Source organism: Aliinostoc maniaoense (assembly GCF_058172895.1).
On sequence record NZ_CP187952.1, the window covers coordinates 2189899 to 2247569 of the forward strand.

A 57671-nucleotide genomic window follows, 5' to 3' on the forward strand; every position below is an offset into this window, starting at 1 on the left:
GGGTAAATCCGCAAATCTTCCAACTGCTGATGCAACTCTGTCAGTGTACAGGATGCACCATTGATATAGTAATTCGACGTATAACTTCCTTGATGAGTCACCCGCAGTTTTCTTGTCACACTCCATTCTGTTGGCTTGTGTCCGTTACCATTCTCTGTTGGCTGTTCTTCTGGTTGCGCCTCATCTTGTAATAATTCTTCATCACTGGTGACTACTGATAACTGATCATTGACATCTACCAAATCAGATAAATCAAAAGTCACAGTTACACTAGCTTCTACCGCCGCACGACTTTTAGCCGTTTGAGTATTATTAACCAAATCCGGTAAGCGATCGGCGCGCATCCCCTTAGAACTAGCAAGTCCCAAACAAAACAGTAGCGCATCTAAAATATTCGACTTCCCCGAACCATTCGGCCCGGATATGACAGTGAACCCCGGTAGTAGAGGGACTGAGGTAGTACCACCGAAGGATTTAAAGTTAGTAAGTTCGACGCGCTTAATATGCACCATAGGTGCTAAATCATAGGGATAATGAAGAACAAGTGTATCAATTAATTAAAAATTAGCAACTAGTTTATCGTAGAGAATCGAAATTTTTTCATCCCGGAGATTCCCAAACCAGGGTTTATCAGTCAATTTATGGTACAACATCTCACCCGACTGAAAACACCAGATGAGTGATTATAGCTAAATATCTCACAGCGATCGCTGTTTGGTTTCAACCCAAGCCCAATTCTCGTTGCAGCAAGTTAATCGAATTTGTGCCGATATAACTTTCTACCTTAATCAATTTGGGTGGACGAATAATATCTTCCGAGGCGGCTTGAACTGCTGTTTGCACTATGGTAAAACAGGCTTGATCACAAATAATTACTTGGGCGCGTTTAACAATGGCTTGCAATTTATAATTGTCTTGTGGTTGGGCAGTCATAATTAGTAAATCATCACCCCGCAACCCGTGTAAAATTACCTCGGCTTGATGACCAATTCCCGAACTGAGGCTAACTATACCTACACAGTTATCTTTAGGCAAGGTTTTGAGTAAATTGATTTCTTTGGTGTAGTCGTAGATATCGAGAGGAATTACCCGCACAGATTTAGGAGCGGCGATCGCTTCCACATCGTTGATAAAATAGCGACTGGTAACTACGGTAGCTGAGGTAGTTTTATCGAGTACGGCTGCTAATTCTTCGATGGCTACTAGTTGTACTGGGATTTGTAAGGTGTCTTCTAATTCATAGACCATTAAATCACCCACCCCTAAATCTTGGGCAGGTGCAGCAACTAATACCCGCGCACTACAGCGCAAACGCCAGTCAATTTCTGCTAAAAATATCTCTCGTGCTTGGTTGAGTGAATATCCTTGAGTAATTAGTTCATCCAAAGCTTGCTGCAAAACTTTTGATGCTTCAGGATGTTGTTGCAAAATCGGTGATTGTAGCCTGCTACCACCTTCATGGCCTTGAGCGCGGACATAAATTCCTGAACCAGCCAGACTTTCTACAAAACCGTCTTCTTCTAACTGACGGTAGACTTTACTAATAGTGTTGCGATGTAATCCCGTTTGCATCGCTAAAGCCCGTGTACTTGGTAACTTGTATCCTGGGGGATATTGCCGAGAAGCGATCGCAAACCGCATTTGATTAAATAGCTGGGTTGATGCCGGAATTTCACTATCTGGCTGAATACGGAATTGAATCATAATTCAAAATTCAAAATTAAGAAAACTAAGTACAGCAAGAATTTTGGTTATCGTACATGGGAGCTTTTTATTATTTAAATTCCTCATGTATAAGGAGATTTGAGGAAAACCACTAAACATACTGGCATAGTTATATCAAATAATTACAAAGCTGTATTGGGTTGCATTGGTAAAAATTATGATGACTGAGCAAGCATTAGATACTCAAACCGTCAAGATTTCACACAACAGTTTACAAATCTCTGCCTACTTAGCACAGCCCCAAACACCGGGTACTTATCCAGGAGTTGTAGTTTTACAGGAGATTTTTGGTGTAAATGAGCATATTCGAGATGTCACAGAACGAATTGCCAAGTTAGGATATATAGCGATCGCACCTGCACTATTTGAACGGATTGCGCCTGGCTTTGAAACCGGTTACACCCCCGCAGATATTGAAATCGGTAGAACATACGCCTGGGAGCAAACCACCGCATCAGAATTACTCAGCGATATTCAAGCGGCCATTAATCACCTCAAAACCTTACCGAATGTCAAGCAAGATGGTATTGGTTGTATTGGCTTTTGTTTTGGCGGTCATGTAGCATATCTTGCTGCCACTTTACCAGATATTACTGCTACAGCATACTTCTATGGTGCGCGTATTCCCACAGCAACACCGGGAGGAGACACACCAACTCTTAGCCGAACATCAGAAATAAAAGGCACAATTTATACATTTTTTGGTGAAGAAGATGCGAGTATTCCCCCAGAACACATCAGCGAGATTACCACAGAGTTAGAAAAATACAACATTTCCCATCGTGTGTTCCGCTACGATGGAGCTGACCACGGATTTTTCTGTGATCGTCGTGCTAGCTATAATCCTCAAGCAGCCGCCGAAGCTTGGGAACAAGTCAAGCAACTGTTTGCAACCGTATTGGCATAAGAGAAACCCATCTACTTGCCCATACAATAGTTAGAGATTTGTAAACTCAACACTACTGTTAATTCAGATAGTGTTAGATGTTTAGTAAAAACTGATAACTTTGGGTTTGTAATTTTTAATTACCAATCCAAACAAAAATCACAAATCCTCAACGGAGTGTTCTTAATTACGAATTACGTAGCTTGCTTCCCGTAGGGTATTACGAATTACGAATTACAAATTAAACACTCCGTTAGTTTTAAATCAAATAACAAAATTTCTCGTCAATCGTCATGAACTCCGAATCGAAACTTTCTCAAAAAGCCAACTCGTCTTTTACAATGGACGATTTCGCCAAAGCATTAGAAAAACACGACTACCAGTTTCAAAAAGGACAGGTTGTTCACGGTAAAGTATTTCAACTTGATCCTGATGGAGCTTATGTCGATATTGGCGGTAAGTCATCAGCTTATATCCCCCGTGATGAGGCTTCTTTGAGAAGTGTGATCGATTTATCGGAAGTTTTACCGTTAAATGAAGAATTAGAGTTTTTGATTATCCGTGAACAGGATGCAGAAGGTCAAGTAACTCTCTCTCGCAGACAGTTAGAAATTCAGCACATCTGGGAAAAACTAGCCGATATGCAAGAAGCTTCTCAGACAGTGCAAGTCCGCGTGACAGGTGTGAATAAAGGTGGTGTCACCGTCGATTTGCAATCAATTCGAGGGTTTATTCCGCGATCGCACTTGACAGAACGTGATAATTTAGAAGCACTCAAAGGTCAAAGTCTCACTGTTAGCTTTCTGGAAGTAGATAAAAATAACAAAAAACTCATTCTTTCTCAACGTTTAGCAACTCGTTCTAGTAACTTCAATTTATTAGAAGTTGGTCAATTAGTAGAAGGTAAGGTAACAGGAATTAAACCTTTTGGTGTGTTTGTTGATATAGATGGCACAAGTGCTTTATTGCATATCAAACAAGTCAGCCAAAGATTTATTGAATCCCTAGAAAAAGTCTTCCAAGTAGGTCAACAAATTAAAGCTGTAATTATTGATTTGGATGAGGGTAAAGGTAGAATTGCTATTTCTACCAGAGTGTTAGAAAACTTCCCTGGTGAAGTGGTAGAAAACTTAGAAGAAGTGATGAGTTCAGCAGAAGCACGCGCTCATCGTGCTGCTAATAAATCGGCTGAATAAGTTTTGTGAAATTTAGTGCGATCGCTTTTTTTCTGCAAGGATGAAGAGAGGCGATCGCTTTTTTATATTAATGGTAAAATTTTTTACTTATATTCTTTAATTTGTTGCGCTTTTGGCTGCAATTCGTTCTGCAAAATCTTAATCACTATAGCCTCAACTGAGCAATTTTCAGCGTTGGCTAACTCTTGCAGTTGTGCGTATAAATCATCGGGTATGTTTACAATAGCCATTCTTGACTTCCTACAAGAATTTATTGCTCATGGTAGCACGATTGAGTTTAAGGGGTGAGGGTGCGATCGCTATTCAATCTTTCAATAAACTGCTACAATAATTATTTATTGAAATATTTTGTGTTTTAATATGGGCAACAAAATCAAACAAGCCCTCTCCTTGACTGATAATGTTCGGTTAGGAACAACTTCTTCCTCTCCATTTTTAGGTTCGCCAACTTTTGACGAAGTACCTTTTCATGTGCGTGAAGGGCGTATGCCAGCTTTGGGAACTTATGTAGTTATAGAACGAGATAAAGATGAAATAGTTCATTACGGACGTATCATTGAGGGAACAGAAGACAACCCTCGTGCTAACCCATCGACACTGCAACAAAATCAGGCATATCAGGTAGGTTCAGATAAAACCAGACCAGGCGATCGCTCTCCTCATGTTACCCGTGTGATGACTATTGAAGTCTTGGGAGAAATACATCTTGATGTTCATCATCAAATAATTATTAAAGAACCAAGTTTACTGGCACAAACAGGCCAGGGGGTATATGAAATACCTGCCGAAAGAATACCGCAACTACTTAATACTCCCGATTCACCTGAAAACGGTTTCTACATAGGTGAAATAGAATCTGGCGGTAAAAGTGTAGACTTTGTGCTGCCGATGGAAGCCATCGCTCGACATTTGGCAGTTGTAGGAAAAACGGGTGTGGGTAAAAGTTATGCTACAGGTGTTTTAATAGAAGAACTAGTCAGGCATGGCATACCAGTTATTGCTTTTGATGTTTTGGGAGATGCAATCAATACTGCTGAAGATTTAGGAGGACGTAACTTTAAAGCAGGGGTAAATTTTCGAGTTCCTTATTCAGTAATTGGACACAGTGAATTTTTAGGTTTTGTACCCAACTTGACATCTGACCAATTAGAACTTGTATCTATGGCTTATGATGCTGTATTTACTGAAGCATTTCAAAGCTTAGAGGAACAAGGAAAAGTTAACATTCAAATTGAGAAATTATTGAAAGAAATTGAAAATGCTGGTACTGAATTTGGACAAGCAGCAGTCGGGGGGAGAGCAGCACGCAAAGTTGCCACAGCATTTAAGCGTAATCCACTATTAACCACAGCAACAGAGTCGTGGTTAGGAGAATTTGCTAAACAACCAATTACTAATGTTTTTGTAGGGCATCTGAGCCAACAACAAAGAAATTTAATAGTTGGGGCATCAGTTAGATTATTGCAAGCATTGCGTAAGCGCGATCGCATTCCACCCTTTGTTTTTGTACTGGATGAGGCGCACTTTTTCTTACCCGCAGGAGGACAGATAACACCATCAACTCAAGTCATTCGAGAGATGATCCGCACTGCTCGACATGATGCAATTGGAGTCACATTAATTACTCAAAGTCCTGCATCTATGGATAAGCAAGTTTTGCTAACTTGTAATACGCGTCTAGTGTTTGCTCTTGATCCAGATGACATGAAGTTAGTATCTGGTACTTTGGGAGGTATTTCCGATGAAATGATTTCTCGTATTCCCAAATTACCAAAAGGTACAGCCATCATGTCATCAAGTATGGATATCCTACGCCACCCAGCCCTGATACGTATTCGTAAACGCGAAACTCGTGAAGGTGCGCCAACACCCAACATTGCAGAGGAAGTGAAAAAATGGCGGCAGCAGAAAATATTCTAACGCAGAAAATTTTAGATTTATTGCTAAAACAACCAGAGGGTTTAGAGGTTGAGGAAATAATCAAACATTTGGAAAAAGAAGATGGCGATATTTCTCCCAGAGGTGTAAGAAATATTTTAAATAAACTAGTAAAAGAAGAAAAATTAAAAAAAAATAAAAAGCTTCAAAGTGAAGGAAGGGGTAAACCTCCTTATATTTATTTCCACGCTAGTAAATTTCCTTATGATAGCGTTTTAGGTGCTATTCCTGAAATCAAACACTATAGTATCCAAACTAAATCAGATGTCGAAGAAGATGATCGTGAACCAGATGAGCGACAAAGCCAAGAACAAGCTCGTTCTGTATTGGAAAGAATAGCAGCTAGTCATTTACAAGAGGAAGATTATGCCAGAGCAGTTATTGATACAGCCTATGATTTAGCGCAGGAAAATCCTATTGACCTATTAATCGAAATGGCTCATTGGGTAGCTAATGATATTAATAAAAAAGGAGAAGAAATTCAACAACTATTAGATAGAGGAGTCTTTGAAGAAGCGAAACAGAAAGCAGATAAACTAGATCACCAAATAGGATGGGCAAGGCGATATTTCCAACTATTCTGGCGACTAGATAGTAGTAAAGCAGGTATTAAAGGAACTTTAGATTTACCGCTACGATTCACACAATTTAAAAGGGGTAGACGTGCTGTTTTAGATGAGTACGCAGCAAGAAAAATTTTAGAAAAGAGAATCTTTGGTGACAAAATAATAGAATGCTGGAGCAAGAAAAGTAAAGCTCATAAGGGAGTAGCAGGAACTGATGCTTCTGTGGCAGATATTTTTTTAACTCAAAATCCTGGCAGTTTTCTTCCTCGTCAACCTATTATTGTCACTACATCTGCTTCTGCTTTAATAAGCAAAACTGACCAAGAATATCATGATTTTGATATTTCTCCTGATTATTTGCGAGATTATGATGATTATCAAGCAGCGAGAAATGGCTTAGTATTAGCACCTGCATTAATGAATTCTATAGGCACAGATAGATTTAAACACTCGCGCATGGCAGCAATGGAACTACGCCAATATGTGGCTGATTTTCGCATTGCTACGGGTGAAGCAAGGTGGCGACCATTAGGTGATGCTCCTGAATTAGGATATAAACCTAATCCTAAATTAATTATTCGTGATGGTCGTGTATTTCCGTTGGTGCATCGCTTAGGAGATTACGAAGACGACACTTTATATGGGCAAATTGTACGTAATCAAATTCAAAAGTTTGTAAGTGTTATTCATAACACAATTTTTAGCCCGTTTGGTGAAATTGTATATGGTGCAGCAGTTAAAATCCCTCAAATGTCATGGCTCGCTCCGTTAGTTTTTTGGTATTTATATAATAAAAAAATTCAGGTTAATCGCAAAATAGTAGTTACATCTGAGGATGTTTATAAATCCCCTTTTGCAGATACTGCTGTCTCTCATCTTCTTTTTTTAGGTGTAGCTAAACATTTACAAACTTTCTCACCAGATATACTTTTTACTACTTGCAGAGTGCTGCGACGGTTTTCTGATATTGCACTGGTTGAAAATTCATTACCAGTCGTAATTGAATCAGAAGTAGGTCAGCCTAGATTATTACAGGAAGATAATCGTGACGATTGGCAAGAATTTATTGAACAACATATAGAGAACAAACAAAGACAATATCAAGAACCTCTCCTTGATGAAAATGATTATGAACCTTTTCTGTACCTATGTACAAAAATAGGTGCTTTTATGTGTTACTCTGCTCCAACATCTGCTTATCAACCAATAGTGGCTAATGATGGAGGCTCTCATTTTTTGATCCCTCGTCTTGAAGTTGCCGTTGATTTGCAGGATCGAAATTCCTACCAAAGAAACTTGGATAAAATGCTGTCGTGGCTGGCAGATGGCAACTGGGAATTAGATTATGCACACACTCAATTAGGTTTCAATTCAGGTGACGAGCAAAACAGTCCTCCAATCTTAGTCCCTAATGTTACGCTTATCGCTCATGAAGCTGCAACCTTCTCCAGTAATAAGTTTCGAGAAGAAGTTCAGGATGAGCTTAGAGACTTGATTGCAGAGTTAAGAAGACGTATGAACAAGGGAGGTTAGTAGTGATTCAGTATGCTAATGTAACTTGACATCTACAATAAAAAATACAATAATTATTTATTGTAAATGTATTTTTGCTCTATCAATTGCTCCTTGTGAGTAACTTGGTTAGGCTAATACGTCTGAGTAACGAAAAAGCCAGTCCCTTAAATATAAGAGTCTGGCTCAGAATTGTTTTGTTTTTTTCTTTAATTATTATGCCAAATAATTTAGAAAATGTCGATTTCACTCCCTCGGAAATCGCAACAAAGTTGAGTGAATTGGTGAAAAAACCAATTTCTAACCGACAAGTTAATCACCTGTTAGAACAGCTAGGCTTACAAAAAAAATTCCAGTCCAGTAAAGGTAAATGGAAGTGGCAGCTGACTCAAGCGGGTAAAAAATATGGTCGTGTTTATTTTGTCACCAATAATCTAAGCAATTGGAGTGGCAATCAAATAAAGTGGAGTGAAGAAGTGATTAATATACTTCACCAAGATTTGTGCTGTTTAACAACTTAAACCAATATTGAAACTTTCATAAATCCCGTCTTTTTATAAGACGGGATTTTTTTACTGAATAACTTTTAATTTTGAGTGAGTCGAGATTTAAGTTCTAGAGCTATCGCTTTCGCTAATGGTGGCGGTACAGCATTACCAATTTGCACTTGTAGGCACTTTCCATAGAAAACAAAATCATCAGGAAATCCTTGTAAAGCAGCTACTTCACGAGGTGTAAAAGCTCTGTCTTGTTCAGGATGTATAAAACGTCCCTTTGAAGGATTTAAACAACCAGCTGTGATAGTGTTTGATGGACGGCTCCAAGCAGCTCTTCCATAAACGTCACTATGACCTTTATGAGAAAGATGACATTTGAGCCAGTATTCTTTGGGGATTTGTGTTCTACTTCCACCATTTTTAGGAATTAGACTAATAAATTCTATGATTCTTTGTGTAGTTTTTGGAGCAATATGGTTTGGATATTTACCGTTATGCTCTCCATTCTCTCCTGGTTTTAACTTAGGATATTTATTATTACCGATAGCATCCCAAACTGTAACCCAAGGTAGTAAAGGCATTTGAGAATTCTCTATCTTTTGTACTTCTCTATGAGTAGGGTTAGGAAATGGTGGTTCTTCTCCATTTCTGCCAGCAATCACAATCACACGCTGTCGATGCTGCGGTACACCATAATTTGCTACATCAACAAGTTTTTCATTACTGTAATATCCTAACTCTCTCAATCCTAGGCAAAGTTTTTCATAAAAAATCCGACCATGTGCCTTAGATATTAATCCTGGTACATTTTCCAAAACAGCAAATCTGGGCATGAATTCTTCGACGAATTCTAAATATTTAAGAATTAGATCGTTATCTTTATGATTAGCACCTTTATTATTTTGCATTCGAGAAAACCCTTGACAGGGTGGACATCCTACTAAAATATCTAACTGCTTTTGCTGCAAATTGAGTTCTTGTCTGAAAACTTCGGCTGCCAAGTTTCTAATATTTACATTTTTAACCTTGACACCTAAATTTTTTTCATAGGTTTCAACAGCATACTCATTAATCTCAACTGCACCCAATATTTGACATCCTGCCTGTATGAACCCCAAACCAGTACCACCAGCACCAGAAAATAAATCAACAACTGTAGGAGAAACGATTGTCATCACTAAATATATTTTACATGAATATTAATCATTAGAATTTTGCTAAGTTTTAGAGCTTTCTTGATGATCAGGTAATTGTTTGATTAAGTCTCTTACAAGTTCAGAAACACTAATTTGTCTTTTATCAGCTTCCTTCTCCAGTTTTTGTCTCTCTAAATTGTTGAGCCTAATTCTTAAATGTTTTTCTCTTGTCATGGTATTTCATTTGGAATACAATCACAACAGAAATTATTTTACATGATGCTTCTGTCCTACGTATACAAACTGAATCCTTCATGGAAACAAGCGCAGAAAATCGAACATTGGCTGCATCTGCTTCGCCTCCAGTACAACTTTCGGGTTAGGGAAAGGACACAAGCATATGAGCAAGCAAAAGTACCTCTGATGGGCAACTACTGCATTATTCAAACTCAAGCTGAGTGTTGCCCGTTAACTTGCTCAGTTAGCAAAGGTGCTTTGTACGGTAATCCCTGGAGTACCAAAGGTAAAAAACGTAGTCCTCTTGCTCAACAAGATGCAAATTTGGTAGACCTGAAAAAAGAGCGACCTTGGTATAGTGAAATTTGTTACCACGTTTTACAGCAAATGCTGAAGCAAGTTGACGCTGCATTTGTACGTTTTTTCAAAGGTTTGGGTAAATATCCAAAAACAAAACGAAGGGGCAAATTCCGCTCTTTTACTTACCCAGCAGGGGATATTGGCTTTAAAGGAAACAAAGTCAGACTTCCCGGAATGGGCTGGATGAGATTTTTTCAATCTAGACCTTTTCCACCTGGCTTTAAAATTCGTTCTACTACTGTGCGAAAAAAGGCAGATGGTTTTTATATCTCCGTTCTGTTGCAAGATGACACAGTTCCTAGTCCTCTAACACCTCAGCAAATACAAACAGTGTTAGGAGTAGATTTAGGGATAAAAAAGCTTGTATCTCTTAGCACTGGTGAAACTATCCTCAATCCACGATTTTATAAAAGGATCGAACACAAGCGATCGCGTCTTCATCGCGCCGCCAGCCGTAAAGTATTAGGTTCTCGTCGTCGTCAAAAAGCACATCATCGAATAGCGAAACTAGAGCAGAAAGTTGCCAATCAAAGAGAGGATTATCAATGGAAGATAGCTCATAACTTAGTCAAACAATATGACCTGATTGTCTTTGAAAATCTCAACATTCAGGGAATGATGGCACGCTGCAAACCCAGACAAGATGATAGCGGTAAGTATTTACATAATGGTCAGTCTGCCAAATCTGGACTAAATCAAGCGATCGCTGATGCTGCTTGGGGGTCTTTAAAACAGAAAGTCAAAATTTTGTCCGAAAGGGCTGGCGTTCTGGTTCATGAGGTTAACCCCAGGTTTAGTTCTCAGGAATGCAGTGAATGTGGATATATCAGTCCTCAAAACCGATATCAAGAAAAGTTCGTTTGTGAAAACTGTGGTCATCATGCAGATGCAGACGTTGATGCTGCAAAAGTAATCTTGAAGCGCGGTTTAGATGAATTGGCTATAAATTTAGATGCTGTATCGGGAGTCCCTCGAAAACAGGATAAAATCACGCCCAAGGAGCTTGTTGTAAGACAAGGGGAATTACCTGTGATCACGGGTGAGCCTGGGAACTCTCAAAAAATTAAGTTTTTGAGTAGAGGAGAGATTGAGTAATCATCTCTTGGAATCCTATGGCGTTAGCTATATCGATTCCATCAATTGAAATCGGATGAAGCGAATTAAGCTTTTATCCTAAAAACGGAGAGGGGGAGATTCGAACTCCCGGAACCCTTACGAGTCCATCTGATTTCAAGTCAGACGCAATCGACCACTCTGCCACCTCTCCAAATAAACTGTCTAGCTTGGCTGCACCTCGGTTTTGTGGTGAGCAATAAAGCTGACAGATATTACTATATCCTATCATCTACGCAGATGGTACTACTGAATGCGATCGCTCATAAAAAATTTCTTCTGTCACCACCTGAAAATCCTTGCCAACCCAGACTAGAGCAGCTTTTGTGACTACACCCGCCTCTAGGGAAAGCAAAGAAAAATTCCGCAGTTTCTCCCCATCTTGCTCGACAATTCTGGGGACGCTGGCGGCATTGAGGTAAAATATCCCCTCTGGGCTTCTAAAGACGGCTTTTCTGAGTTGTTTCTTGGTGTGGCGTAAGGCATGGTGCATATGTCCAAATGTCACTAAGGCTATTTGTTTACCCGCATTGATCGTTAAAGACACCGCCTCAGCTAAATCAGGATCACCAAAATCGCCGCCGATGGGATGCCAATCTTTACCGCAGGGATCTTCGGGGCGATCGCCTAATCCACTCGGCCCGTTATGACCGATAAAAATAATCGTGTCACAGGCTGCACTTTTCACTGATGCAAAGATTCTCGCTGCTGACTCTTCCAAGGTTGACACCCCATAACGGTCTTTGCAGATGTCAGCAAATCTCCACTCATGACCACCCCAACTAAAAGGACGACCCCCCACTACAGTTAAATTCCATTCGGGGAAATCTAGCTTACTGAAACCAACGTGGGCTGCACCTAATAAATCTAGCTGTTCTTGTACCCTGTCTTCCTTGGTGCGATCGTAGGGACATTTCTTCCGTCCCCATTCTGTAGCGGTGTACCAAGCATCATGATTGCCCATGACGGCAGCTTTGGGAATGTCGAGGGAGGCGATCGCTCTTACCACTTCCACCGACTCGTTCCCAAAATCCCCCACAAATAACACTAAATCCACACCCAAATGCTTGAGTGCAATACCATCCTCTGTTTCCCACTGATCGTGAACGTCTCCCACTACAGCAATTTTGAGAGTTGTTGATTGCGAATTTTGACTGGTCATGCCACTTTCCTTGCCGTATATCTCCAGCATAGGCAACTCAGCCGAATTTGGACACAATTTTGGGGTATTAACCCCCCAACCATTTTTGGTAAAAACTACTATAATTAATGCACAGCCAAAATTTGTAACAAAAAATTAATTCTTACCTGTGTTTACCACTGCTCAACGCCAACAAACTCAACCGGGTGGGCTACCACTAGATTTATTTGCTGCTATTGAAGAACTCAAAAAAGAACTCAACGCGGTGATTCTGGCTCATTACTACCAAGAGCCGGATATTCAAGATATTGCAGATTTTATTGGTGATTCTCTACAACTAGCGAGAGCCGCAGAAAAGACGAATGCAGATGTGATTGTCTTTGCTGGGGTTCACTTTATGGCGGAGACAGCTAAAATCCTCAATCCTGATAAGTTGGTGCTATTACCAGATTTAAATGCTGGTTGTTCTTTAGCTGATACTTGTCCACCAGCACAATTCGCTGCTTTTAAAGCTGCCCATCCCAATCATTTGGTAGTGTCTTATATTAACTGCTCTGCCGAAATTAAGGCGATGAGTGATATTATTTGCACCAGTTCCAACGCTGTGAAGATTGTGCAGCAAATCCCTAAAGACCAGCCGATTATTTTTGCACCAGACAAGAATTTAGGGCGGTATGTCATGGAACAAACCGGGAGGGATTTGGTGTTATGGCAAGGTAGTTGTATAGTGCATGAAACCTTCTCTGAGAAGAAGATTGTCCAATTAAAGATAACCCACCCAGAAGCAGAAGCGATCGCTCACCCTGAATGTGAAAGCAGCGTCTTGCGTCACGCCAGTTTTATCGGCTCTACAGCCGCTTTACTCAAATATTGTCAAACCAGCCCTAGCCAACAATTCATCGTGGCTACAGAGCCAGGTATTATTCACCAAATGCAAAAATTAGCTCCTCACAAACACTTTATCCCTGCGCCTCCAGTAAATAACTGTGCTTGTAATGAATGTCCATTTATGCGGTTGAATACTTTAGAAAAACTCTATTGGGCGATGAAAAACCGGACTCCTGAAATCACTATGTCAGAGGAAATCCGCATTGCTGCACTAAAACCAATTCAAAGGATGTTAGAGATGAGTGTTTAAAGCAATTCGCAATTCGTAATTCGTAATGGACTAACGTCCCGCTACGCTAACGTAATTACGTGTTGTAATGAGGATTTATCCCCCGCTACAACACTTGCGGCTTGATAGAAGCTAGGGATTTAAACCCCTACATTTTGCTAACGAGGTCTAGAGATTTTTATTCAATATATACATTATTCTGTTCTGGCTGCATCTACTTGTATCTAAATCTTTTTTTAATACTTTTTTAGTAGATGCACCACCTTTTGGATGAATACCATTTCTCTAAATCCCGGCTACAGATAATTCTTCCCCTGCCCCCGGATTTCTCACAAAGGTATGGGAGGTGTGGGAGGATGGGGAAAAAATCTAGCCCCCTTTTCTCCCCACCCTCCCCACACTCCCCTCTCTCCCCACACCTTTTTTCTCTCGCGCTCCCTGCCCCCTACCTAGGCTGTCTATGCCTTTTAAACCGGGGTGATTCAAGTGCTGCACTTCTTCAAAGCTAAAGTTAACCCATCACCAATAGGAACGAGACTTAAATTAACTCGCTGATCTTGTAGTAGTTTTTGATTAAAGGCGCGGATTTTGTTAGTGCGGTTATCTTGGACTTCGGGATCTGCTACTCTTCCTGACCAGAGAACATTATCAATGGCTATCAGTCCCCCAGGTCGGACTAGTTGCAGCGATCGCTCATAATAGTTATCATAATTACTTTTGTCAGCATCAATAAAGGCAAAGTCAAAGGTTTCGGCTTCACCTTGGGCTAGCAATTTGTCTAAAGTCTCTAAGGCTGGGGCGATTTGTAGGTTAATTTTATCAGCGACTCCAGCTTGTTGCCAATAACGACGGGCGATCGCTGTAAACTCTTCACTATCATCACAGGCTACGATTTGCCCTTGTGGGGGTAAAGCTAGTGCAACCACTAAGGAACTATAGCCTGTAAATACTCCCACTTCTAAGGTTTTCTTTGCACCTAATAACTGTACAAGTAAGGCCATAAATTGTCCTTGTTCTGGTGCAATTTGCATTCTCCCCATTGGATGTTGCGCGGTTTCTTGGCGCAATTGGGTTAATATTTCTGCCTCGCGCAAAGACACAGATAATAAATAATCATATATATTTGCTGCTAGTCCCAGTGTTTTAGTTGTCATTGAATGCTAATTTTGGTAATGATAGATTTTCCTGATCAAAAAAATGTCTGCTCTCCCAGATAACGATGATGCTATCCGTGAGATTTTAGCTCAAGCTAAAACTATCGCCATTGTAGGTCATTCTGATCGGCGCGATCGCGTCAGTTATCAAGTTGCTCAGTTCTTACGGAATGTTGGCTATATTGTTTATCCTGTCAATCCCTTAATTTCTGAAATTGACTCTCTCCCCTGTTATCCTGCTCTAGAAAAAGTACCACAACCAATAGATATTGTTAACATTTTTCGCCGTTCTGAATACCTACCAGAAATTGTAGATGCAGCAATTGCTATTCGTGCCAAAACAATTTGGGCGCAATTAGGTATTTACCATCAACAATCAGCTAAAAAAGCCCAAGATGCTGGCTTAAATGTAGTAATGGATTCTTGTATAAAAATTGAATATTTACGTTTAAATATTAGCCAAAATAGTTAATCTTAAAATATTTAAATTTGACTATATATAATTAATATATTATTTGCTAGTGTACTGCCGTAACAATTTATCTGTGTCCATCTGCGTTTATCTGCGTTTAATCTATAAATTCGATATAAATATTGATTACTATCTACCAACCGATGAAGTTATCTCTATCTGAGGATAAAAATTTTGGGTGAGATGTTTCAACCGCAAGGATGATAAATATACAAGACATCAGCATTAAATTAAAAACAGATGAAGCGACTAAATACTTCATCAAAAGCAAGAGAGTTGTGTACTTGTTTTCGTGGTCAGATTACATAGTGTGTGTTTAGTGTGAGGAGAAATTAAGTCGCGTACATTGATTAGTAATGAGTACGTTAGGCTAAATATCCGGGGTAAAAGTCCTACACTTGCTCTTAGTAAGTGAGAGGGCAAACGATTAAACCTTGGGTTGTTGTAATCCAAGGTTTAATTATTTTTCTTAAACAGAATGTAGATATATGAGTTATATTTTATTTTTTAATAAATGTGTAATAACGCACCGAAGGCTTGAGGATGTGGTTACGGCTTATGCGTAACACATCCTAAATATATTACTAGTTTGAAATTTAAAAATGTTTTTAATAAACAGGTTGAATTTGTATGGCAGAAAAACAAACCTTACAACCACCACAGCAACAACAACCACCAGGTGTTGAATCTAAAATGCAGCCGAAGCCGAAAGCAGAAGATAGTCAATATCTGGGTAGTGGTAAGTTAAAAGATAAAGTTGCCTTAATTACAGGTGGAGATAGTGGAATAGGTCGTGCTGTAGCTATTGCATTTGCAAAAGAAGGTGCAGATGTAGCGTTTGTCTACCTGAAAGAACATGGTGATGCTGAAGAAACCAAAAATTTAGTCGAAGAACAAGGTAGAACTGCATTATCAATAGTAGGCGATATTACTGATGAAGCTTTTTGTCAGGGTGTTGTTCAACAAACACTAGATAAATTCGGTAAATTGGATATTCTTGTCAACAATGCTGCGGAACAACATCCACAAAAAAGCATAGAAGATATTAGCCAAGAACAACTAGAGCGGACTTTTCGCACTAATATTTTCTCAATGTTTTACCTGACAAAAGCAGCAATGAAGCATTTAAAATCAGGTAGTTGTATTATCAACACAACATCTGTCACAGCCTATAAAGGCAATCAACAACTGTTAGATTATTCATCTACAAAAGGCGCAATTGTCGCCTTTACCCGTTCCTTATCCCAAAATTTAGTCGGTCAAGGAATTAGAGTTAATGCAGTTGCACCCGGGCCGATTTGGACACCTTTAATTCCTTCAACTTTCCCCGCAGAGCAAGTAAAGAATTTTGGTAAACAAGTACCAATGGGTAGACCAGGACAACCAGAAGAAGTTGCACCTAGCTACGTTTTCTTAGCGTCTGATGATTCTTCTTATATGTCTGGTCAAGTATTACATCCCAATGGTGGGGAAATAGTTAATGGCTGATTAGGCAGGGGGCAAGGGGGCAGGGAGCAGGGGGAAAGAGGGTTTTAGCCTAGTTTACCTTTCTTAAGATAGTTAAGTTTTTTCTCACAGACTTACTTAAAGTAAACCTTAAATTTTAGGGTGCGTTGAAACAACGCACCCTACTGAATATTTAAAATGAACCTACAATCATCCCAGCTAGTAAAATAAAACCAATCCAAACGTTTTGACGGAACATCTCACCATAAACGGGATTAGGTAATTCTGGTTGCCTTAATTGTAGAAACTGCCAAAACCAGCCAATAGTCCCAATGGTTAAACTAATCCAAAATGCTAGTTTTAGGTGAATAGCAATACCTAGCCATCCTAATAAAGCGATCGCACCAATATAGAATATACCAATGGCTACAGGTGCGTAATCTCCGAAGAACAAGGCACTAGAATTAACACCAATGCGGCGATCATCTCCACGATCGCTCATGGCGTAAACTGTATCAAAGCCGAGTGTCCATAGTAAAGTAGCCCCCCACAATAACCAAGTTGGTTGAGAAATATTTTGTGTAACTGCACTCCAGCTAATTAACACCGCAAATCCCCAGGCAATTGATAATACTAACTGTGGTACTGGGAAAACTCGCTTTGCACCTGGATAGAGCAAAATTACAGGTACAGCCGCCACAGACAAGCAAAAACTTAAAGTGTTGAGATAAAACGCCAGTACCGCCGCACAAGCTAAGGCGACTATCCCCACCCCAATACCCACTTTGACAGATAATGCACGGGAAGCCAAGGGGCGATCGCGGGTTCTTTCTACTTCAGGATCAATATCTCTGTCCCATAAATCATTTACCACACACCCAGCCGCACTAGTGGCCAGAGTCCCCAAGATAATTACTCCCACTAAAGGCGCAGGCGGTTTACCATCTGCCGCCAAAAACACTGCCCACAACGCAGGAATCATCAAAATCAAACGTCCTTCGGGTTTATGCCACCGCAAAAGCCGGATAATTGTTAGCCACACTGGTTCTTGGTTAGTTTCTTGCATAGGATTGGGCATTGGGTATGGGGCATTGGGTATGGTTTTTTGGTTTTACCTCATGCCTTTACTTCACACATCTTCACATCTATAGAATATCTTTTTTTGATATTTATAAAAACACAATCTTTAGCGGCAACTTTCAAGACGCTGCAATTGTCACTAAAATGGTAATTAGCAGGGTGAATATACTTAGAGTAAGTGACTCGATCAATTCAGGGTGATCAGGAGAAACTAGGGAGAACAAACCAATGCCCTATTCCCTATGACCCATGCCCAATTCTAAGTATCTTGCAATCAATATCAGTGCCAACTACCCCGACCGCATCATTTCTGACCATCCTTCCTAAGTAGAGAGAGAAACTTAAATGCTGAATTTAGTTTCGGCGGACTATTTGAGTGTTAATACTCAAGTGGTTCAGCAACACCGGATTATTGCGGCCATTGATATGGGAACAAATTCCCTGCATATGGTAATAGTCAGGATTGACCCGACTTTACCAGCTTTTAGCATTATTGGTAAAGAAAAGGAAACTGTACGATTAGGCGATCGTGATATTACCACTGGGGAGTTAAAACCAGAGATCATGGAAAAAGCGATCGCAGCATTGGGACGCTTTCAAAAGGTGGCTAAAACTGCTAATGCAGAAAGCATCATCGCTGTAGCTACTAGTGCCATGCGAGAAGCTCCCAACGGTAAAGATTTTTTACACAGGGTAGAAACTGAGTTGGGTTTATGCGTTGACTTGATTTCCGGTCAAGAAGAAGCTCGACGCATCTATTTAGGTGTGCTGTCGGGGATGGAATTTCATAACCAAGCTCATATCATTATTGATATTGGTGGTGGTTCTACAGAAATCATTTTGGGCGATAGTCATGAACCCCGCACACTCACCAGCACTAAAGTTGGTGCGGTGCGCCTGACGACTGAGTTAATTAGTTCTGACCCCATCTTAGATGTTGAGTTTAAATACCTACAAGCCTACGTGCGGGGGATGTTGGAACGTTCTGTAGAGGAAGTCTTAGCTAGTCTCAGATTTGGCGAATTTCCCAAATTAATCGGCACTTCCGGCACAATAGAAACTATTGCCATGATTCAGGCGCGGGAAAAGTTGGGTACTATCCCTTCTACCCTGAATGGCTATCAATTCAGCCTCAGAGACTTGCAAGACTGGGTAAATCGTCTACGGAAAATGACCAACGCCGAAAGAGCCGCTATCCCCGGTATGCCAGAGAAACGCTCAGAAGTTATTTTAGCTGGGGCAGTGGTTTTGCAGGAAGCGATGGTTTTATTGGGTATAGACTCCATCACCACCTGTGGACGAGCTTTGCGGGAAGGTGTGATTGTTGATTGGATGTTAAGTCACGGTTTAATTGAGGATAGACTGCGCTTTCAAGGTTCAGTTCGGGAGCGGAGTGTATTAAAACAGGCGAGTAAATATCAAGTCAATGTAGCATATAGCGATCGCGTAGCTGCTTTTGCTTTAAGTTTATTTGACCAAACCCAAGGACAACTGCACCATTGGGGAACAAATGAACGACAATTATTGTGGGCGGCGGCAATTTTACACAATTGCGGTCATCATATTAGCCATTCATCCCACCATAAACACTCTTACTATTTAATTCGCAATAGTGAATTACTCGGCTACAACGAAACCGAAATCGAAATTATTGCCAATTTAGCTCGTTATCATCGCAAATCACCACCGAAAAAACGACACGAAAATTATCGTAATTTGTTGAGTAAACAACATCGCCAAATCGTCAGTCAATTGAGTGCGCTGTTAAGATTAGCCGTAGCATTAGATAGAAGACAAATTGGCGCGATCGCTCAAATCAAATGTGATTATTACCGCCAATTACAGCAGTTTAATTTGTTAATTTATCCAGCAAATCCAGATGATGATTGTGCCTTAGAACTCTGGAGTTTAGATTTCAAAAAAGGAGTATTTGAAGCAGAATTTGATGTGAAATTATTCACCCATTTAGAAAAAAATCTCCTCCCGAAATTCTGCTAAATTTTAGGGTGCGTTCACAAAGCAACGCACCTAATTCATAATCTTGGTAAATTTTAACTCCATGCCCTAATACCCATCTGACTTTTCACGTTATGACGAAACACCACACCAATTAGTGGAAGGCGTTGGTGGCGCGTCTAAACCTACACCGATACGCCGTCAGGACTGATAACTGTTGTAATATCAGCCTCAAGAGATAACGCCGAAGCTAGCAAAATTGTAACCTCTGGTTATATATATCCCCAATCAATGCGCGATAATATTAATTAGTGTGAGACTTCGCGCGCTTTTTAGACATAGGGTAATTTTTATGGCTAAGACTAACACCACAGAATTACTAGAATCCCTAGCAGCTGAAATCGGCGACAATATTTATATAGATATTGCCAAATGGCATCTTTACCTATCTAACGCCAAACTGCATACAGTAGTTGCCGAACAGTTATATCCCTTAATTACTTCCAAATCTGTCACAGAAGACCGAGTAATTCAAGTATTGGAATCTATCCCCGTTAAAATTGGTGGCGGTAGAAGAGAACTACCTTTATTAGACTTATTGCCACTGCAATGCCAAGTTAACTTAGTAGATATTTTAGAAAGATATCAAGAATAATTCGTAATACTCGCAAAGCGAGAAGCAAGCTACGTAATTCGTAATTCCGCTACGCGGAAGTAAGCTACGTAACGATACTCCCGCTCCGCTCTAAGCGCAGCTATGCCGCAGGCTTTACGTTATAGGTTTTTATTGATGAGAGGTAGTGATTATGTTTTTACAAATCAAAAATAGTCATGATTTAGTCAAAATTCTTGATATTCAAGAATTAATAGATCCAAATATTGATATAGTTCATGCTCAAGACCAAGAAGGTCAAGAAGAACAAGAACCTGACACATTTAAAAAAGAAAATCTGACCTTTCCTTCTGGTGAAACTCTACCACGCTGTTGGCTAGATGCCAATTACCGCATGACTGAAGCTGCTTAATAGTAAATCAAAAAACGGGGAATTGGGGGGTAGGGAGCAGGGAGCAGGGAGCAGGGAGCAGGGGGCAGGGAGCAGGGAGCAGGGAGCAGGGGGAGAGAAGGGAGACAAGGTAGACAAGGTAGACAACGGAGAGAATAAATAACTCATGCCCAATGCCCAATGCCCAATGCCCAATGCCCTATGCCCCATTCCCCATTCCCCATGCGTTATTTACTTACGATTCAGTACTTAATGTGGTTTCAGTTTGGGTAGAAGTTGCTTTAGTAATCCAAACTGTGAAAATGTGAGATAAGACACCTAAAGGGCCAGCAAATAAACACAGGATTAGAGAATGAATTGTCCAAACGCCTGTTTTCTGTCCTTCCCAATAAATAAATCTACCGACAAATAAATCCATCACTAAAAAATGAATCCAACCAGTAGCTGCGGCTTGTTCATTGGCAAAAAATCGGGCAATATCAGCTAGTTGTGGATTTGATAAAGCTTGAGCGGTTTCTGGGGTAATACTAGTCACAAATAAATACAAATATGCCCCCGCTAAAGGTAGAAATGGAATGTATGATTCCATAATTCGCCGTGTAAATTTCCAGTTTGGCAGAAGAATCATTAATGCCCAAAAAGGTAACACGAAAGTATTAGCAACGTTGAATAATTGCGTGATGTTTATCATAAAATAGGGAGTTTTTAAACTGCAAAAATCTCATGCACAGTCAATCAATTTTAGATTTTGGATTTTAGATTTTAGATTCAATCCGGTAATCCAAAATCCGTCTTGGAAAGTTCTGTACGGAGGAAACCTCCGCTCAGACTTTCCGCAAAATTTAAAATCTAAAATTCGGAGGATCAACCGTCAACTGTCAACAATTTTGATTCTATCTCTGTCGAGTTTAAATCTCGACCAATAAATACTAAGCGGGTTTGTCTAGCTTCTGTTGATTGCCAAGGACGATCATAAAACTTTTCAAAGCGGTTGCCTACACCTTGCATAACTAGACGCATCGGTTTATTTGGTACGGCGACAAAGCCTTTAATACGGTAAATTTCTTGTTGGTGTACTAGTGCTTCTAAGTGTTTTTGCAGCTTTTCTGGGTCGAAACTCCGGTCTAAAATAACATGTGTAGAGTTGATTTCATCGTCGTGGTCGTGGTCTTCTTCAGTATCATGATGACTGGGACGACTGTCTAAATTATCTTCAACTGCGGCTTGCCATCCTAATAGTATAGATGGGTCGAGTTGACCGCGATCGCTCTCTACAATTTTGACTACTCGCGGTAATTCTTGCTTGACTAATGACTCAACTTGTGCTTTTGTTCCAGCATCGACTAAATCAGTTTTGCTCAGGACTACCAAATCTGCACAAGCTAATTGATCTTCAAACAATTCTTGTAATGGGGTTTCATGTTCTAGACTATCATCAGCTTGACGTTGGACGGCGATCGCTTCTAAATCGCTGGCAAATGTCCCGGCTGCCACTGCTGCACAATCTACCACTGTCACCACTGCATCAACTGTAGCGGCGTTGCGAATTTCTTGCCAGCGAAAGGCTTTCACCAGGGGTTTAGGTAAAGCTAACCCAGAGGTTTCAATCACAATGCAGTCAATACTGTCTCTGCGTTTGATTAACTGCTGCATTGTCGGATAAAACTCCTCCTGCACAGTGCAGCACAGACAACCATTAGTTAACTCAAAAATATTATTCCCGTTTGGTTCATCCTCCGGGCAAATTTGACAGGATTTCAACAACTCGCCATCAATACCCAGTTCGCCAAATTCATTGACTAAAACTGCAATGCGTCGGCCTTGGTTATTTTGGAGGAGGTGACGAATTAGGCTAGTTTTTCCACTACCTAAAAAGCCTGTGATTACTGTAACGGGAATTTTTGTAGCCATCTAATTAACTCTGTTGAAAATACTTACAAGCTGCGTAAGCCATAGTGACAACCCCTGTGATAATAGCAGATTCATCCACTTCAAACTCAGGGTGATGTAGAGGATGATTGATAATGCGATCGCTATAGCCGACACCCAAGCGAAACATTGCACCGGGAACGTGTTCTAAATATACAGAAAAATCTTCCGCACCTAGAGATGGTTCTGGTAAAACTTGGACGCGATCGCTACCCCAAGCTGCTTCACCGGCGGTTTGCAATAATTGCGTCAAGGCATAATCATTATTGACACCGGGTACACCTTGGTGATAGTTAACTTTATACTTAGCACCGTAAGAATGACAGACATTAGCCACAATCTTTTCAATCCAGTTGGGTAATTGAGTGCGGGTTTCAGGGTGGAGCGATCGCACTGTTCCCGACAACTTCACCTGATCAGCAATAATATTAGCCGCTCTGCCACCGCTAATCTTGCCAATACTCAACACCACTGGACGCAAGGGGTTTTGAGTCCGGCTAATAGCTTGTTGCAAAGCTGTAATCACCTGCGCCGCAATCCAAATAGCATCAATCGCCTCATGGGGACGCGCACCATGACCAGATTCCCCCATAATGATAATCTCTAAATCATCAGCCGCCGCCGTCAACGCCCCATAACGGACACCAATTGCACCAGCTGGGATAGAAGGGAAAACATGAACCCCTAATATCGCTGCCACATTTTTCATCACCCCATCTTCAATCATCCAACTTGCACCTTGGGCAATTTCCTCCGCAGGCTGAAACAAAAACCGCACATTGCCGCCTAATTCCTCCGCCATTTGAGACAGTATCATTGCTGTCCCCAAACCCACCGTCGTATGGATATCATGACCGCAAGCGTGCATTACCCCTGCTGTTTTAGAAGCATATTCCAACCCAGTACATTCTTGAATCGGTAAAGCATCCATATCAGTGCGAATTGCCAAGAAACTCTCATCCTCAGCAGCAGTTTTGATTTCTCCCACAACCCCAGTTTTACCGATACCTTCTTGTACACGCACACCACTAGAAGATAAAACACCAGCCACAAACGCAGCTGTTTGATATTCCTGACCGCTAAGTTCTGGATGAGAGTGAATATGACGACGAATCTCAATCAATCGGGGTGCTAGCTTTCTGGCTAATTCTTGAATATGGGTCAGCATTGCTTGATATTAATTTACAGCCTTTGTTCCATGATAAAGAGGGATTGGGCAATTCAATTTTGGATTTTGGATTTTAAATTTTGGATTAGATTTCAATCTAAAATCTAAAATTCTTTCCCTTGTCTCCCTTGTCTCCCCCTGCTCCCCTGCCCTCTGCCCCCTGCTCCCCTGCCCCCTGCTCCCCTGCTCCCCTGCTCCCCTGCCTCCCTGCCCCCTGCCTCCCTGCAAGTTAGCATTAAGATTTCTTTCAAGTTTCCGAATCTGAGAATAGTTAATATTTTGATATAGCAAAATAAATATAAGCATCAACGAATAACTTTTTGTAAAGTTTTGTTTTAATCTTAGCTAGAAAATATCTTTTTCTCCAGGTAGTTTCTAGCTAGATTAATTTATTTACGCAGTCATAATTTCACATCTAAATTTAATCAAAATCGGAGGTTATGAGATGGCAGTTCGGAATAACCTAGTCAATAATTTATGGCAGAAAATTAGTCAAGATTCAGTTAGTTGGGGTTCTTTAGCTCTTTGGATTAGTAGTTTAGTGATCCTGTTAATAATTTTGACAAGATTTTCTGAGGTTGCATCCTAAGAGGATGTTTGAAAAGTGGTTGGCTGTGTTTTTAAGCACCTGTTGATCCCCCCTCACCCCCCTTCAAAAGCTATCCATTATAAACATCTTTCTTAACATTTCGAGAGTATTAACTCACATCTGTATAACCCTGATTCGTTCCTTTTTCATTCTCAATAAAAATACTATTTTAGCGAGAAGAATAAATGATGATTTGTCAAGTATGCTTAAAGTTTCAGTCCTTAAGATGCTGATAGAGCAAGGGTTTTAAGATTTTAAAGAAAGATGTGGGTAACACATAGCTAGAAGGACGGGGCTTTAAACCTATTTTTTTGGTAAAAACCCCCGGCCAGGGTGTAGTAGCCAGGGGTAGATAACTGTTCACTGTTCACTGATTTAACGGAATTTATCAGGATTGAGGCGTGGGGGGACTTGTGCTGGTGATTGAGTGCGAATTGCTACGCCATTTTTGAGATTTCTGCCTGTTCCACCATCTCTAGCATCAAGGTAAGGTTTGAGATTAATTCCACTTCTGGGAGAATTGAGGCGATTACCACTACCTAAAAGAGTGCGACCTAAATTATAAAGTTCGTTTCCTGCGTTGCTGCGATTAGTATAGGTGTTGACGGCTGTAGTTTGCTGGCCACTATCAGCAGACATGAGGTTCTGGAAAATGTTATTGCGGACAGTGTAGGGATCTCGGTTACGGGGTACAGTCAGGACAATCCGACATTGGGAATTAGCATCGGTTGTCACACAAACAATATTTTCTCTATTTTCGACGGCAATTTGTAGTTCTTGCAAGCCATCTGGGCGATACAATTCTAAGCGACTAGCGATCGCCTGACAACGACTTTGGGCATCCCAACCACCACCTAAAGCCGCAGGAGCAGCCCAAGGAAAGTATTGTCCTGGTTGGCTTTGGGGTTGATACATCACCGTGGGTTGACCGTTATACTGTTGGCAGAGAAAACGTGCGCCACTCACATTAGTAGGTGAAGTAGTGGTATTTACTGATGTATTGGTAGGATATGGTGCAGGTGTGGTTGTGGTTGTGGATGAACCTGATGGTACAGTAGGGACGATAACATCTGAAGAATCATTAAATTGAGCTAGTGCCGCTCCATTACCCAAACATAAAGATAACCCCAAACCACCTACAAAAGCTAACTTCCAGCTTTTTGACAACATAAACGCTCCTCCAGTGGACACAGAGTGGGAAACTGATATTTCTATTGACGCAAAATTTCAGCTTTTGATTCATTAGTCACGTTGCTTTTTTTCTTCTAGTTCTTTTTTCTCTTGCAGCAGTTTTTTCACCCTAGCTTGAATAGTTCCGTGGCGTTCTACACCTTCAAAGGCATAACGGTTGTAACGATGACGCACAATCATCTGTTCTAGATATCTGACTCGCTCATTACCCCCTGGATGAGAAGATAGCCAAGTAGGAATGCTGAATTTCTTTTGTTGGTCTAGTGTCACCATTAAGTTACGCAACCCATCAGCCGCATACCCACCAGCGACAAGTAAGCGAGTACCTAAAATATCAGCTTGTCTTTCCATGTCTCGGCTGTAAGTCAAGGCAAATAGTTGCCCAATTGTGCCGCCAAAGGGTAAATATTGGCTAACATTAGCAATTAAATTACCTTGGGTAACTAACTGAAAACCGTGGGATAAAACCACATGGGCTAATTCATGGCCAATTAAGCCGGCTAATTCTGCTTCTGAATTAGCTTTAGCGATCGCACCTGCATTAATAAAAATTTTCCCACCAGGCAGAGCAAAAGCGTTGATGTCTGGTTCAGGAATCACAAAAAATTCGTATTTAAATTCTTTTCGTCCCGCTATTTTGGCTAATTTCTGTCCAATATCATTCACATATGCCAAAGTCTCCTCATCCTGAACTAAAGGCAATTGTTGTTTCGCCTGTTTAGCCACCGCATCACCAACAGATTTCTCACCTTGTAACAGTAAAATCGTGGAATCCAAGGCAGAAAATGGCCCTAGTAAACTGCCAGTCACCGCATAACCCAAAGCACCTGTGAGAATATTACTAATGACATTGCCTCGGATTTCTGAGCGCAGATGAGATTGATAGCGTTTGAGGTGGGTTGCAGCTAGCTCAGTAAATTCTGCGGCTTGGGGATGTTCGGGGTGAAGAATCGCAAACTGACGAGCGGCTAAAGAAGCCTCCATCCATTTTTTTGCTTGAGCTAGTGCTGTCACCTTCGCTTTAATTAATTCCGGTTGATCGGGATAAAGAGACGATGCCCGTTCTAATATATTTAATGCTTCTGGAGAGCGATCGTATTGAGTTAAAACTTCAGCGTAGCGAATATGGCCAGGAATAAATTCTGGATATTGATCAACTAACAATTGCAGAGGTATTAAAGTCCGGGTTTGGAGTTTGTTAGCAATTCCGGCTGCTGCTTCTCGCCAATATACTTTACCTGCGGGGGAAAGTTGTTCGGGATCAACAATTGCCTGTTTGCGTTCTGGGGAGGGATTTGTGGTTGCGCTAAACGGTGGTTTTACCTCACGATACAATTTTTCGGCGGCGGCAATTTCTCCAGCTAAATAGAGTTGATCTGCTGCTTGCAATTTCTGTTGGCGCGCCCTTTCTTCAGGGGTGGAAGTTGAGCGTCGCAGTGCATCCCTGAGCTTGTCGGCGGCTGGGTTTTCTGGTGGGGGTGGGTTTGTGGTTTCAACAGTCGGTTCTTGGGCTGGAACAGGGGCTATCGGTTGTGTCAGGATAATTAAAAGTGATGTCCCAATTGATAGCAATATCCAACTGAGGGTGAGTAGCAGAGATTTCCCGGTGCGTTTCATGTGTGTGGGAAAGGAGAGTGAGGGGCAGGGGGCAGGGGGCAGGGAGCAGGGGAAGACAAGGGAGACAAGGGGGCAGGGGGAGTAAAATTTATCAGGATTTCGGTTTTACTTACAAATGAAATAATACAACTTGTGTTGTGACAGATGATTTTAACCCATCGTCTATTCCCCTAACCGGGTGAACGAAATTTTGTGTGGGATTTCTAGCTAAGTATCCAAAAAATTACCCCCCACACTCCCCACACTCCCCACACCTTTTTTCTCTCACCCCCCCTAACCTTGTTTAACGCATGGTGACAAATTCTTCCGCCGAACTGGGGTGAATGCCGACAGTGGCATCAAAGTCGGCTTTTTTCGCACCCATTTTCACTGCGATCGCAATTCCTTGGATGATTTCTCCGGCATGATCTCCTACCATGTGCGCCCCTAGTACTTGATCGGTTTCTTGATTGACTATCAATTTCATCAAGGTTTTTTCTTCTTTACCTGCTAGGGTATAGTACATAGGACGGAAACGACTGCGGTAGACTTTAATGCGATCGCTACCATAATCTTCAATCGCTTCTGATTCCGTTAACCCGACTGTGGCAGCTTCGGGAGTAGTAAAGATCGCTGTGGGAATATTTTCATAGCTCATCACGCGAGATTTACCGCCAAATACAGTATCAGCCAAGGCTCTGCCTTCATTAATTGCTACAGGCGTTAATTGAATTTTAGTGGTACAATCACCTACAGCATAAATATTTTCTGCCTCTGTGCAACTGTAACGATCAACTAAAACCATACCCTCTTGATCTAATTTGACAGAGGTATTCTCTAAACCTAAATTATCAGTATTGGGTTTCCTTCCCAACGCTGCCAAACTAATCGCGTCTGCCAAGATATTTTCTTCAGTGTCTGTTTTTACCTTCACATTGACACCGTTATCTGTCTTGATGATTTCTGCAATATCGGCATTATTAATAATCCTAATGCCGTGGCGAATCATCCCCTCTTGAATTTCTGTTCTCAAATCTTCGTCAAACCCACGCAAAATCTTATCTTGACGAATTATCTGAATCACTTCTGTACCTAAACCATGCAAGATACAAGCAAATTCTGAGCCGATATACCCACCACCCAAGATAATCACCCGTTTCGGTTGGGGGTTCATTTCAAATAAAGCATCAGAAATCAGCGCGTGTTCAATACCGGGAATATTAGGACGAACTGGTGTCCCCCCCACAGCAATCAAGATTTTATCGGCGGTAACTTTAGTCTCCCCAACTTCTAAGGTATGCTCATCCACAAATTTCGCCCGCGCCCGAAATATCTGCACCTTGGAGTTATCCAACATCCGTTGGTAAATACCATTGAGTCGCGTTACCTCATTATTCACATTAGTAATCATCTGTTCCCAATTCAGGGAACTTTCCACAGCACTCCAACCATAACCTTGTGCTTCTTCAAAAATCCCAGGAAAGCGAGAAGCATAAACCATTAATTTTTTTGGTACGCAACCACGATTAACACAAGTACCACCGAGTCTATCAAACTCTGCAATCCCTACTTTCGCCCCATATTCCGCCGCACGGCGAGCTGTCGCTATCCCACCAGAACCCGCACCAATTACAAATAAATCAAAATCGTATGTCATCTTAACTTTACTCCCAATTCAAAGTTAACAATTAATCACCCCATAAATAAATTAAGGTGCAAAATTCAAAATAAAATCAAGGATACGTTGGTAGTGAGAACTTTAGTTCTCAAATCTGGACTAAAGTCCTTACTACGAACTCTTAATATTTTTACATTACTTAACAGAGTTCGTTTTTTTCAACTCGTTCTACTTACCGATTACGAATGAAACAGGCAAAGGAAGTAGTAATCTTAGTCTAACTTCCCTTGCCTGAAAACCAACAAGCGCAGAATAATGAACAATTTAGGGACTGGAGACTAGGCAGAAAAATTCAAAATTGAAGAGTTTTACTCTCCCTGCCCCCTGCCTCCCTAACCAACGAATGACAGCCGAGGTGCAACTTCTTTGGGGCGTTCTACACCTTTGAGGTAGGCTAAGACTGTATCTGCGTCAGATACTTCAAAAGGATCGGTGGGACAGTTATCTGCAAAGCCTGGCTCAACAAACATCTTCTCAATGTTGCCGTCGTTGACAACCATTGCATATCGCCAAGAACGCATCCCGAAACCGATGTTAGATTTATCGACTAACATTCCCATCTTACGAGTAAATTCACCACTACCATCGGGTAACAAGAAGACATTTTTAGCTCCCTGTTGTTTACCCCATTGGAACATTACAAAGGCATCATTTACTGACAAGCAAATAATTTTATCAACACCTAAAGCTTTAAATTCATCATATAGTTCTTCGTAACGGGGCAGGTGGGTAGAAGAACAGGTGGGTGTAAACGCTCCAGGTAAGGCAAATAAGACTACTTTTTTCCCGCCGAAAATTTCTTGAGTTGTCTGATCTTGCCAACGATAAGGATTGGGGCCAGGTACGGACTCATCCCGAACACGAGTTTTAAATACAACATCAGGAACACGAGTAATAGTCATAAATACCTCTTTTTTAGATGGAAAAATTAAAGTTTGGCGGCAGTTTGATTGAAAGCGGCGGGAAACTCCATCCCCTTGTGGGTGGAGAGGGATAGCTGCCCCGCCGCTTGGGGCATAGGGCATAGGGGAGGCAGTGCGATGGGCGGGTTTCCCGACTTGTAGCAACTGCCGTCATTGGTATGTTCTTTCCTATGCCCAATTCCCAATGCCCAAAAACACTATCACCTTGTAGGTGGAGTTTTTTATTTGGTAATGGTGAATCACCGCTTGTAAACCAGAATAATTCTGATTTAAGAATTGGTCAATAGTTAGAAATACTGATTTATTTTTATTTTTATAAAGAAGGTTAAGTTCTGAGAAAAGAAAGGTTATAATAGCAGTCTAGGCTTATTTACTTGGTAAACAGGAGAGTAAAGCCTGGGGCAGACTTGTCTGCGACACGCTCCGCGAAAGAGAACGCGCAGCGTCTCGTAGAAAAGAGTCCGATTTCCTCACACTCAACACTCAGCAGTGAACAGTCAACAGTGAACTCCTTACATTGATGTTTGAGTTTCAATTCTGAATTGGTGTAAATCCTATGCAGCAGAAAGCTGATGAGATTATCAAAGTCCTGAAAAGTAAAAGACTGCGAGTCACTCCCCAAAGGTTCGCAGTCTATGCAAACCTGCTGGCAAGAAAAGATCATCCTACAGTGGAACAAATTTTGACAGATTTAAATCAGGATGCGCCAACATCATCCCAAGCAACCGTATATGCTGCGCTTCAGGCATTGCGTGAAGTGGGATTAGTGCGAGAAGTGCTATTAGAAGAAGGAGTTTCTCGCTACGATGCGAATATTGCACCCCATCATCATTTCCGGTGTAACTGCTGCCGCAAAATCGAAGATATTGAATGGAATACCTTCGGCAACATTGATTTAAATCAACTGCGTTCAGGACTAAAAGCAGAAAGGTTTGAGGTAATAGTGCAGGGAATTTGCGATCGCTGTCAATAGATTGGGAATGGGGCATTGGGCATTGGGCATTGGGCAGGGTGTGGGAGGTGTGGGAGGTGTAGGATGGTGGAGAACAAATCTTTCCCCCCACACTCCCCTCTCTCCCCACACTCCCCCCTCCCTTGTCTCCCTTGTCCCCCTTGTCCCCCCTATACCCCTACACCCCTACACCCCTACACCCCTCCTTCCCCTGATAAAATCAACATATATCTTGCGAAGGAATCAATCCTATGGAGTATTCCATTGCTCTACCCCAACTGCCAACAGCCGCAGAACTGCCAGACTCTGACGATACGCCTGTGGATAACGAACTGCAAAATCTCATTCCTAACTTACTGTTGGCTATTTTATCGGCGGTTTGGAGCGATCGCCAAGATTGGTTTTTTGGGGTAGACATGGGTATTTACTACCTGCCGACTGCACCCCGAAAATCCATTGTCCCCGATGGGTTTTTGAGCTTGGGTGTAGAACGACGGCGACAACAACGAGGTAGACTCAGTTACGTATTATGGGAAGAAAATTGGATTCCGCCCATTTTAGTTGTTGAAGTTGTTTCTCAAACCTATGGTGGAGAATACGACACCAAAATGAGCAAATATCTGGATTTGGGCGTATTATATTACGTCATCTATAATCCCGACCATTGGCAGCGAGATGATCACGCGCCCTTTGAAGTTTATAAGCAAATTAACGATGAGTTTATTTTGCAATCCCAAGAACGCTTTTGGATACCAGAATTGCAACTAGGAATTGGAGAAGATACGGGTATCTACGGAGGCTGGGAGAGGAAATGGTTATTTTGGTTCAATCAGGATGGTGAACGATTCCCCACCCCTGATGAGCGAGTAGAACAAGCTCAACAACAAGCTCAACAAGCTCAACAAGAACTGGAAGACTTACGAAATCAACTCAAACAGCGCGGTATCGATCCCGATAGTTTTTAAAGGGGCAGGGGAGCAGGGGGCAGGGGGGAGAGGGCAGGGAGACAGGGGAGACAAGGGAGACAAGGGAGACAAGGGAGACAAGGGAGACAAGGGAGATTTTTAGCCCAATGCCCCATGCCCCATGCCCCATGCCCAATGCCCAATTCCCAATGCCCTAACTCTGCATTACAGCATCCAAAAGCACATCAGCACCAAAGCGGACGACATCGGTACAGGGTAAACCGGTTTGGGCGGTGGTTTGGGCGATCGCATCTTTGGCGGCAAAATCATCTAAATGGGCTGTGTTTAAAGCTACACCCACTACAGGCACTTTCCCAAATGCACCGCCTGCACTGGCTACTGTTTCATACAGGTGAATTACCTCTGGTAAAGGGGGGATGGGTACATGGGAATTATTACGGTTATGAGTTTGCCCGGCTTTATGTACTAAAACTAATTGAGTGGGTTGAGAACCACGAATTAGGGGTAAAGTTGCCGTTGAACCAGGATGTAATAAAGAACCTTGTCCTTCTATATAGAGGATGTCGTAGTTTTTTCCATAGCGCATCACCATCTGTTCTACCGCACCAGCCGCAAAATCTACCCTGACAGCATCCAAGGCTACACCATCTCCTTCTAGCATCACACCAGTTTGCCCGGTAGCCAAAAACTTGGAACGCCAACCCCGAAGCTTTGATAACCAGTGTAATTCTAGGCTGGTGGACATTTTACCAATGGCCATATCAGTTCCCACCGTTAACACTCGCCGACAGGGAAGATTACGCGCTACACCACTAGCAATATCTAAATTAGCTGGCTCTTTTCGCACATCCCAAATTAACTGTCCGGGTTTGAGGAGTGCATTTAAATCAGCCATATTCGCCAAGGGTGTATGCAACCCATTTACTAGAGACATCCCCGCTTCCAAAGCTGTTTTAATTTCTATCCAGTAATCATCAGGGACACTACCACCCTTGGGAGCAATGCCAATCACTAAGATTTGGGGCTGATATTGCAAAGCTGCTGCTACCGATGGCACAATGGGGACATCTCGGTTAATACCTGTAATTTCTCTTAAAGATTTCCCTGGACACTCCTTGTCTATAACAGCGACAATTGGGGCTTCACTGTAGCGTAAAAGTGCTAGCCCAGTTTTGCCGATAGCCCCTTGAGTTCCTTCATGTAATAGAATAGCGACTTTTTGATTAAGCGGCAGACGCACTATATTTTACCCCCAACCCTGGTAAATCGTTTGGTAATACTCTCCCTTCCTGCACAACTGCACCGATGAAGGGATCATCACTTAAATTTAAGTGACTATCTAAATCTAAATAATCAGCTAGTGGCGATAGTTGTGCAGCTGCGGTATTCGATAGGGAACTGTCAGAATAGCAGCCAAACATCACTTGCAACCCATATGCACGGGCGGTATGTACCATCCGCATAGCCTCCGTTAAACCCCCAGATTTCATCAATTTAATATTGATGCCATCTACATAGTTAGCTAATTGGGGAATATTGGAGCTATTAAAGCAGCTTTCATCTACAAAAATCGGTAAAGGTGATTTTTCTTTGAGCTTGAGTAAATCAATTTCCTCTCCCCGGCGTAGTGGCTGTTCTACATACTTTATACCTAAATCCGCCAACCAATTACACATCTCAATGGCATCTGGTAGACTCCAACCCCCATTAGCATCGACAAAAAATTCTTGGTTTGGTGCTTCTTGTTGCACAGCCAAAAGCATTTGCCGATCTGCTTCTATACCGTCTGGAGAGCCTAACTTGACTTTAAATAAACGCACATCGGTAAATTGTAACCAATCCCTAGCCCTGGCTTGAGCAGCTGCGGGTGAACTAATGCCAATGGTAACGGAAGTAGGGACTATGGCGTTGCGATTCAGTCCCCAAATTTGCCACAGGGGTAATCCTACAGACTTACCTAGCCAGTCATACAATGCCATATCAACTGCCGCCCTAGCTGCCGAGGGAACTTGATATTGGTGGAAAACTTGCTCAATTTCCTGCCTTTGTAACGGGTGAAAGGCTTGCAAAACTGGCGCGAGTTGTTCTATGGCGTTCTTAATAGTATCCGTTGATTGTGCATGATTGCCCACACCAAAAGGCGATGCTTCACCCCAACCTGCAATCTTTTCTCCAGATGCGCTAGAACTGACAATTTTCACCCAGACATTAGTTGTTTTTGCTGTTGTGCCGCGACTAATAGTTAAGGGGAATCGCTTGTTAACCGTAAATAGATGAACTTCTATCTGCATAACTATGCTCAACTATGGTGAGAGCAAAAATAGTCTAAGTGCAAATTCTAGCTGATTGGGGGTATAAGTTATAGTTTTTTACATTGATTATTTATAGCTAAAATATGAAATAATCCCTCGTAAAGTCAAGAATGTATGAGCAAATTACAAAAATGGCAAATATTAAACTCGAAAATGGTTTTAGATCATCCTTGGTGTCAAGTTAGACAAGATGAGATTCAATTACCCAACGGTCAGATAATAGATGACTATTTTGTGAATATTAGACCAGATATTGTCCTGGTTCTTCCTATTACTGTGAATAAAGAAATTATCTTTGTGCGGCAGTATAGACATGGGGTAGAGAATTTTTTTATCGAACTACCAGCCGGGAGATTTGATCCAAAAAAAGAAACTCCCGAAGATGCAGGTATGAGAGAACTAGAGGAAGAAACAGGTTATGTAGCTCAACAATTAAAAAAAATTGCTACATTATATGACAATCCTAGTAAAGATAATAATCAAATTCATTTATTTTTAGCAGAAAATGTCACCAAAGTTAGCGAACAAAAGTTAGATATTACAGAAGAAATAGAAGTAATTTTAATTCCTGTAGATTCAGTATTAGAAAAAATAACTCAAGGGGAAATTGCAGTAGCAGGAACTATTGCAGGGTTGTTGTTAGGATTAAATTTGATCAGTAAAACGAGTTAAAAAAAATAAACTATGTTAATTAATGTAAAAAGATGTAATATTGAGTTCGTAGTAAGGACTTTAGTCCTTATTTGAGAACTAAAGTTCTCACTACAAACCTTTAACTGATTAAGCAATAGAGCCTCTTTTCCGGGCTTCCTTGTAAGAAGTACCGACATTTCTCAAGCCGGCTTTAATCATTTGTTTCTCTAACAAGGCAAAGAAACGGGTTCTGTCGCCACCTCTAACTACAGCTTGGTTATGGGCTTCTGCGATCGCCACAGGATAACCATACCCTTTTTGTACCTGCGCTAGCATCAGTCCCAAAGCTTGGTCAAACATGGCTGTATTCTCAGCTACCCATGCAGGGACTTCGATTCTGGCAATTTCTGTGCCAACATGAACGTAACAAAAATAAATAGTTTGATCTCCATAAAGTTCCAGGATACGGTTATTGCTGCGCCACAGTGGCCCCCGTTGCCCCGGTGTGAGTTGAGTAGTCCATAATGCCGTATCTCGTAACGGTTCAAAGATTTTGCAAGGCACTTTTTCTAATTGATTGGGGCAATAACTGACACAATCTGGTGCAGGATGGGGACAAGCCAATAAACGTAAAAAATTTACCCCTTCCACATTTCGAGAAGCACTCAGATAACCCATCAGAGGAATTTCAGCCCCACGCATTTGCTGCCAAGCTTCTAGGATGGGGGGTAAAATGCGATCGCGCGCATCTATCGGTAACTGTTCTAAAAACCAGTAAATTAACGAACCATCCACCATCGCTAAAGCAGGTATTTTTTCGGAGACAGGAGAAGCATTAACCTCCCTTATTCCCTGTTGTTTTGACTTTTGAGGTTCGACTTGATTTGTTATTGATGCCATCGCCAATTCAGCCAAAACCGTTGCTTCGCTAGCAGTGCGGCGATAACTCATCCATTCTTCAGTTTTAATTCCCCACTGACGGGACATATATAAATCTTCTGGACGGTAAAACACCTCTGGTAAACTATCCATAATCGGATAGCGATTTTGTCCGTAGTGTAGAACTACCCTACCGATATTTAAGAGATAACAGTAAGCAATTTCGTGATGATTGGGAGCAATTTGTGAACCATCGGTAGCAATAACAGTGTGTACCTTCGGCGGAACAGGGATATCTATGCGAGTATTTAGCGGCTCAAGGGGTGTAGCATTAGCAAAGAGAATGCGATCGCGCCATTTTTCCTGACGCTCCATCACCTCTTGTTGACACTCATAAGCTTTTTGCAGATGCTGTTGCGCCAACTCCAAACGCTGACGACTAGCCAGAGCCTCTTGACTAAGATGCTGACTTAAACCCTGCATTTGTCGCGCTAACTTTGTTAAATCAAGCATAATGATTGGGGATTGGGAATTGGGCATGGGGCATTGGGCATCGGGCATCGGGCATTGGGCATTGGGCATTGGGCATCGAGGTAAAAATATTTCTCCCTTGTCTTCCTTGTCTTCCCTGTCTTCCCTGTCTCCCTTGTCTCCCCGCTCCCCCTGCCCCCTGCCCCCCTGCCCCCCTGCCTCCCTACACCCACCCTGAAAAATCCTTAGCAAATTGAGACAGAGATAATAACTGAACTCGTGGATTATTTTGAGCGGCTTTTCTTTCTGGTTGCGTATTATAACCCCAATCTGCGAGAAAAAGTTTCACATCTTGGAGGTCTGTTTGCTTTTCGACTAACTCTAATGTCTTGAGTCTGTCTTCTATAAACCATAAATTACCGGGTTTAATATCTGCGCCTGCAATCAATTCCCGTAGGGTTTCGTATTTAGGACGTTTGACTTCTTTACCAAAAATCGCTGTTGGCGGTAAGTTTACCCCTTCTCGTTGTAATAACTGCTCTACAAATCGTCCTTCTTTGGTGGTGACGATATATAACTTTACTTCACTATTAAGAGTCAATTTCAGTTTTTCCACCACACCCGGATAAAATTTATGCAGACTCAGCCAACCGTCTAAATCTGTAGCAATCCATTCATCCCGTAGACTATCTAGTTTGATGGCAATTTCTTTAGACTGTAATTTGTCCGTTGCTAAAATTTGTGGGGTAATATGCGCCCATTCTTGAAGAATTTTATCTTCTGGAATCTCATCTATCAGAGCTTTAATTAATACTGGCATTTCCCACCCTGTCTCAATCACAGGCCGGAGACGATAGAATCTTAAAGCTAAATCATCTGGTGGTGTATCGTTAGCAGGCAACCAAATTTGACAGTAGGCACGCCATGCCACCTCAAAATATTCAATTAGTCCATCACAAATCACACCGTCAAAGTCTAAAGCTAAAATTATCGGACTAGTTGCTGTCATGGTTTTGAGGGTTAAAACTGCTGTTGTCAGCTTAACGGATGCTATCTACATTTTTTGTATAACAATATCTTAATTTGGTAAGGAAATTATAAATCATGTCTAAATATTTTCATATAACTGACACACTCGCAACCAATACAAAGTCTTGTCCTTACCTGTTTATATTTATAGTGATAAAAATATATAATTACTGACTCAATCCTGTTTAATTATTTTAATAGTTGTGGTTGCTTGATTAACCTGATTGCGATAGATATTTGTATAAATTATAGTAGAGTTGAGAAATTTTAATTGATAAAAATTAATATGCGATCGCAAGAAGAACCAAAGTTACTCTCTGCCTTCATTCAACATGACGGAATATTACAAGAAGCGTTACTAATTGAAAAATCTAGTGCCATTCTTTCTACAGATATTGAAAGTAAAATAACTTCTTGGGAAAATCTGAGTTCGAGAAAATGGTTTTGGCATCAAAAGATTTTCGAGAATATAACCACTAATGAAAATCCTTACCATCTCAAAAAAGAAACTTATGATGATTGGGTTTTGATCAATAAGCAATCCTCTTTATTACAAAATTGTCTCGGCGATCATCAAGTGAATTTTATTTCTGAGGAGCAGTATAATCAACTGCGTCAAGATTATGATCATCGCTGGACTTATTTTTATTGGTTAACCCGTCCTGGATTTTCTGAGGATTTTTCTCAAGCTATCATTCAACTGGCTGTTGATTGTCCAAGTGCGTGTCAATATGCGAGTATTTATCATCTCCAAAAAATTAGTAACAAATGGGAAGTCAATTCATCTTATGGCTTATACAATCAATAAGTTAGTAAGTACAATCAGGTCAATAATTAAAGGTTTGTAGTGTACCTCTGCGGGGAAGCAAGCTAGCGAGAGCATCTGTCTACGACACGCTCCGCGAATAAATAAGGACTAAAGTCCTTACTACGAACTCAATTAAAGTCTTTTCAGATAACTGAACATATTTTGGTTGGTAAGAAAATCATCCTTTTTGGTTACTAGTAGGAATTAAAACTCCATGTTGAGGACTAAATAATAAAGCCAACAGAAATAATCCTGACACTACTAAAACAATGGCTGGGCCAGAGGGCAAATTATAAAAGTAGCTGAGATACATACCGCTAATACTGGAAATTACACCAATCGCTGCACCTAACACCATGACTTGGTGTAAACGCTTAACTAAAAGATAGGCGGTTGCCCCTGGTGTAATTAATAATGAGAGGACTAAAATTACACCTACAGCTTTCATGCTGGCGACAATTGTTAAGGAAATCAAGAGCATCAAACCAAAGTTAAGGCGATTAATTGGTAAACCGGCGGCTTGCGCTCCCAAGGGGTCAAAGGTGTAAAATAGTAATTCTTTATATAATAAAACAATTACTATTAAAACAATGCTGGCAATAATAGCTGTGTCCCGCACTTCATCTACAGTTACACCTAAAATATTGCCGAACAAAAAATGATTTAGGTCGATTTTATTATCTTTTTGAATAATAGTAATTAAGGTAATGCCAAGGGCAAAAAATGCTGAGAAAACTATCCCCATTGCAGCATCTTCTTTAATAGGCGATCGCGTCCTAATCCAAGTTATAGTAACGGTACTAAAAACCCCAGCAATAAACGCGCCTACAAAAATATTACCTCCCAACATAAACGCGATCGCTAGTCCCGGTAAAACCGAGTGACTAATGGCATCACCCAAAAGTGCTAATCTCTGCACCATCAGATAACTACCCACCACAGCACACAACAAACCCACCAAAATTGCAATCACTAGCGATCGCTGCATAAAACCATACTGCAACGGTTCAATTAAAGCATCTAACATAAATGAATCTCAGCTTTTTACCTATTTTCCATCCTAGCTATGACACTGGGATTTGGATTGTGAACTCAGTGCCTTGGCCTAAATTAGACAATACATTTAAGCTACCACCATGTTTTTCTACCACAATTTGACGGGCGATCGCTAATCCCAATCCTGTGCCTTTCCCCACTGCTTTGGTAGTAAATAAATGATCAAAGATTTTGTGTTGTACTTCTTGTGTCATACCCTTGCCATTATCACGGATACGGATATAGACTTGGTTTGATATCACCTCAGTACGGATAGTAATTTGTTGGGGATGGGCTTCTAGTTCTTGGAAGGATTGATTTTGCGCCATTTCGTCAAACATATCAATAGCATTCGCCAGAATATTCATAAATACTTGGTTTAACTGCCCAGGGAAGCATTGAATTGGGGGTAAATCGCCAAAGTCTTGTATGACTTGAATTGCTGGGCGGTGTTCGTTGGCTTTGAGGCGATATTTCAAAATCAATAACGTGCTATCGAGTCCCTCATGAAGATTGGCAGAGATTTTGTATTCGGTATCAGCACGGGAGAAGGTACGAAGACTATTACTGATGTTTGTGATGCGATTCGTTGCTCCTTTCATCGAATTGAGTAACTTGGGTAAGTCTTCTGAGAGAAATTCTAAGTCAATATTTTTGGCATTGTCTTGAATTGCCGCAACTGGGTTGGGATAGTGCTGTTGATAAAGGGCTAAATGTCCCAGTAAATCTTGTACGTAATCTTGTCCATTGTTGATGCTGCCATTGAGGAAACCAATGGGGTTGTTGATTTCATGGGCAACCCCAGCCACCAGATTTCCTAAAGATGCCATTTTTTCGCTTTGTACAACTTGCAATTGGGATTGCTCAAGCTGCTGGGCGTAGTTTTGTGCTTGTTCATAAAGACTGGCATTTTCTAAGGAAATGGCGGCTTGGGTACAAAGGAAGTTGAGAATTAAAAGGCGATCGCTGGTAAATACCCCAGTGTTGAGGCTGTTTTCCAGGTATAAAATGCCAATTAGATGCCCTTGATTAAGTAGTGGTAAACACAGCACACTCTTGGGTTGACATTCCATGAGGTACTCATCAATCACAGGTAAATCAGTTTTCAGTTCGTTGATGACGACAATTTTTTGGGTATTTTTAACATAGCGAATCAATTTCACTGGGAGATTAGTATGATTACCCAGAGGTTGAGTACAAATTTGTGTGTCATCTGATGTGGCAATGGCTCGTATCTCCCAGTTATCAACTTCATTGGGGAGTATCAATGCACACTGATCGCCCCCAGAATTTTGCAGAATGATTTGGGTGAGTTGATGTAGTAGCTCATCTAGGTGAATTGTTCCAGACAAGGCTTGAGAGGCTTTAAGGATAGCGGCAAAATCGAGAGCTTGATTAATGCTGGTACTACTGGAACTCTTGCGATCGCTATTATCACCAGATACAGTTAACGGGGATATCGTTGCTAAGGTACTCAATATGCTGGTAGATGTTTGTGTCTGTTGCAAGATAGGACGGAGCAAATCGGGATAACGGCTTTCTAAATCGGCAACTTTGGCTTTAGCACCCCATCGGGCATAACAGTAGTAGGCTTCTTGTATATAGCCTGCGGCAACTTTTTCTTTGTCCCAATTGAGATAGAACTTGGCGGCTAGTTCGTTGGCTAAACCTTCTTCTTGAATGTAGCCGTTGGCTTTGGCTTGAGAAATAGCTCTGTCGTAAAATTCTATTGCTGTGGTTTTATCACCTAAAACTCGATGTTTTTCCGCCTCCACTAAATAGAATCGATGCAACTGATTCATAGGTGCATAATTTGCCCACTGTTGCATGATTTGTTGATTTTCTGCTACCTGCTGTAAAATTTGCGGTTGTTGTGTGGGTGATGCTGTAGTAAATAAAGCGAGTTGCAATAAAGAATCATAAAAGTTGAGCAATGAGATGCTAGGCATTGCATATCCTAAACCGGAAGATTGACATTGTTTAGCTTTAATCGCATATTCCATTGCCAAATCTAGGACTTGAAACAGATAACAAAGCATCAGTTTGTTGACACAAAAATGCCATAAACTACTAGGGTCAATACTTTGCTCTTTTAATACCTGCGTTGACTTCTCATCGTAGGCTGTACCAACTAATTCCCAAGGTGTGGCTGTTGCTTTGATTAAATTCAAGACTGTTTGGTGATAAATATTGTGAAAATTTAGTGCCGCTTGTTTGTGAATTTTGGCTAAAGCTGCACTATAAATCGCCAATTCATTCGCTAGTGTAGTTAATTCTTGACCAGCGACATAAGCGTGGTAGCAATAAACAGCTGCACCATAACAGGCAAAAGCTAAGTCTCCAATCTCTAAACCTCTGGCATAGGCTTGCAGTAAGGGCTTGAGGGTAGCGGTTATAGGTTCTTTCCAATGGGTGATAAAACCATGAACAACTACTAGAACTCTCGCTTCATATTCATGGTTTGAAAACTTGGAAAGCAGTTGCAAGGCTAACTGACCAAATTCATAACCTTGGGGGATACTGTTTGACTGACCACTAAGCATCAGTCCATACCCTGAATAAACAAAGGCACTGGCGGAGCTATTACCGTATTTGATGGATAGAGGCACTTTCTTCAGCACTAGCAAGCGGTGGAGTTGCGGTTTTGCTAAATAAGCAGGGATGTCTACTTTAACTAAGACACGCAAGGCCGCGCGTAATTCCGGCTGCTGCATTTCTGGTAAATCAGCTAACTCAGCTACTGTTTTATCACTGAGAAGAGCCTGAATTTCCTGTGAACCCAGAAAAAAATCTTCATCTGTTGGTTCTGGGGGAAACTCAATGCCAATTGGCCGCAAAAATTGCATGGCTGTATCAATAGCTGCCAAGAACTGACTTTGGTTTGTGGAGGATTCAATTTTGACTTCGTAGACTTTGGCTGTATCAATGATTGCTTTGGCTTGTTGTAACACTTCCTGAGCCAAGTTTTCCATTAAGTCTAGTTCGCCACTGAGATAACTGGCTTCGGTGGCTTCGTTATATAAGCTTAAGGTGAAATTATAGTCAGATTGCCAAGGGTTGGTGGGGAGTAAATCAATACTGATTTTTAGGTAAGCTAGTGCAGCATTATAGGCCGTTGAGGCTTTAGCTTTTTTCCCAGCGATAAAATTTAATCGGGATAGTTGATGGCGTTCTTGTGGTTCACGGAATTGTTCAATGCCAATATTTAATTGATTTGCGATCGCAAAAGCCTGTTCCTCTAGTTCTGCTTCTGGGGTATTTGACCACAGTAAACGACCGATTTTGACATGGGTTGTCTGTTTTTGGTCATCAAGAATCAGAGAATAAGCAGCTTGTTGGACGCGATCGTGCAGAAACCGATAATTGAGGGTTTGCTGTGGGGAATGCTGCGTTGCTTGAGTTTCTTCTAAATAAAATTTATACAAATCGCTTTGCGGTAGAATCAACCCGTGCTGTAATGCTGTCCACAATGTTGCTGCTACTTCTGTTGGGGATTGCTGGGAAACGATCGCCAATATATTTAAATCAAACTGTGCGCCAATACAAGCTGCCAGTTTTAAAATCTCTTGGGTGGCTGGCGGTAGTTTTTGCAATTGCTGCGCCATCAACTCAACCACATTATCAGTCAATGCTGCATCTTGCACTTGCACAATATCGCACTGCCAATACCCTGCATTCGAGTCAAAGGTAATTAATTGATCTTCATATAATGCTTTTAAAAACTGGGTCGCAAAGAAGGGATTCCCCTGAGTTTTCTGCATCACCAGTTCTGAGAGTGGTTTTACTACTCCTAACTCAGCATGAAGGGTATCAGCAATCAATTGATTGAGACTGGTATGGCTGAGGGGTTGCAGGGTAATGGTATTAATCGTTGCTCCGGCTTTCTCCATGCCCTCTAAGGTCAACATTAACGGATGAGCCGCAAAAACTTCATTATCCCGATACGCGCCCAACAATAATAAACAGCCCGTTTGCGACTCAGACATTAACACCTGAATCAAATTCAACGAGGCGGAATCAGCCCATTGCAAATCATCCACAAACATCACTAACGGGTGTGCGGGGGTGGTAAAGATTTGAATGAACCTTTGAAACAACAAATTAAACCGATTTTGGACGGCTGTTCCTGATAATTCTGGTGCTGGGGGTTGTGCGCCAATGATCCGTTCTAGTTCGGGAATCAGTTCTATAATTACTTGGGCATTTTCTCCGAGTGCGGCGAGAATCTGAGTTTTCCAGTGTTGTAATTGGATATCGCTTTCACTGAGTAATTGCCCAACTAAATCCCGAAAGGCTTGCACAAACGCCGAAAAGGGAATATTCCGATTAAATTGGTCAAATTTACCCTTAATGAAATAGCCCCGTTGCTTGACAATCGGTTTATGTACTTCATTAACTACGGCAGTTTTCCCAATTCCCGAAAAACCAGCCACCAGCATTAATTCTGTAGTTCCGACTGCAACCCGTTCAAAGGCATCCAATAATACCTGGACTTCGGTTTCTCTACCGTAGAGTTTTTCGGGGATAAGGAAGCGATCGCATAAATCCCTCTGTCCTAACTCAAACTCTGCAATTGACCCTGTTTGTTGCCATTGACTGAAACATTCACCTAAATCATACTTGAGTCCCAAGGCACTTTGGTAACGATCTTCGGCATTTTTAGCCATGAGTTTGGCGACAATTGCCCCCAAGGTTGGCGGTATATCAATATTTATACTATGAACAACTGTAGCAATTTTTGCGATGTGACAATGCACCAATTCTAAGGGGTCGTCGGTAATGAAGGGTAAACGACCTGTTAGCAATTGATACAAAGTGACACCAAGGGCATAAAAATCACTGCGATAATCAATACCGCGATTCATGCGTCCAGTTTGTTCAGGGGCAAGATAAGCTAAAGTGCCTTCTAGGGTGTTGGGGTTTTGGATTTCCTGGGTTTCTTTAGGCAGTAGTGAAGCAATGCTAAAGTCTATCAGTTTAACTTGCTTCGATTCTGGATGAATGAGGATGTTGGCGGGTTTAATGTCTTTGTGGATGACTCGATGTTGGTGTAGTTCGTGGAGAATATCAGCCAGTTGCATGGCGATTGCCAAAATGTCTGCTATGTCTAATGGCTTTTGCTGGATATATGTTTCTAGGGATATACCACCCCAGTCTGGCATGACTAGGGCGTAGCTATTACCAAATTGCTCTAGACTTAGGGGTTGAATAATGCCAGTGATGGGCAGATTTTTGGCGATCGCATATTGATTACGAAACTGCACCAATTCCCCAAATGTGGGATACTCTCGTTGCAGCACCTTAATCACAACAGGTAATTTCTGAGAATCTCGTATTGCTAGATACACAGCAGTGCGTGAACCTAAGTAAATTTGCTCGGTGATGGTATAGCCAGAAATTTCGGGCAATTTAGGGGCTGCGGATATCATAAACTCAATGACTGATAATTACTTTGGGACTTTACTACTGTTATTAAGATGCCCAAAGATACCAGTAAGTGAACAATTTGTGTTCTAGCTTGAAAAATGGGTGTAAGGGTGTAAGGGTATAGGGGTGTAAGGGAAAGACTTTTTCATATGTTTTGGTGTACGCAGTTCATGAGGGCTACTTTTTCTTCTTAATCAATTAAGCCTGCTTCTCTGGCGCGGATTTTAGTCATAATTCTGATGTTTTTACCTTGATTTCTCAGTTCATTGCAATCAATGCCCAAGGCTGCTTGTAATGTATCCCAATGGTTGCGGACTGTGCGTTCAGATACACAAATATGTGCAGCGATCGCTTTATCTTGTAATCCTTCATTAAAGGCTAGGCTGAGTAATTTTAATATCTCTGGTTTAATATTTAATTCCTCATATATATTTGGATAAATATAGATGTCTGTAATTTCTTTGATAGATGTAAAGCCCCTGAATGCTCCATCTATTCTAGAGAGCATTTCTTGATTAGTAATATTTTTATTAGCAATCACAAAACCCCCTTTATGGTTATCAATTGCTGGTTTCAGTTGCACTAGTCTTTTCACATAGGAGCTTTGGACGAGAATATTTAATTTAGGATATACTTGCATCACTTGCTGCAAAAGTTGCAATCCAATAGAAGTCTGTGGTATTTCGCCTTTTTTTTCTGGTAAACAAATCTCTATGATTAGAAGATGAGGTTTTATAGTCAAGATTTGATTGAGTGCATCATTAGCTGTTTGAGCAACGCTAATTTTAGCATCAGGATATTGATGTTTAATTAGTTCCGATGTGCCAGTTAAACAGATATCAGAACCATCAACTACAACAATTTGCAAAAATGTGTTTTGTTCTAAAGATTGGTGCATAATTTTACTACCTGGATTTTTGATGAGAATCAGTAAACCAATTCAAAATTCAGAAGACTAAATGTAGGGTGAGTCAGTGCAATAGCACCTAACTATAATCAGAAATTATTTATGCTGACGCACCGTACCAAATCATCAATTTTGGTTAATATATTTTTTGGTGTTCCCTGTAGTAATATTAACCGCCACCACCGCAACCACCACCACAACCACCACCGCAACCACCACCACAGCCGCCGCCATCCCCACCGTAATGACTACTACGATTACTACGATTACTACGATTACTAGGATTACTAGGATTACTAGGATTGCTAGGATTGCTACTACCTAAAAATCTGGGAAGGATGAAGAAAAGAAAAAACCCAATAATCCACGGAAACCAATTAAAACTGGACTTTGAACTTTGCCATTGAGGGGGTTTTATTTGAATATCTGCATTATCAAATGTTACTTGAACTCCTAATTCTTTGCCTGGATCTATAGCTGTTTGAGCTACAACTTCAATCGTATTTGGATTAATTTGGCGGATATTAGCTGATGTACCGAAGCTTTGAAATTCTTTGATTTTAGTAGAAAATTGTTCAGGAAACTCTACTTTAACTTGTGATTGTTTAACAACAGCTTGACGTTTAGGAAAGATAGCTTTCCAATATACTTGAGCGTCATTACCATTGATATGTATCCCACCAATAACCCGATATTTTAACACAAAAGTATGGCTTGATGGGGCTTTGAGTTCGTGTTGCCAACGAATCCAAAACAGATTATTTTTTATATTGTTTTCTATGGGTAGTATTTGACCTTTTTCTGATACAGAAACATCAGTTATTCTGTCTAGTTTATCTAGAAGAATATAGCGATATCTTTGATTGTTATAATCTCCTGTGAATGTATATTTTTGCGTTTCTGTAACTAACATATCGCCGTTAGTTTGCACGGCAATATCAACATTGATAAATTCCCAGTAAAAAGGAACTGATTGGGCTTGTAGATGATGCAGAGGTAATATAAGACTAAAAATTAATGTGATACAAAATAGCAAAAGCCTTTTAATTCGCTGAGGATACATGATTATCTGAAATCCTAAATTTTCTGAGCTTTCTAATGGCATATCGTCAGCTAAATTGAAAATAATGATATTATTTACATAAATTTACAATTAAATCATTTATGAGTAAATCCCATTACTCATTACTCATTACTCATTACTTATTACTCATTACTCATTACTTAAAGACAGTTAAGTAGAACGACTGGAAAAAACCAAACTATGTAAATTAATGTAAAAAAAATTGCATTTAGTTCGTAGTAAGGACTTTAGTCCTCTCATAAGGACTAAAGTCCTTACTACAAACCTTTAATTATTTACACCGTTCTACTTATAGTCGTGATTTAAACCATTGAATTTAGGATAAATTACTGTGTAGGACAAGAAACGTCTTTAACAAGTTCAAAAGATAACTTGTTGTTAACATTCTTGACAGTTACTATTGCTCGTGTGGTAATTTCTTTGCGATCGCCTCTAGCATCAAACCGAATGGGTAAGCCTTGAATGGCTGCGCTAGATGCGGCTGTATCGCCTCGAATCCCGGTTTCAGATAATTTCTGTCGGATATCTTGACGGGTTACGGGTGACTTTGATAATTTAATACTCTGTAAAATTGCTTGCACAGCTTCGTATGCTAGGGCTGTTCTGCGATTTAAATCACCACCCCAGTATTTATTGATCTCTTTTCTTAAGTTTTCTGCACCACATTGTTGAGGATGCCAATCTACTGCTAAAAATAAGCTATTGACTGTAGCATCTTTTGCTTGATCAATAACTTTTTGAAGATACATCGGATTGGCAGCTAAAATCGGTTTTGTACCTTGATTTAATTTAATGATCTCAATGGCTTTTTGCAATGCCATACTATCATTAGTGCCACCATCAGGTAATAATACTAAAGCGTCAGCATTATTCACCTGTGGAGGCAATTTAGTAATATCAAAGTTGCTATCTGATAAATCAAATTTAGCAATTATACTACCATTAAAGGCTCTGATTACTTGCTGAAATTGCTCAAACAAATCCTTGCTAAATCCCTCACGAGGATTATAAAATACGACTACTTTGGGGTTAGGCTTTTTGAGGTCATTCACTAAATACTGTACTAAACTATCTGCCTCAACTCGGCTAGAAGAAACAGTACGATAAAAGACTTTATTGGGATCGTAACAATCAGGATTTGATTGTAAATTAACTATTGTGCTGGTGGGAGAAATCACCACTAAATTTTTAGGAGAATAAACCTTTAAAGCCGCACAGGTGTTAGGAGAGGTGTAGTGTCCCACCACTGCTAAAATATTGGGATCATTGGCTAAAATTTTTGCAACTTGCTGCGCTTGTTGACGGTTGTTGTTATCGTTGGCAATTACAACTTTTAAGTTGATGTTATTTTGATTAACTGCTACATCTTGCATTTGAGCAACGCCAAACACGATATCTAAGCCAAAGTTGACATTTAATGGTGCAGCTACAGCAATGGTATAAATTGGGGAATTAGGGTTTTGCTGATGCCGCAGATTTACCATAGCATTATTACGATAAATCAGAATTTCTGGATCTTGGAGTGCGGCTAAGGCTGCTTGATGAAAACCGGGAACAGATTTATTGATTTGGTATTGATAGCGCAGGTAGTCAAAAATCTTGATAGCATCGCTGTATTTACCTTCAGAAAATGCGGCAATACCTTTAAGTTTTAAGGAAAGATATGGTTCACTAAGTTGAACTTTGCTATTAGCAATTGGCTTGTTACCATAGCTCACAAATTGTTGAATATTTTCAGAGCTTGGTTTGATGCAAAGTGCAGGGAAAACTTGACAGCGATTAGTAATGATTGGAATAACTACAGCGATAATCACCGCTACAGCAGCTAATCCCAATTTGAGGAAGTGCAAGTTTGAGGAAGTTGGCTGAGACTGTTGGGGAGTTGTATTCGGCCAAGTGAACTCCGGTTGATTGGGATTTAAGCAAACAGTTGGTAGCCAAGAAGCAGCAGGGAAATCAGCTTGTATAGATTCTAAGCGATCGCGCGCTTTCCGTACTGCTAAACATAAGGGTGTACCTTGAGAAAATTCCCGCAAAAAGTAAAGTAAAAACTGATACGCAATCCGATCTGGGACTGGTTCTCGCATCACAATTACCGCCGGAACATTCAATTTCCCTAAAAAATCAGCAATTTTTAATCCATCACAGGAATTGAAGATTGCTAACTTTAAACCCTTTGTCACCGCACTGGTTAAGCGTTGACGTAAGGTGTGTAACGGTAAAGATTTACCATGACTAATTTGAATCTGTCCAGTCAGTCCTTCACTAGAACTATGTCCGGCGAAAAACAAAATCTGCCATTCTTGATCAAATAATAAATGAGAAAGGGTTTCTTCATCCGGTTCTAATATCTTAGTAATTTGCGCTCCACGCTGTTCTAGAAGTTGTAAGGCGGCTTCATCTTCTGCTAGTTGTAAACCACCTTGAGAACTGCCGAAAATAGCTAAAACTTTCACCGGTGCGGTGAGGGTGGCGACTGGTTTACGAAACCCGGTAAATAAGGCAAACTCAGCATGAGGCAGCTTGGCGAATAAATCCCAGGTATGCCAAGGAAGTCTGCGAAGAATTTCGTTTTGTTGCTCATTGCCTGTCTGACACCTGATAATAATGGGGACAGATTGATCAGTCCTGACTCTGGTATTAGCGAGAATGCGATCGCGTAAACTATTGAAAGTATGATCCTCAAACCATCTGCGACAAGCATTTTCTAGTTCTTCGGCAATGTTTCTCCATGTTTCCCGGCTAGCTACATTCGTTACCTGTGCTGGAACTGCTTGCAGTTGACGGCTATTCTCTAGTGAAATATTTTGCCAGTCTTCATACAACTGTGGTATTTCTGGTGCAGCCGGAATCTTGGGTAAATTGTCATCATCTTGAATAGTCAAACCATCTTCTAAAATTTGCAGCTTGACAGCAAAACCGTCAACAAAGCTACCGTGATTAATCTCAATGATGACAGTCACGTTTTCAGGTGGTTGAGGTTTAGAGGATGGTGACACCATAAGCAAGGCAGAGGTGAGGAATTTATGTAATTAGATAAGCATGATTGAGTAAAGCTCCGCAATGATCAGCTAAGGATCAGTTACCGTAATTCGTAATGCTTAAGTTTGGAGAGTTGCGCTTAAACTATAAAATCCTCGGTAAAAGTGGCATCATCTAGAACAACGCTGATACTGAAGCGATCGCCTGGATTTGCTGTAAACTTAAACTGAATATAATCATCTTGCTGGCGGGATTCCACTTCAAAAAATTGATTCCCGATTTCATCTAGTCCAATTAACTTCAACCCGACTGGTAGACGAGATTTTTTTTCTGGGGGATATAACCTGAAAAGAATTAACACCCTGCCGTCTGATTTCGGCAAAATCCCCACTATCAATACTACCGCATGACCTAATAGATAAATTCCTAAATCTTTAGCACTGATGACGGGGCAAGCTGGATGTTTGGGATCTAGTTCCCAGAGTAATTCCGCAGACTGCCAACGAATTTCATCATCTGGGGTAGTTTGGATGAGATTTACTAAAGCTTCCTGGGGACTAAGATTACCAGGATGATGAGTAGACTGACGACGGTAGAGTTGTTCTACCTGTTGAGGTAAGGAAACTTGACTACGCTGGGGATGAAGTGCCGCACCTCGAAGCATATTTAGTAAGTTTTGGGGAGGTTGCCAATCGAATTGAAAGTTGCGTTTGAGCCATTGACTTAGTTGTACAGTTAACTCTGATGGTGGTTCTGATGTTAACAACTCCAGTAAAACATCAAGGGGTTGAAAATAACTGCGTGGTAGTTCACAAACAGCGACAGATTGCACAAATCCTACAATTTGCGCCTCTTGGTAAGGCTCATCTAGTTCAATCATCACATAGCCCAGACGATCTGACCAAACTTCCGGGGGAATGTAACATTTGCGATCGCACTTTTGCAAAGACCGACATTCTAAAAATCCGTTTAAACTGGGAATATACAAGTCTGCAATGTTTTCTAACTGTTGTTCTAAGGGATTCCAACAGTGGCTAGCTGTTACATCGGTATCAATTCCCATAATTTCTAAACAACGCTGAGTTACTAACACAGCTAAAGTATTACGATAAACTTGTTGCGATCGCGCTTGAGTTGGCTGTTGTTGAGCAAAGTGGTAAGCTTGTTGGCGATCTGTAGGTGCGATCGTTATTGTAATTGGTTCAATCATGGTAGGTAACAAAAAACTTGTGATTAAGAATATAGAAGTGTCTGATTGTGTCAGTTTAATTAATTAGACAACAACTCTTTAAAAATCGGAAAACATCGCATCTTGCAAAATCTCCTCAAAGCCGTGACTTCCACTTGATGCTTTTGAGCTACAGCATCCCAAGAAAACTCACCTGTGTCTCGTAACATCTGCAAAATATGAATCAATAAAAACTGACAGTTAACATCAGGATGATTTTGCATTCGGCAATTTCGCAACCGATGAGAATGATTCTGCACTAACTCTAACCATTCTTGGATAGTTTCCTGCCAACGCTCCGGCTCAGGCGCAGGAGGATAAATCCATTCCTGATTTTCTTCATTATTGGGAAGATATAACCGTCTTTGATATTCTTTATTTTGTTCTCGAATCACATCTAAAAGGCGGAATTTTAGCTTTTGGTTAAACCAAGTCACAAAACTACCCTTTTCGGGATGATATGCTTGACAAATATCCCTATTAAACCATTCCCAAGTACGTGATAAAGCTTCCTCATAAATATCCGGCGATATCTTGCCACCCCCACACCAAATTAACCGAGAACACTTCATCATCAAGATAATCAAATCTTTCGCCTGAATTGCCAAATTGAGATCATCCGTTTGACAGGCTTGCTCAAACAACCATCGCCGCGCCGGTATATCATTCATGATTTCCTGGAGCTTTTTTGGTTGCTGTAATAGCTTGCTCTTGGCACTGGGATTAGTTAAAGCCGCTTCTAGCCAGCTAATTCTCATCAATTCATTAGACATAGAAATTCTTTAATTGAGGTTTGAATCTCAACACAGCACCTACTCCCCCCTAAACTATCTGAAGGGTTATCAGGGTGGGAGAGATCAAAACTAGCTATTGTTTACAAAACTTCATCTGGTGGATGCCAACCAGCTTTTTGGTAGCATCATTGACTGTCATGATTCAGAAATGATTTTGGCATTGAGCAAGGTAAAAATTCTATCAAGTTCCAATATACCTGCTAATTCAGCATCTTCCTCTGGGGTGAGCAAGTCGGCTTTTCTCTTGTTAGACAATTCTTCCAGTCGAGATTGTAATTCTTCAGTAAATTTAAATAAATATATGTTCCTAACTTGACTGAGTTTGATTCCAGATTCTACCCAGAATGAGGGTTGAACCATCATTTGAGTAATCATAATCTGTGGTTTCGTTGAATTGGGAGGACTTGTCGTATTTTAACAACCAATCTTACCAGTTTGGTAGTTATACCAATTCTCCAAACTTAAGCAACAGATGCAAAGCTTGAGATCGAGATGGTATCTGAGTTTCTTAATTGCGAATTGCGAATTGCGAATTAGTAGTTAGGTTCTCTCGCACTGACGCACCCTACATTTCTACTGCTATGGGTTCAACTAGCAGCAAAGTCAGTAAATTTTCGTTTGTATGGGGCTTTAAAAGCCAACACTATATCTTGTTTAGGAACTCCAGCTTCTACTAATTCATTAGCGACTCCGATTTCCGTTCCATCGCGTTCGATCCAAATTTTCCCATCTTTAATTTCTACGTAAATAATACAACCAAATATTCGCGTTAGGTCTTGCCAACCAATATTCATAACTTGATAGCGCGCGCGCTCAGTATCAAATAACAATTTGACTTCCGTCTGACTATTTGAGCGATTTTTTGCGTGATTTTCCAGAATTTTTTGGACTATTTCTTGATAATTTAGTCTCTCCATATAACAATCTCCTCTCGTTCTGGATTAAAAATCAGTAATTTTATCTGATATTCACCAATTATTCTTTGAATAAACTTCCGACTAAAAAACTCATTATAAACATCTACTGGAACGGCTAAATACAAAATCCGATCAGGTTCAGTCAACCTCAATGCTAAACGGTAATTGAGACATTGACCAAGAGCTAGGTGAAATTCAGTTACATCGGAAGCTCCTAAAAAGGATTTTATCTCTACTGCTATTTTTTTACCAGTTTTTTCAGCAGCTAAAATTCTCTCTGCTGTTAGGTCTATGTAAAAATCAATATCCTCAACTTGAATAAATAGATGCTCGTCAGTAATTGTCCATCTATCTTTTTCGAGGGCTGTTTTAACTGTATTATGAAATATATCTTTAGCTGGCATATATATTGATTAACGAGGAACAGGGAACGGGGAAAAGTTCGTCCGTTCGTTCCCTCTCCCGAAGGGAGTTGATTTTACCATAGATAATTGGTGTTGGGTTTCCTTGCGTCAACCCAACCTACGCCTCGCTAATTCTAGCTTATTGGGTATGTTGTCATATCATCGCACCGTGATGCGTGTCTGCGCGATCGCTAAACCTCGTTCTGTACGAATTATGCCTACTTGACTCATAATCAAAAAATATATCTTTATTTAAATTTTAGGCGATCGCATCCCCAACCAATATTTACAGTTTGGTAGTTTGGTAGGGTGCGTCAGTATGAATAATTTCTCGGTATAGTTAGGTTATCTCACACTGACGCACCTTAGATCGCCAACGGAATTAACGCACGGTTTCGGTTTCCCGCAAAGCTTCAGTATCTATGGGTTTGATGAGGAAAACTAACAGCAGATTCCAGACAATGGCTGCAATTAAAGGTAATTTGCGAATCTGTTTCACAAATTTGGGCTGAGAACTGCGCTCAATTTCTGAAATTTGCAAGTTATATCCTGCACAGCGTTGTAAAAGTGGGAAAAACTGCGGATGTTCAGTATTTAACATTACAGGAAATGCGCGTCCTGCTGTTTCGTTGGTATTATAAACTACTTGGCGATCAAATTCTGTGGCATCTAATCCTAGGGACTTGTAAAAACCTGCTCTTTCATGAACTGTCATGGTGTGGGTAGCAAATACCGACAGCAAGAAAAAGCGACTCCACAACCTAGCCTTCCAGGTTTTCCATAGTTGCGGTTGAGAACGTAACAAAGCTTTGAAGATGTCGCCGTGGCGGTTTTCGTCCTGACACCAACTCTCAAAGTAGCGGAAGATGGGATAAAACTGGTTTTCCGGGTGCTTTTGTAAATGTCTGAAAATAATGATGTAACGCCAATACCCAATTTTTTCTGATAGGTAAACGGTGTATATCACCCACTCTATCGGGAAAAATGTATAGGTGCGGGTTTTAGTTACGGTGGCTAAATCTAGGGAGAGTTTAAAATCACCCATTGCTTTGTTAAGAAATCCTGCGTGACGGGCTTCATCCCGCGCCATCAGTTGAAACATCTCCGCTAGTACGGGACTGCGATTTTTCAACTTACGGGATAATTCCTTAAACAGCAAGAAGCCGGAAAACTCGGAAATGCAAGAGCGTTCCAAATAATCAATAAATGACTGCCGAGCTTCACCCTGAATGTGTTCCCAAGATTTCTCAAACGCCTCATCCCGCACGAAATGGTGACGGTTGTAGTCGGCGCGCATTTCTGCCAACATCGCCTGCAATTCTGTATCCTGGGCAGATAAATCTAGGTTGGCAGTCTTTTCAAAATCTGTAGTATAAAAGCGAGGCGTAAGTATAGTTTCTTTGCTGGGAGCTTTAATTCCTGGTTTGGGTAGGGTGTTAACCATAAGTAATGCGGTAATCAAGTAAATAATTCCATAACTATCAAGTTATGATAAATGAAGTTCTTTCGCTAGACCTGTTTACATTCCTTTAGCAAAGTCAGAGAGACTACAACCAGCTTATACAATAGAAAGCTTTGAGGAATGGGGTTTCGAGAATTTATTAAGTTTTGAAACTTACCTGATCTAAAATAACTCGATAACTATAGAGTTATTAAAAGTGGTAATTACCCTTACTTAAAGGTTTAGAGGTTTTAACATGGGTCGTCATTCCGATAATTCTCTGCAAGAATCTTCAAATCACACTATATTGCTGACATCTCCTACCAACGTCATACCCAAGGATTCACGGGAGCGAGTGCAGCAATTCATGCAGAATTTACAGGATGAGATTTGCACCGCTTTAGAGCAACTTGACGGGGAAGCGCGCTTTCATCAAGACTACTGGGAGCGAGCAGAAGGGGGAGAAGGACGTACTCGCGTGATTCGGGAAGGGCGCGTTTTTGAACAGGGCGGAGTCAACTTTTCCGCAGTGTGGGGAAAGAGCCTACCGGCTTCGATATTGGCGCAACGTCCAGAAGCAGCCGGACATGAGTTTTTTGCCACGGGAACATCAATGGTATTGCATCCCCGCAATCCCTACGTACCAACAGTACATCTCAACTATCGCTATTTTGAGGCTGGCCCTATCTGGTGGTTTGGTGGTGGGGCTGATTTAACGCCATACTATGGGTTTCAAGAGGATGCAGTTCACTTTCACAAAACGCTAAAAAATGCTTGTGATATCCACCATCGAGAGTATTACCCCACCTTTAAACGTTGGTGTGATGAATACTTCTATTTACGCCATCGCCAAGAACAGCGAGGTATAGGCGGGATTTTCTTTGATTATCAAGATGCTAGCGGTAAGCTGTATGTTGGCACTCAAGCAGATAGTCCAGCCGGGATTTATAGCCAGAAAGTAGGAAATGTTAGCCGCAATTGGGAAGATATCTTTGGGTTTGTGCAGTCTTGTGGACAAGCTTTCTTACCTGCTTACTTGCCTATTGTAGAACGGAGACAAGGAACAGAGTATAGCGATCGCCAGCGTAATTTCCAATTATATCGTCGCGGTCGTTACGTCGAGTTTAATTTAGTTTACGACCGGGGTACAGTATTCGGTCTGCAAACCAAGGGACGCACAGAATCAATTCTCATGTCTTTACCACCTCTAGCACGTTGGGAATATTGCTACGAACCAGAGGCAGGAAGCCCGGAGGCTGAATTGACGGAAGTTTTTCTGCAACCGAGAGATTGGGCGTAGGAGAGGCTGGGGGGCAGGGAGCAGGGGGCAGGGGAGGGGGACAAGGGAGACAAGGGGGACAAGGTAGAAATATTTACCCCAGTCCCCAGTCCCCAATCCCCAGTCCCTAGTCCCCAGTCAAAACATAATCAAAATTTTTTAACTAATGAATGAGGTATTCATTATGAGTAGCCATTTAGATGTGCGGTTACGGGAAGGTACGAAACATTCCCATACTTTGGCAGAAAATACTGCTTTTATGAAATGTTTTTTGAAAGGGATTGTCGAAAGAAGCTTTTTCCGTAAATTGTTGGCGGATCTTTACTTTGTTTATTGTGTATTAGAAGCAGAATTACAGCGTTATCAAAATCATCCTGTACTGGGTTCTATATACTTTCCTGAATTGAATCGTCAAGCCAATTTAGAGAGAGATTTAGCCTATTATTATGGTGAAAATTGGCAAGAGCAAATTAGTCCTTCTCCAGCCGGAGAAGTTTATGTGAATCGTCTGCGGGAAATCGCTAATACCCAACCTGAGTTATTAATTGCTCATGCTTACACCCGCTACATGGGAGATTTATCTGGTGGGCAAGCATTGCGAAATATTGCCCGTTCTGCAATGAATTTACCCGCAGATCAAGGGACTGCAATGCACGAATTTGAACAAATTTCAACTCCAGAAGCGAGACGGGCATTTAAAGAAAAGTACCGCGAAGCGTTGAATTGTTTGGCTATTGATGAAGCGATGATTCAGAAAATTGTAGACGAAGCTAACTATGCTTTTGCTCTGAATCGGGATGTGGTTCATGAATTAGAAGCTGATGTGAAAGCTGTCGTTGGTGAGCATATTTTTGACTTGATGACTCGCCAAGATAAACCAGGAAGTACAGAACATACTCCTGAACAAAGTAAGGAATTGAATTACAGCATTTAAATGTTGTTAACAAGTATGTAGTAAGGACTTTAGTCCTTAGAATTGTTAGGACTAAAGTCCTTACTACGAACTTTTAATTACGCATTACGAATTATCATGAATCTTTTGTCACAAACTGTTAGATTTGATGCTGATTTGCTCAGAAAATATGATCAGCCTTTACCCCGCTACACTAGTTATCCTCCAGCTACAGAGTTAAAAGAGGATTTTCACGAGGCTGATTTTAAAGCTGCGATCGCTGTTGGGAATTACAAGCAAACACCCTTATCTTTGTATTGTCATATCCCATTTTGTGAAAGTGCGTGTTATTTTTGTGGTTGTAATACTGTCATTACTCCAAATAAAAAGCTGGCTGAACCTTATCTGAATTACTTGATTCGTGATATTCAACAATTAGCATCTTTAGTTGATCACAAACGTAGTGTACAGCAGTTACATTGGGGTGGTGGTACTCCTAACTATTTAACTTTGCGTCAAGTTGAAACTCTTTGGTATACCCTCAATCATTGTTTTGATTTTGATGATGATGCAGAAATTTCTATTGAAGTCAATCCCCGCTTTTTAGATAGAGATTATCTCTTGGCGTTGAAAGATTTAGGTTTTAATCGCATTAGTTTTGGCATTCAAGATTTTAATTTTCAGGTACAGCAAGCTGTTAACAGAATCCAGCCGGAAGAAATGCTATTTCAGGTGATGGATTGGGTGCGTGATGCTGGGTTTGCTAGTGTTAATGTTGATTTGATTTATGGTTTGCCTTATCAAACCTTAGAGACTTTTAAAAGTACAGTTAAAAAGACAATTCAACTCAATCCAGACCGAATTGCGGTATTTAACTTTGCTTATGTACCTTGGTTAAAACCAATTCAACGTTTAATTCCTCAAGACGCATTACCATTAGCACCAGAAAAACTGGATATTTTGCGGATGTCGATTGAAGAATTAAGCAGCAATGGCTATGTTTTTATTGGCATGGATCATTTTGCCAAACCTAATGATGAATTAGCGATCGCGCAACAACAAGGTCAACTACATCGCAACTTCCAAGGCTACACAACCAAACCAGAGTCTGATTTATTAGCGTTTGGTATGAGTTCAATTAGTATGTTGAATGATGTGTATGTGCAGAATCATAAACGAATAAAAGATTACTATCAAGCGATTAATAGTGATAAATTACCGATTGAAAAAGGAGTTAAACTCAATCAAGATGATATTGTGCGACGAACAATAATCATGGAATTGATGTGCCAATTCCAACTTTCACCTGATAGCATCGAGGAGAAATATCATTTACATTTTGATAGTGATTTTTCTGAATATTTCCAAAGAGAACAATTACAACTACGACTCTTAGAAGCCGATGGTTTAATTAAAGTTTCTCCCAATTATATTGAAGTCACACCAAGCGGAAGATTACTCATCCGTAACATTGCGGCTGTATTTGATGTCTATTTGCGTGAACGTGCAAATAGTGGTTTTTCTAAAGCAATTTAAAGAATTGGGAATTGGGAATGGGGCATTGGGCATGGGGAATTGAATTTATAACATCTGGCCTTCTGAATTTTGAATTTTGAATTTTGAATTGTATCGAGGAGTGTTTGTGAAATTTAATTCAATGA

General features: G+C 40.8%; 55 protein-coding genes and 1 tRNA gene (2 of these 56 only partly in view). 22 read left to right on the forward strand and 34 right to left on the reverse strand.

The genetic code is table 11. From position 1 onward, the window contains the following. Positions 1–512, reverse strand: the beginning of a protein-coding gene (gene smc / locus ACPZ3T_RS09755) for a chromosome segregation protein SMC (protein WP_490275625.1). The gene continues 3130 nt to the left of window position 1, outside the view; the window shows 512 of its 3642 coding nt (coding positions 1–512); it begins with the start codon at positions 510–512; the stop codon falls past the left edge of the window. Positions 513–720: 208 nt separating this feature from the next. Next, complete coding sequence (locus ACPZ3T_RS09760) at positions 721–1704, reverse strand: GntR family transcriptional regulator (protein WP_490275627.1); 984 nt, start codon at positions 1702–1704, stop codon at positions 721–723. Positions 1705–1885: 181 nt separating this feature from the next. Between ACPZ3T_RS09760 and ACPZ3T_RS09765 the strand changes: the two genes are divergently transcribed. Next, positions 1886–2632, forward strand: a complete 747-nt coding sequence (locus ACPZ3T_RS09765; RefSeq protein ID WP_490277176.1) for a dienelactone hydrolase family protein — start codon at positions 1886–1888, stop codon at positions 2630–2632. Positions 2633–2904: 272 nt separating this feature from the next. Continuing rightward, positions 2905–3807: a S1 RNA-binding domain-containing protein gene (locus ACPZ3T_RS09770; protein ID WP_490275629.1), complete on the forward strand. Its 903-nt coding sequence runs from the start codon at positions 2905–2907 to the stop codon at positions 3805–3807. Between the two features lie 83 nt (positions 3808–3890). On the opposite strand, the gene ACPZ3T_RS09775 is transcribed toward ACPZ3T_RS09770, so the two are convergent. Next, a complete protein-coding gene (locus ACPZ3T_RS09775) occupies positions 3891–4037 on the reverse strand; it encodes a FitA-like ribbon-helix-helix domain-containing protein (RefSeq protein ID WP_490275631.1) in 147 nt (48 codons plus the stop codon). Positions 4038–4167: 130 nt separating this feature from the next. Between ACPZ3T_RS09775 and ACPZ3T_RS09780 the strand changes: the two genes are divergently transcribed. The 3 genes from ACPZ3T_RS09780 (at position 4168) to ACPZ3T_RS09790 (ending at position 8344) form a co-directional block, all read left to right on the forward strand. Further along, entirely contained in the window at positions 4168–5727 is a 1560-nt protein-coding gene (locus tag ACPZ3T_RS09780) for an ATP-binding protein (protein WP_490275633.1), read from the forward strand. After that, positions 5703–7844: a hypothetical protein gene (locus tag ACPZ3T_RS09785; protein WP_490275635.1), complete on the forward strand. Its 2142-nt coding sequence runs from the start codon at positions 5703–5705 to the stop codon at positions 7842–7844. Before ACPZ3T_RS09780 ends, ACPZ3T_RS09785 begins: the two co-directional genes overlap by 25 nt. A gap of 104 nt (positions 7845–7948) precedes the next feature. Next, positions 7949–8344, forward strand: a complete 396-nt coding sequence (locus ACPZ3T_RS09790; RefSeq protein ID WP_490275637.1) for a hypothetical protein — start codon at positions 7949–7951, stop codon at positions 8342–8344. A 65-nt stretch (positions 8345–8409) separates the two neighbouring features. On the opposite strand, the gene ACPZ3T_RS09795 is transcribed toward ACPZ3T_RS09790, so the two are convergent. Beyond that, positions 8410–9495, reverse strand: coding sequence for a DNA cytosine methyltransferase (locus ACPZ3T_RS09795; protein WP_490275639.1), 1086 nt, complete (start codon positions 9493–9495; stop codon positions 8410–8412). A 42-nt stretch (positions 9496–9537) separates the two neighbouring features. Continuing rightward, positions 9538–9690 (reverse strand): hypothetical protein, encoded by a 153-nt coding sequence (locus ACPZ3T_RS09800; RefSeq protein ID WP_490275641.1) that lies wholly within the window; start codon positions 9688–9690, stop codon positions 9538–9540. Positions 9691–9732: 42 nt separating this feature from the next. On the opposite strand from ACPZ3T_RS09800, the gene ACPZ3T_RS09805 reads away from it, so the two are divergent. Next, on the forward strand, positions 9733–11148 hold the full coding sequence (locus ACPZ3T_RS09805) for an RNA-guided endonuclease InsQ/TnpB family protein (protein ID WP_490275643.1): 1416 nt from the start codon (positions 9733–9735) through the stop codon (positions 11146–11148). Between the two features lie 85 nt (positions 11149–11233). Here ACPZ3T_RS09805 and ACPZ3T_RS09810 read toward each other — a convergent pair. Next, a tRNA-Ser gene (locus tag ACPZ3T_RS09810) sits at positions 11234–11320 on the reverse strand. A gap of 78 nt (positions 11321–11398) precedes the next feature. Next, positions 11399–12328, reverse strand: a complete 930-nt coding sequence (locus ACPZ3T_RS09815; RefSeq protein ID WP_490275645.1) for a TIGR04168 family protein — start codon at positions 12326–12328, stop codon at positions 11399–11401. Positions 12329–12476: 148 nt separating this feature from the next. Between ACPZ3T_RS09815 and nadA the strand changes: the two genes are divergently transcribed. Then, positions 12477–13445, forward strand: a complete 969-nt coding sequence (gene nadA, locus ACPZ3T_RS09820) for a quinolinate synthase NadA (RefSeq protein ID WP_490275649.1) — start codon at positions 12477–12479, stop codon at positions 13443–13445. Between the two features lie 461 nt (positions 13446–13906). Here nadA and ACPZ3T_RS09825 read toward each other — a convergent pair whose 3' ends face one another. Further along, positions 13907–14578: a class I SAM-dependent methyltransferase gene (locus ACPZ3T_RS09825; protein ID WP_490275653.1), complete on the reverse strand. Its 672-nt coding sequence runs from the start codon at positions 14576–14578 to the stop codon at positions 13907–13909. A 43-nt stretch (positions 14579–14621) separates the two neighbouring features. Between ACPZ3T_RS09825 and ACPZ3T_RS09830 the strand changes: the two genes are divergently transcribed. Next, positions 14622–15050: a CoA-binding protein gene (locus ACPZ3T_RS09830; protein ID WP_490275655.1), complete on the forward strand. Its 429-nt coding sequence runs from the start codon at positions 14622–14624 to the stop codon at positions 15048–15050. Between the two features lie 630 nt (positions 15051–15680). Next, positions 15681–16538, forward strand: coding sequence for an SDR family oxidoreductase (locus ACPZ3T_RS09835; protein WP_490275657.1), 858 nt, complete (start codon positions 15681–15683; stop codon positions 16536–16538). A 151-nt stretch (positions 16539–16689) separates the two neighbouring features. Here ACPZ3T_RS09835 and ACPZ3T_RS09840 read toward each other — a convergent pair whose 3' ends face one another. Next, positions 16690–17562: a 4-hydroxybenzoate solanesyltransferase gene (locus tag ACPZ3T_RS09840; protein ID WP_490277177.1), complete on the reverse strand. Its 873-nt coding sequence runs from the start codon at positions 17560–17562 to the stop codon at positions 16690–16692. A gap of 359 nt (positions 17563–17921) precedes the next feature. On the opposite strand from ACPZ3T_RS09840, the gene ACPZ3T_RS09845 reads away from it, so the two are divergent. The 3 genes from ACPZ3T_RS09845 (at position 17922) to ACPZ3T_RS09855 (ending at position 20557) form a co-directional block, all read left to right on the forward strand. Further along, on the forward strand, positions 17922–19574 hold the full coding sequence (locus ACPZ3T_RS09845) for a Ppx/GppA phosphatase family protein (RefSeq protein WP_490275659.1): 1653 nt from the start codon (positions 17922–17924) through the stop codon (positions 19572–19574). Between the two features lie 310 nt (positions 19575–19884). Further along, on the forward strand, positions 19885–20187 hold the full coding sequence (locus ACPZ3T_RS09850) for a DUF3181 family protein (protein WP_490275662.1): 303 nt from the start codon (positions 19885–19887) through the stop codon (positions 20185–20187). A 151-nt stretch (positions 20188–20338) separates the two neighbouring features. Next, positions 20339–20557 (forward strand): acetyltransferase, encoded by a 219-nt coding sequence (locus ACPZ3T_RS09855; RefSeq protein WP_490275664.1) that lies wholly within the window; start codon positions 20339–20341, stop codon positions 20555–20557. Positions 20558–20771: 214 nt separating this feature from the next. On the opposite strand, the gene ACPZ3T_RS09860 is transcribed toward ACPZ3T_RS09855, so the two are convergent. From ACPZ3T_RS09860 to ACPZ3T_RS09875, 4 genes are all read right to left on the reverse strand, one after another. After that, positions 20772–21224 carry an ABA4-like family protein gene (locus ACPZ3T_RS09860; protein ID WP_490277178.1) on the reverse strand — a complete coding sequence of 151 codons (453 nt, stop codon included), beginning with the start codon at positions 21222–21224 and terminating at the stop codon, positions 20772–20774. Between the two features lie 176 nt (positions 21225–21400). Beyond that, positions 21401–22447 carry a cobalamin biosynthesis protein CobW gene (gene cobW / locus ACPZ3T_RS09865; RefSeq protein WP_490275668.1) on the reverse strand — a complete coding sequence of 349 codons (1047 nt, stop codon included), beginning with the start codon at positions 22445–22447 and terminating at the stop codon, positions 21401–21403. Between the two features lie 4 nt (positions 22448–22451). Beyond that, positions 22452–23633 (reverse strand): M20 family metallopeptidase, encoded by a 1182-nt coding sequence (locus ACPZ3T_RS09870; protein WP_490275671.1) that lies wholly within the window; start codon positions 23631–23633, stop codon positions 22452–22454. A gap of 104 nt (positions 23634–23737) precedes the next feature. After that, complete coding sequence (locus ACPZ3T_RS09875) at positions 23738–23869, reverse strand: hypothetical protein (RefSeq protein ID WP_490275677.1); 132 nt, start codon at positions 23867–23869, stop codon at positions 23738–23740. A gap of 209 nt (positions 23870–24078) precedes the next feature. Here ACPZ3T_RS09875 and ACPZ3T_RS09880 point away from each other — a divergent pair, with 209 nt between their 5' ends. Next, positions 24079–24222 (forward strand): hypothetical protein, encoded by a 144-nt coding sequence (locus ACPZ3T_RS09880; RefSeq protein ID WP_490275680.1) that lies wholly within the window; start codon positions 24079–24081, stop codon positions 24220–24222. Positions 24223–24597: 375 nt separating this feature from the next. On the opposite strand, the gene ACPZ3T_RS09885 is transcribed toward ACPZ3T_RS09880, so the two are convergent. From ACPZ3T_RS09885 to ACPZ3T_RS09900, 4 genes are all read right to left on the reverse strand, one after another. After that, positions 24598–25392, reverse strand: a complete 795-nt coding sequence (locus ACPZ3T_RS09885; protein ID WP_490275682.1) for a COP23 domain-containing protein — start codon at positions 25390–25392, stop codon at positions 24598–24600. 72 nt (positions 25393–25464) lie between these two features. After that, the gene (locus ACPZ3T_RS09890) at positions 25465–27030 is read right to left on the reverse strand and encodes a M48 family metallopeptidase (protein ID WP_490275684.1); all 1566 of its coding nucleotides are present in this window, start codon (positions 27028–27030) and stop codon (positions 25465–25467) included. Positions 27031–27313: 283 nt separating this feature from the next. Next, entirely contained in the window at positions 27314–28666 is a 1353-nt protein-coding gene (gene gorA / locus ACPZ3T_RS09895) for a glutathione-disulfide reductase (protein ID WP_490275686.1), read from the reverse strand. Between the two features lie 353 nt (positions 28667–29019). Beyond that, positions 29020–29589 (reverse strand): peroxiredoxin, encoded by a 570-nt coding sequence (locus ACPZ3T_RS09900; RefSeq protein WP_490277179.1) that lies wholly within the window; start codon positions 29587–29589, stop codon positions 29020–29022. A 577-nt stretch (positions 29590–30166) separates the two neighbouring features. Here ACPZ3T_RS09900 and ACPZ3T_RS09905 point away from each other — a divergent pair. Next, positions 30167–30583, forward strand: coding sequence for a Fur family transcriptional regulator (locus ACPZ3T_RS09905; RefSeq protein ID WP_490275688.1), 417 nt, complete (start codon positions 30167–30169; stop codon positions 30581–30583). On the opposite strand, the gene ACPZ3T_RS09910 is transcribed toward ACPZ3T_RS09905, so the two are convergent. Next, a complete protein-coding gene (locus ACPZ3T_RS09910) occupies positions 30527–30694 on the reverse strand; it encodes a hypothetical protein (RefSeq protein WP_490275690.1) in 168 nt (55 codons plus the stop codon). The two genes, ACPZ3T_RS09905 and ACPZ3T_RS09910, sit on opposite strands and share 57 nt — an antisense overlap. 119 nt (positions 30695–30813) lie before the next feature. On the opposite strand from ACPZ3T_RS09910, the gene ACPZ3T_RS09915 reads away from it, so the two are divergent. Then, on the forward strand, positions 30814–31527 hold the full coding sequence (locus ACPZ3T_RS09915) for a Uma2 family endonuclease (RefSeq protein ID WP_490275692.1): 714 nt from the start codon (positions 30814–30816) through the stop codon (positions 31525–31527). 154 nt (positions 31528–31681) lie between these two features. On the opposite strand, the gene ACPZ3T_RS09920 is transcribed toward ACPZ3T_RS09915, so the two are convergent. Then, positions 31682–32728, reverse strand: coding sequence for an N-acetyltransferase DgcN family protein (locus ACPZ3T_RS09920; protein WP_490275694.1), 1047 nt, complete (start codon positions 32726–32728; stop codon positions 31682–31684). Then, positions 32712–33779 carry a dipeptide epimerase gene (locus ACPZ3T_RS09925; protein WP_490275696.1) on the reverse strand — a complete coding sequence of 356 codons (1068 nt, stop codon included), beginning with the start codon at positions 33777–33779 and terminating at the stop codon, positions 32712–32714. The genes ACPZ3T_RS09920 and ACPZ3T_RS09925 overlap by 17 nt, the downstream gene beginning before the upstream one ends. Positions 33780–33914: 135 nt before the next feature. Here ACPZ3T_RS09925 and ACPZ3T_RS09930 point away from each other — a divergent pair, with 135 nt between their 5' ends. Next, positions 33915–34472, forward strand: coding sequence for an NUDIX hydrolase (locus ACPZ3T_RS09930; protein ID WP_490275698.1), 558 nt, complete (start codon positions 33915–33917; stop codon positions 34470–34472). Positions 34473–34580: 108 nt separating this feature from the next. Here the strand turns inward: ACPZ3T_RS09930 and ACPZ3T_RS09935 are convergent, their stop codons facing one another. Genes ACPZ3T_RS09935 through ACPZ3T_RS09945 form a run of 3 tightly spaced genes read right to left on the reverse strand, consistent with a single transcriptional unit; the run spans position 34581 to position 36792 of the window. Further along, complete coding sequence (locus ACPZ3T_RS09935) at positions 34581–35825, reverse strand: DNA double-strand break repair nuclease NurA (RefSeq protein WP_490277180.1); 1245 nt, start codon at positions 35823–35825, stop codon at positions 34581–34583. Next, positions 35813–36016, reverse strand: a complete 204-nt coding sequence (locus ACPZ3T_RS09940) for a hypothetical protein (RefSeq protein WP_490275702.1) — start codon at positions 36014–36016, stop codon at positions 35813–35815. Before ACPZ3T_RS09940 ends, ACPZ3T_RS09935 begins: the two co-directional genes overlap by 13 nt. Then, positions 36007–36792, reverse strand: a complete 786-nt coding sequence (locus tag ACPZ3T_RS09945) for an HAD family hydrolase (RefSeq protein WP_490275704.1) — start codon at positions 36790–36792, stop codon at positions 36007–36009. Before ACPZ3T_RS09945 ends, ACPZ3T_RS09940 begins: the two co-directional genes overlap by 10 nt. Before the next feature lie 291 nt (positions 36793–37083). Here ACPZ3T_RS09945 and ACPZ3T_RS09950 point away from each other — a divergent pair, with 291 nt between their 5' ends. Further along, positions 37084–37620 (forward strand): hypothetical protein, encoded by a 537-nt coding sequence (locus ACPZ3T_RS09950; RefSeq protein WP_490275706.1) that lies wholly within the window; start codon positions 37084–37086, stop codon positions 37618–37620. A gap of 178 nt (positions 37621–37798) precedes the next feature. Here the strand turns inward: ACPZ3T_RS09950 and ACPZ3T_RS09955 are convergent, their stop codons facing one another. The 10 genes from ACPZ3T_RS09955 to ACPZ3T_RS10000 all read right to left on the reverse strand — a co-directional run bounded on the left by ACPZ3T_RS09955 (position 37799) and on the right by ACPZ3T_RS10000 (position 52398). Further along, positions 37799–38647 carry a metal ABC transporter permease gene (locus ACPZ3T_RS09955; protein ID WP_490275708.1) on the reverse strand — a complete coding sequence of 283 codons (849 nt, stop codon included), beginning with the start codon at positions 38645–38647 and terminating at the stop codon, positions 37799–37801. Between the two features lie 37 nt (positions 38648–38684). Continuing rightward, positions 38685–44084, reverse strand: a complete 5400-nt coding sequence (locus ACPZ3T_RS09960; RefSeq protein ID WP_490275711.1) for a trifunctional serine/threonine-protein kinase/ATP-binding protein/sensor histidine kinase — start codon at positions 44082–44084, stop codon at positions 38685–38687. 188 nt (positions 44085–44272) lie between these two features. After that, a complete protein-coding gene (locus ACPZ3T_RS09965) occupies positions 44273–44980 on the reverse strand; it encodes a DNA-binding response regulator (RefSeq protein ID WP_490275713.1) in 708 nt (235 codons plus the stop codon). A gap of 178 nt (positions 44981–45158) precedes the next feature. Beyond that, positions 45159–46094: a DUF2207 domain-containing protein gene (locus ACPZ3T_RS09970; protein WP_490275717.1), complete on the reverse strand. Its 936-nt coding sequence runs from the start codon at positions 46092–46094 to the stop codon at positions 45159–45161. Between the two features lie 305 nt (positions 46095–46399). Beyond that, positions 46400–49075, reverse strand: coding sequence for an ABC transporter substrate-binding protein (locus ACPZ3T_RS09975; RefSeq protein ID WP_490275719.1), 2676 nt, complete (start codon positions 49073–49075; stop codon positions 46400–46402). Between the two features lie 119 nt (positions 49076–49194). Then, the gene (locus tag ACPZ3T_RS09980) at positions 49195–50265 is read right to left on the reverse strand and encodes a DUF1822 family protein (RefSeq protein WP_490275721.1); all 1071 of its coding nucleotides are present in this window, start codon (positions 50263–50265) and stop codon (positions 49195–49197) included. Between the two features lie 59 nt (positions 50266–50324). Beyond that, the gene (locus tag ACPZ3T_RS09985; RefSeq protein ID WP_490275723.1) at positions 50325–51056 is read right to left on the reverse strand and encodes a hypothetical protein; all 732 of its coding nucleotides are present in this window, start codon (positions 51054–51056) and stop codon (positions 50325–50327) included. A gap of 156 nt (positions 51057–51212) precedes the next feature. Next, positions 51213–51452 carry a hypothetical protein gene (locus ACPZ3T_RS09990; RefSeq protein WP_490275725.1) on the reverse strand — a complete coding sequence of 80 codons (240 nt, stop codon included), beginning with the start codon at positions 51450–51452 and terminating at the stop codon, positions 51213–51215. 212 nt (positions 51453–51664) lie between these two features. Continuing rightward, a complete protein-coding gene (locus tag ACPZ3T_RS09995) occupies positions 51665–51994 on the reverse strand; it encodes a XisI protein (RefSeq protein ID WP_490275727.1) in 330 nt (109 codons plus the stop codon). Next, a complete protein-coding gene (locus ACPZ3T_RS10000) occupies positions 51982–52398 on the reverse strand; it encodes a XisH family protein (protein ID WP_490275731.1) in 417 nt (138 codons plus the stop codon). The genes ACPZ3T_RS09995 and ACPZ3T_RS10000 overlap by 13 nt, the downstream gene beginning before the upstream one ends. 103 nt (positions 52399–52501) lie before the next feature. Here ACPZ3T_RS10000 and ACPZ3T_RS10005 point away from each other — a divergent pair, with 103 nt between their 5' ends. Further along, entirely contained in the window at positions 52502–52624 is a 123-nt protein-coding gene (locus tag ACPZ3T_RS10005; RefSeq protein WP_490275734.1) for a hypothetical protein, read from the forward strand. Between the two features lie 156 nt (positions 52625–52780). Here the strand turns inward: ACPZ3T_RS10005 and acsF are convergent, their stop codons facing one another. Then, positions 52781–53842, reverse strand: a complete 1062-nt coding sequence (acsF, locus tag ACPZ3T_RS10010; RefSeq protein WP_490275736.1) for a magnesium-protoporphyrin IX monomethyl ester (oxidative) cyclase — start codon at positions 53840–53842, stop codon at positions 52781–52783. Between the two features lie 253 nt (positions 53843–54095). Here acsF and hemF point away from each other — a divergent pair, with 253 nt between their 5' ends. The 4 genes from hemF to ACPZ3T_RS10030 all read left to right on the forward strand — a co-directional run. Beyond that, a complete protein-coding gene (gene hemF, locus ACPZ3T_RS10015; protein ID WP_490275738.1) occupies positions 54096–55139 on the forward strand; it encodes an oxygen-dependent coproporphyrinogen oxidase in 1044 nt (347 codons plus the stop codon). A 163-nt stretch (positions 55140–55302) separates the two neighbouring features. Then, positions 55303–56052: a biliverdin-producing heme oxygenase gene (locus ACPZ3T_RS10020; RefSeq protein WP_490275740.1), complete on the forward strand. Its 750-nt coding sequence runs from the start codon at positions 55303–55305 to the stop codon at positions 56050–56052. Positions 56053–56148: 96 nt separating this feature from the next. Beyond that, a complete protein-coding gene (gene hemN, locus ACPZ3T_RS10025) occupies positions 56149–57546 on the forward strand; it encodes an oxygen-independent coproporphyrinogen III oxidase (RefSeq protein WP_490275742.1) in 1398 nt (465 codons plus the stop codon). Between the two features lie 121 nt (positions 57547–57667). Beyond that, positions 57668–57671, forward strand: partial view of an acyl-CoA desaturase gene (locus ACPZ3T_RS10030; protein WP_490277181.1) — the 5' end (the start) only. It continues 839 nt past the right edge of the window; only the first 4 of its 843 coding nucleotides appear in the window; it begins with the start codon at positions 57668–57670; its stop codon lies off the right edge, out of view.

Excerpts from the sequence above, each read along its gene's own strand:
- ACPZ3T_RS09760 (WP_490275627.1), bottom strand. The coding sequence starts at position 1,704 with ATGATTCAATTCCGTATTCAGCCAGATAGTGAAATTCCGGCATCAACC.
- ACPZ3T_RS09765 (WP_490277176.1), top strand. The coding sequence starts at position 1,886 with ATGACTGAGCAAGCATTAGATACTCAAACCGTCAAGATTTCACACAAC.
- ACPZ3T_RS09770 (WP_490275629.1), top strand. The coding sequence starts at position 2,905 with ATGAACTCCGAATCGAAACTTTCTCAAAAAGCCAACTCGTCTTTTACA.
- ACPZ3T_RS09775 (WP_490275631.1), bottom strand. The coding sequence starts at position 4,037 with ATGGCTATTGTAAACATACCCGATGATTTATACGCACAACTGCAAGAG.
- ACPZ3T_RS09780 (WP_490275633.1), top strand. The coding sequence starts at position 4,168 with ATGGGCAACAAAATCAAACAAGCCCTCTCCTTGACTGATAATGTTCGG.
- ACPZ3T_RS09785 (WP_490275635.1), top strand. The coding sequence starts at position 5,703 with ATGGCGGCAGCAGAAAATATTCTAACGCAGAAAATTTTAGATTTATTG.
- ACPZ3T_RS09795 (WP_490275639.1), bottom strand. The coding sequence starts at position 9,495 with ATGACAATCGTTTCTCCTACAGTTGTTGATTTATTTTCTGGTGCTGGT.
- ACPZ3T_RS09800 (WP_490275641.1), bottom strand. The coding sequence starts at position 9,690 with ATGACAAGAGAAAAACATTTAAGAATTAGGCTCAACAATTTAGAGAGA.
- ACPZ3T_RS09805 (WP_490275643.1), top strand. The coding sequence starts at position 9,733 with ATGATGCTTCTGTCCTACGTATACAAACTGAATCCTTCATGGAAACAA.
- ACPZ3T_RS09815 (WP_490275645.1), bottom strand. The coding sequence starts at position 12,328 with ATGACCAGTCAAAATTCGCAATCAACAACTCTCAAAATTGCTGTAGTG.
- ACPZ3T_RS09825 (WP_490275653.1), bottom strand. The coding sequence starts at position 14,578 with ATGACAACTAAAACACTGGGACTAGCAGCAAATATATATGATTATTTA.
- ACPZ3T_RS09830 (WP_490275655.1), top strand. The coding sequence starts at position 14,622 with ATGTCTGCTCTCCCAGATAACGATGATGCTATCCGTGAGATTTTAGCT.
- ACPZ3T_RS09835 (WP_490275657.1), top strand. The coding sequence starts at position 15,681 with ATGGCAGAAAAACAAACCTTACAACCACCACAGCAACAACAACCACCA.
- ACPZ3T_RS09840 (WP_490277177.1), bottom strand. The coding sequence starts at position 17,562 with ATGCAAGAAACTAACCAAGAACCAGTGTGGCTAACAATTATCCGGCTT.
- ACPZ3T_RS09845 (WP_490275659.1), top strand. The coding sequence starts at position 17,922 with ATGCTGAATTTAGTTTCGGCGGACTATTTGAGTGTTAATACTCAAGTG.
- ACPZ3T_RS09850 (WP_490275662.1), top strand. The coding sequence starts at position 19,885 with ATGGCTAAGACTAACACCACAGAATTACTAGAATCCCTAGCAGCTGAA.
- ACPZ3T_RS09855 (WP_490275664.1), top strand. The coding sequence starts at position 20,339 with ATGTTTTTACAAATCAAAAATAGTCATGATTTAGTCAAAATTCTTGAT.
- cobW (WP_490275668.1), bottom strand. The coding sequence starts at position 22,447 with ATGGCTACAAAAATTCCCGTTACAGTAATCACAGGCTTTTTAGGTAGT.
- ACPZ3T_RS09870 (WP_490275671.1), bottom strand. The coding sequence starts at position 23,633 with ATGCTGACCCATATTCAAGAATTAGCCAGAAAGCTAGCACCCCGATTG.
- ACPZ3T_RS09875 (WP_490275677.1), bottom strand. The coding sequence starts at position 23,869 with ATGCTAACTTGCAGGGAGGCAGGGGGCAGGGAGGCAGGGGAGCAGGGG.
- ACPZ3T_RS09880 (WP_490275680.1), top strand. The coding sequence starts at position 24,079 with ATGGCAGTTCGGAATAACCTAGTCAATAATTTATGGCAGAAAATTAGT.
- ACPZ3T_RS09885 (WP_490275682.1), bottom strand. The coding sequence starts at position 25,392 with ATGTTGTCAAAAAGCTGGAAGTTAGCTTTTGTAGGTGGTTTGGGGTTA.
- ACPZ3T_RS09890 (WP_490275684.1), bottom strand. The coding sequence starts at position 27,030 with ATGAAACGCACCGGGAAATCTCTGCTACTCACCCTCAGTTGGATATTG.
- gorA (WP_490275686.1), bottom strand. The coding sequence starts at position 28,666 with ATGACATACGATTTTGATTTATTTGTAATTGGTGCGGGTTCTGGTGGG.
- ACPZ3T_RS09900 (WP_490277179.1), bottom strand. The coding sequence starts at position 29,589 with ATGACTATTACTCGTGTTCCTGATGTTGTATTTAAAACTCGTGTTCGG.
- ACPZ3T_RS09905 (WP_490275688.1), top strand. The coding sequence starts at position 30,167 with ATGCAGCAGAAAGCTGATGAGATTATCAAAGTCCTGAAAAGTAAAAGA.
- ACPZ3T_RS09915 (WP_490275692.1), top strand. The coding sequence starts at position 30,814 with ATGGAGTATTCCATTGCTCTACCCCAACTGCCAACAGCCGCAGAACTG.
- ACPZ3T_RS09925 (WP_490275696.1), bottom strand. The coding sequence starts at position 33,779 with ATGCAGATAGAAGTTCATCTATTTACGGTTAACAAGCGATTCCCCTTA.
- ACPZ3T_RS09930 (WP_490275698.1), top strand. The coding sequence starts at position 33,915 with ATGAGCAAATTACAAAAATGGCAAATATTAAACTCGAAAATGGTTTTA.
- ACPZ3T_RS09935 (WP_490277180.1), bottom strand. The coding sequence starts at position 35,825 with ATGCTTGATTTAACAAAGTTAGCGCGACAAATGCAGGGTTTAAGTCAG.
- ACPZ3T_RS09945 (WP_490275704.1), bottom strand. The coding sequence starts at position 36,792 with ATGACAGCAACTAGTCCGATAATTTTAGCTTTAGACTTTGACGGTGTG.
- ACPZ3T_RS09955 (WP_490275708.1), bottom strand. The coding sequence starts at position 38,647 with ATGTTAGATGCTTTAATTGAACCGTTGCAGTATGGTTTTATGCAGCGA.
- ACPZ3T_RS09960 (WP_490275711.1), bottom strand. The coding sequence starts at position 44,084 with ATGATATCCGCAGCCCCTAAATTGCCCGAAATTTCTGGCTATACCATC.
- ACPZ3T_RS09965 (WP_490275713.1), bottom strand. The coding sequence starts at position 44,980 with ATGCACCAATCTTTAGAACAAAACACATTTTTGCAAATTGTTGTAGTT.
- ACPZ3T_RS09970 (WP_490275717.1), bottom strand. The coding sequence starts at position 46,094 with ATGCCATTAGAAAGCTCAGAAAATTTAGGATTTCAGATAATCATGTAT.
- ACPZ3T_RS09975 (WP_490275719.1), bottom strand. The coding sequence starts at position 49,075 with ATGGTGTCACCATCCTCTAAACCTCAACCACCTGAAAACGTGACTGTC.
- ACPZ3T_RS09980 (WP_490275721.1), bottom strand. The coding sequence starts at position 50,265 with ATGATTGAACCAATTACAATAACGATCGCACCTACAGATCGCCAACAA.
- ACPZ3T_RS09985 (WP_490275723.1), bottom strand. The coding sequence starts at position 51,056 with ATGTCTAATGAATTGATGAGAATTAGCTGGCTAGAAGCGGCTTTAACT.
- ACPZ3T_RS09990 (WP_490275725.1), bottom strand. The coding sequence starts at position 51,452 with ATGATTACTCAAATGATGGTTCAACCCTCATTCTGGGTAGAATCTGGA.
- ACPZ3T_RS09995 (WP_490275727.1), bottom strand. The coding sequence starts at position 51,994 with ATGGAGAGACTAAATTATCAAGAAATAGTCCAAAAAATTCTGGAAAAT.
- ACPZ3T_RS10000 (WP_490275731.1), bottom strand. The coding sequence starts at position 52,398 with ATGCCAGCTAAAGATATATTTCATAATACAGTTAAAACAGCCCTCGAA.
- acsF (WP_490275736.1), bottom strand. The coding sequence starts at position 53,842 with ATGGTTAACACCCTACCCAAACCAGGAATTAAAGCTCCCAGCAAAGAA.
- hemF (WP_490275738.1), top strand. The coding sequence starts at position 54,096 with ATGGGTCGTCATTCCGATAATTCTCTGCAAGAATCTTCAAATCACACT.
- ACPZ3T_RS10020 (WP_490275740.1), top strand. The coding sequence starts at position 55,303 with ATGAGTAGCCATTTAGATGTGCGGTTACGGGAAGGTACGAAACATTCC.
- hemN (WP_490275742.1), top strand. The coding sequence starts at position 56,149 with ATGAATCTTTTGTCACAAACTGTTAGATTTGATGCTGATTTGCTCAGA.